The organism is Nonomuraea sp. NPDC049480 (assembly GCF_044465905.1).
In the GTDB taxonomy this organism is placed as follows: domain Bacteria; phylum Actinomycetota; class Actinomycetes; order Streptosporangiales; family Streptosporangiaceae; genus Nonomuraea.
This window is the reverse complement of the sequence record NZ_JBITMD010000045.1, coordinates 1-54848: the sequence shown is the minus strand read 5'-3', so window position 1 is coordinate 54848 and position 54848 is coordinate 1. Positions and strand designations below refer to the sequence as shown.

The window sequence follows — 54848 nt, the reverse complement described above, 5'->3', positions numbered from 1 at the left end:
CAGTAGGGCGATCTGAGAGGTTCAGGAGCATGAGCGAAGAAAAGACGCAGGTGGTGTACGGGTTTGTCCCCTATCCGGCCATTGGCTACAGGATGGGAGGACGGCAGATGGTTACCACGGCGCTGTCCCCTGTTGACTTCACGAACGTGGTGGGACCTCGGGAGCAATGGGATCCCCTCTCGGGCAGTGGAACTAACCGGAAAGAGGATGTCGCTCATCGGCGAGGGATCGCCCAGTACATTGAGCAAACTGAAGATTATGTCCTCAACTCGATTCTGGTTTACATCGGTGAGGGGGATGCGAGGTTTGTTCCAGATGACGGCCTTCCCGAAGAACTGCCGGTGAAAAGCGGGATCCTCTATGTCCGACCGGGCGCGAAGTTCAAGGTGGGCGATGGCGGGCATAGAACTAGCGCATACGCCGATGTTATAGATGCTCACCGTCCGCTGAACGATGACGTCCTCTCGCGGCTCGCCAGAAACGGACAGCCGCTCATTGTGGTACTTGACGACGATCAAGTACGCCGGGCACAAGACTTTACTGATCTTCAGCGTAACGCTAAACCGCTCAACGCAAGCATCGGACACTCCATGGATCGCCGGCGCGGTCTCAACCGGATCCTCATCGAGCGGATCATCAAGCGTGAGGACATACCCGTCTTCGATGGGGGCAAGCGAATCGAATTCCTGACGGACACTCCAGGCAAGCTAAGCGCCAAGACCATGGCCTACAAAACCGTGCGTTATGCAAGTGGGACTTTGCTTATCGGTACCGGGCTCCGCGATACGCGTGGATGGGAAGACGCAGTTGAGCTGAAGATCGCTTCGGACGAAAAGGGTGCTGTCGACAAGATTGTTGAGTTCTGGCAGGCCCTTGGGTCCTTCCCCGAGTTTGCGCAAGCACTCGGCAAGGAAAAGGGTGTCGCACTACTGCGAAACGACACGTGGTTGCTCAGTGCGAATCTTCTCTATGCCGTCGTCGCCGCAGTACATAAAATCGCGATCGCGGATGAGAGGCTTACGATTAATCAAGCGATGAAGGAGCTCCACTCCTTCGACTTTAAACGCAGCATGCAGAGTCCTCTGGTGGGCACTCTGGTTCATCCCGAAACCGCCAAGGCGATCGCAGGTCGTGGTGCATGGGAGGGAGCCGCCAAAGTGATCGCAGGACACATTCTCTCCGCTCCCGTCAACTGACGTCTCCGTATTCCAGATTGGGCGCTGCGCCAAATACTTTCCCCATCCCGTACATGTGCAGGAGTTCCCCTCGTGACATTCACCCCCCAGCAGATCGTCGAAGCCGCCTTGCGGGCTAGAACTCTTACCGAAGCGGCGAACGTACAGGAAATGATTGCTTCGCGAATCGGTGCGACTCACCGTAGACCCGTTGGGGACAAGCAGAACAACTTTGGCCTCATGGGCTCTTCAGGGAGTTATGACCTAAAACTGATTGAGAATGTCACGAATATGCAGGACAGCGTCATAGAACGCTTCTCGCTCCTACGTCACGGATCACGGGAGAACATTCGTTACGAAGGACCACATGAAGCGGCACGAGACCTTTTCGGATCCGCGTCCCCACGTGATCTCTCGAAACTCGTCACGGTCACCTTTCGAGAGTCCGATCCTCCAACCGATAAGTCCAAGCGCCTAACAGCTGTCTTCCGGGACAAAGGTTGCGGAATGGAGCCTTCCGTAATCCCGTACACGATCTTCGGTCTCGGAGGGTCTCACAAGGAGGACGCACTCTTTCTTCAAGGGGCTTTTGGCCTCGGAGGAACGATGACGTACCGCAACGCCGGTGCGGTCGTCCTCGTCACGAGGCGAGACCCGGCATTGCTCGATCTGGATTCAGATGATGACGCGGACCGGATCGCTGTCGCTGTAGTCCAGTGGCAGACGAACACAAAGGGGCAGACAGCTTACTATCTCGTCGATCGTCCTTGGAATGCCCCGGGCGACATCGCAGAACCGTGGTCATGCTCCTCAGCGGATTATTCGGATTTCGAGCCGGGCACTCACCTCGCACTCATATCCTACCGCGTGGATGGCTTCCATCGACGCCGAGAAGGTGATGAGAAATCCTTCGACGTGGTAACAAACACGCGCCTCTTTGCGCCGGTCTTGCCGGTCCGTTTCGTAAATGAGACCTCCCGAGCCGAGCGTGCGACAACTCTGGAAGGCCTCAGCCGCCGTCTAGAGCGCTCTGATCACGAGTTCGGATCCGGAGAGGAGATTCTGCCCTTCCACCACGAAGGCAGGACTTACCATTTGCCTGTCCGATATGTGCTGTTCGAGAAGCCTCGGACGGCAGGTGGGCGCGACAAATTCGTAGCACATGATCATTCTGTGCTGTTCACTTCGAACGGCCAAGTCCACCACCACTGGACTCCCCGTGAAGTCCGCGATCAGACGGGGTTGAACAGGCTTTATGACCGCATCCTCGTCATAGTGGAGACCGACGAACTACCGATTCAGTTGCGGACTAGCCTGTTCACGGCTGACCGCAACGAACTGGTACGCGGCGACGCTGCGCTTAGGCTCGAAGATGCGGTTCGCGGGTTCATCCGTGAATGGACGTCGCTGCGGGAAGCCAACAACGCCTTGATCAGGGATTCCCTTCGAGACCGCTCCAGCCAGCCGACAGCGGAGATCGCGAGAAGGATCGGTCGTGCTCTCCCATTTGCAGTGAAAGGCTTCGCCTCTGGGCCCAGCCAGACGGGCTCGGGCAGAGGCAACGGCAATGGATCCGGTAGGGCTGGCGGCGGTGGTGGCTCCCATAAGCCTATTATCCTTCGGCCAGATCCAACCTCGATCACTGGCCCTGCACGAGTGCAGGCGGTCACCGGACAGACAAAATCAATCACATATACCGTGGACGCTGAAGATTCTTTCTTCGACGGCAGAGGAGTACTACAGATCACCTGCGATCATGCAGAAATCGAGCCTCGTGCGATCACCGTCGGCAAAGGGCGTAACGGTCGGGTAAGGGTAATGATCGCCGTTCCTGAGACTGCGGAGCTCGGTACGTACGAGCTGCGAGTCGTCCTGGATAACTGGATGCGTGTAGCTGGCGGACTCGGTCCGAGGATGGAACACGTCACCAAGTTGGAACTGGTGGAGGAGATCGGCGGAAAGGGAGCCGGCAACGGCAAGCCGACCAAGGGCGCTAACGGAACTAGTGGGCCGATAGAGGGCGGAAACGTAGCTCTTAAGTGGACCGACCACGAAAAACAGGAAACCTGGGAGCGAATCACCGTAGGAGCCGTAGAGGATATTCCGGCGCAGATACTCGCTGAACAGAACGAGGAGTATGCCGAGCTGCATAAACTTGGAGATGTCGCCATTCCCACAATTCTTCTTAACCAGGAATATCCTCCGTTCAAGAAATATCTCGCATCTCGCAATAGGGAGCTCACTACTGTCGAACGTCCAATGGAGCAGTATGCGGTCGGCGTCGGCGTCTCTCTACTTCTAATTCATCAAGAACTGGAGAGAATGAAGGCTAACGATACACCGTTGCCGAATGATAGCTTCATCGAGGAGGCGCACAGGGCGGCGGCAAGCGCAGTACTCGCCGTCATGCCAGCGTTCGACGAAATCGCGAAAGAGGCTGGCTTGACCGACTAGCAGACAACGTTAGATCATAACCAACGCTCGGGAATGGACGGGAGTGAGCGTTGCGTTGCGTGAACGAGATCGCGGTCGCTAATTATTTGCTGGTTCAGCAATTCCCGAGACGCGGTGACCAAAGATGCAATGGCCTACAGAGTGTTCTCTCCATCAAGGTGAAGGAATACCTGGCGGGCCAGGGCTCGAGCTAGAGCGACTGGAACCGCATTGCCGATCTGGCGGGCGATTTCGATCTTGCTGCCGCACCACAGGAAGTCCCTGGGGAAGCCTTGAATGAGCGCCGCCTCATAATGCGTAATGGGCCGATTCGCCCATGGGTGAAGGTATCGCCCCTTCTCGGGCTTGAAGAATTCTGTGCGAATGGTGACCGACGGTTCGTTCCAGCGGAGTCGTCCCATGACGTCACCGGATCCGCTGCGATGCCTTATCCAACTTTCGGTGGAGAGATATGGGGGTATGTCATGCCGGTTCCCACCTCGCCGTATCGATGCATAACGCGCGAGGGAAAGCTCAGTCGGGTTCCTGCCGATATGCAGTTCATCTGTTCTGAACTCCCCGGGCATCAGCACCCCGAGTGGCTTGCATTCTTTTTCGGGCAACTCTGTCGTTGTCGGCGTAGTGAATGTCTGACTAAACACCGTACTCACAGGTACCCAAGCGGCGTTCTCGTTGACCCCGGGTATTGTTCCGGGAGGGGACTCCCGGTGGGTTGGTTCTGGATGACGCATCGCTGGTAGGTCGCGTCGAGTTCCGATTACTATCGTCCTCATGCGCTTCTGAGCTACTCCGTAATCGGCGGCATTGAGGACGCCAGGCTCAAGATGATAGTCAGAAAGCTCGCCACCGGGCTTGGCCATCGCCGAAAAGGTCTGATATTCGGCCGATTTGTTGAGGAAGCGGTCAACGTTCTCCAATATGAAAATCTTGGGCTTGACCGCGTTCACTACCCTCAAATACTCGCGCCACAGCTGATTCCGGGGATCGCTCGGGTCCTCTTTCCCGAGACCCGAAAAGCCTTGACAAGGTGGCCCCCCCAGGATGATGTCCGCTTCGGCTTGCGGGCCCGATGGGTTCCATTCGACGATGTCGCCACAAAAGACGTGGTCTGTCCCTCCCGCCCAGTCGCCGAAGTTGGCGGCGTATGTCGACGCGGCAGCGATGTTGAACTCGACCGCCGCCACCGGCCGGAAGGGCGATGAGGCGGCCGGCGAGGGGCGGAATGATCTGAAGCCCTCGGTGAAGCCGCCGCACCCAGAGAAGAGGTCGATCATAGTGATGGGACTGGTGGTGCTAGCGGTCATGAGGAGTAGCCTATCGAGGGCAGGATAGTGGTGATCACGGGTCCTGGGTAAGCGCGGCGGCGATGGCCCTCCCGACTGCCTCCGCGACCGGTGGCGGGAACGCGTTGCCGACCTGCTTGTAGCGCGGTGTCTTCTTCCCGGTGAAGATCCAGTCAGGTGGGAAGCCTTGTACCAGTGCTACTTGCTCGATCGTGAGTTTGGGGAGGCCGTACCGCCCCTTGCGGCCCAACCCCTCCTGAAGGACGAAGTCGGACTCAGGCACATCGTTAGCCAAGCTGTTTCCATTCACGCCTAGGCGTGACCAAGCGGTTTTAGCGCGATCTGGGCCGAGGTCGGGCCCTCCATGGATCTTCGATCCTCCGACGACAGTCGGAGCCACAGAGTTGGCGCGAGCAGCCCACTGGACGGCGCCTCTCCATCCCTTGCTCGACATGCTGGGGAGCAGGACGTCGCCTACCGTCGGTGGGCTCGCTTCAGGGCTCGGCCACTCGAATAGAGGGAAGTCTTCGAACGTCAGCGCCACCAGCACGGTTCTCTCACGATGTTGTGGGACCCCATAGTCTCGCGCGTTGAGGAGGTTCCAAGTGGTGTGGTAGCCGAGGCTGAGTAAGCGCTTCTCCGTGGCTTCCCGCGTCAGCGCGAACTTGTTACTCCTCAGAAGCTGCGCCACGTTCTCGATCATCACGGCTCTAGGCTGAAGTTTCTCCACGATGTCGAGTGCGACCGGGAGAAGGTCACGAGGGTCTTGATTCCCTCGCTGATGGCCGGCGATGCTGTATGGGGTGCAGGGAACGCCGCCCGCGACGAGATCTATCCCTGTCAGGTGTGGCTCCGTCGTAGAGTCGAACTCACGTAAATCAATCTCTACGACGTCCCAGCTGGGACGATTGAGTCGCAGTGTGTTGCAGGCGTCACGATCGTTCTCAATCAACATCACATGCTCGAACCCCGCGCGCTCTAGGCCTAGCGCCTGTCCCCCTGCACCGGCGCAGATTTCTAGGCTCTTGAGGGTGTTCCGACTCTCGCCCACGACCGTCCTCTCATCCCTGTCGATCACTGAACGGTAGCCCGATCGACTGACAAAATGGGATGTGTCCGGCCAGTTTGGTCGGCGAGAGTCCGCCAGCCGGGAAGAGTTGATCAGGTGGGGCTGCTGCGCTGGATGCGGGTAATGTGGCGTACATGACCTCGAAAGCCGAGTCGTGGGCATCGAGTGAAGCCGTACGGGCAAGCATGCAGTCGAACAAGAGTCGTGACACCAAGCCCGAGCTCGCCTTGCGTCGGGCGGTGCATGCACTCGGCTTGCGCTACCGGGTGGGCACCCGCCCTCTACCTGGTGTCCGTCGCACTGCAGACTTGGTATTCCCTCGCATCAAGCTCGCCGTTTTCCTCGACGGCTGCTTCTGGCACGGATGCAGTGAGCATCACAGTCTCGCCAAGACCAACTCCACCTACTGGAGCGAGAAGTTCCATAAGAACCGAGAGCGTGACGCGGACACCGACCGCCGCCTTCGAGAGGCCGGATGGTCGGTGATCAGGGTATGGGAGCATGAGAAGCCAGACGAAGCCGCAGAGCGGGTGGCTGTCGTAGTACGTGCTCTCAGATCGGCACCTTGCCGACAGGAACGGGACGCCTGATCCCTCCGTCTCCTGTTCTATCCCCGTCATCGGCGGTGGTGCAGCTTCGGTCACTCGATCAACTCGTCCAGCCCTTCTCGCCATGACGGTGGGGAAAGGCGGTCAAACAGTTCGCGCTTCTCGACGATCAGTTTTGCGAGTCTGTGGCAATGCTCTACTGAAGATCCCCCTATCGCCAGGTAGCCGTCCTGGATGGAGTACAGGCAACATCCAGCCGTGAGTACCAACTGCGAGATCAGTGCCGCTCGGTCGGCGTCGAGCGCCACCCCCACAAACGGGTGTCGTTGTAGGTGCAGGGAACCAGGTGCTCGTCCCCGACATGAGGTGTAGGTCGCCCCGCCCGAGGCGACGATCGCCATGACCAGCCCAGCCACGCCGAGGTCAAATCCGCCGATGAGAGAGAAGTAGCCGTCGTCCTCCTTCTCGTAGGCCTCCTCGGTGACAAGTTCCAGTGCTGCCTCGAACCCTGCGGCATCATCGGCCTGACACGCCCGATCAAGTGCCTCGCGCTCGATCTCGAGGGCGCAATTGGCGTCTTCCCACGTCACGTCGTAGAGGGGCTCGTAGTCGGCGTTCCATCCGGGGCCGCAGTAGTTGGCCACATCCTCCGCAGTGATCTCCGACAGCTTGCTCGGATCGTAGTTGACATAACATCCGACATCGAATTCAGGCACCACGCCTTAACTGTGGCATATGGAGCGTACTTGTGGAGCGAGCTTGATCCAGTAGCTTGACAGGCATCTGAGATCACGGCTGCCTACCGCATCCAGACCTCTTCCCGGAGAAGGATAAGGATGCGGCCAGTGACGGGCGTGGACTGACACGCGGGCTCGGCGGGCTCTTGGCCTGCAGGGCGCCACCATCGCTCTATGGACGCCGAATGACCAAGGACTGCATGCTGTCGCGGGGTCGCGCAACTCCGCCCCGGATGCGGTTCCCTGCCGCATGACTTCGGAGTGCGCATAAGCATGCACGGTCGGTGTGCCGCTCAAGTCCTATCTCTAATCGGACATCTCTCTTTTGTCGGTCGTAGGCGCTAGTGTTCTCTGGGCTTTGATGACGAGAGGACGAATGTGACCGAAAAAGGACGCACCCTGAGGAGTTTGGAGATCTGCGCAGGCGGCGGTGGTCAGGCACTCGGTCTAGAGCAAGCGGGATTCGAGCACGTGATGTTGATCGAGAATGACTCCGACGCCTGTAGCACCCTGCGCGCCAACCGCCCAGGCTGGAAGGTTCTGGAAGCCGACCTCGAATCCTTTGACGCCTCGGACTACCCAGACCTGCATGGCATCGATCTCCTCTCTGGTGGTGTTCCCTGCAGCCCTTACACCATTGCTGGTCACCAACTGGGCAAAGATGACGAACGGGACCTGCTTCCAGTCGCACTCAAGCTCGTGGATCAGATCCGGCCTAAAGCAGTCCTGATCGAGAACGTCAGCACGCTGGCGAGAGGCCGTCGGTACGCCGAAACGAAGAAAGAGGCCGAAGGAATCCTGCAGGACCTTCGCTATTACCCGCTGTGGACAGTGTTGGACGCCCAGGACTACGGTCTCGCGCAGCGTCGCAGACGAACGGTTCTCGTCGCGCTGCGGAGCGAGACCTTCCTCCACTTCCAGTGGCCGACGCCACTGGGGAAGCCTCCCAGCGTGGGCCAGGTTCTTCTGCCCTCTATGGCGAGCAAGGGTTGGCCGGGCGCAGCGGAGTGGGCGGCTGCGGCCAATGATGTCGCTCCCACGATCGTCGGAGGATCGAAGAAGCATGGGGGCGGAGATCTCGGACCAGATCGCGCCAAGACGGCATGGATGAAATTGGGCGTTAACGGTCAAAGCATTGCCGACGATGGGGAAGGCGTGCCGGGTCCCGATTACGTCCTTCGTAGAGGACTTCCACCAGATGGAAGGGATGGGCTGCCTAGGCTAGAGGTCTGGCAAGTCGCACTCCTGCAAGGCTTCCCTTCAGACTGGATGTTCGTTGGTAAGAAGACCTCCCGCTACCGTCAGGTCGGGAACGCCTTTCCTCCGCCGGTGGCCGCCGCCGTCGGGAGGCAGATTGCTGCGGCACTCCGGGAAACCCTGTGACGTCAGGCCCAGTCAACCGCAACGCTGGCTGACCGCCGGTGCTGCGCGCTGAAGATCGTGACGGGGGCAGCTGAGCCCAGCGGCCGTCCAGGGCGGGAAGGGGGAGCGCCGGGATCCCGCCGGCGCTTCCGCCCGTACACAGGGGGTAGCTGGCGGACCGGCGCGGCTGTCATCCGGTCAGTGCGATGCCGGCGTCGGCCGGGCTGACGTGCCCCGCGATCAGGCGCCATTCTTGGCCATCCCGCACCAGGTACGGGTGTAGCGGAACTGCTCGCCGTTCATGACGCCTTCCAGCGTGCCGAGGAACCACGTCACGCCGGTGCCCCGGCGACCAGCATCTTCACGTCCTCCTGCTCGACCCGCGTCATGGACTGCCAGCCCGACCGGTGTAGCTCCAGATCGTCCTGCTTGGTGTAGTGCCGGCCGTCCGGCCCGGTGAACACCAGCCGGTCATCGATCAAGCGGTCCAGCTTCGCCACGTCCGAGGCCAACTGGGCCTGCTGCAGGCGCCGCTCGGCGGCGTCCGTACCACCGGACTGCTGATCGGTGCGGGACGTTTCAGACATGAGCCCACCATAGCGAGGCCGACCGGATCACACGCACCGCTGGTCAGGGCGGTGTCATGGTGGCGGGCCCGGCTCACCGGCAACGGGGAGGCGGTTGCCGACGAGCACCGTACGCCTGACACCGCGCCCGACGCTCGCAGGGCCGTCAGAGCGGACAGCTCATGCCACTCGGCAAGCGGGCATCGGGACGGGTGTCCTCTCAAACTGGTGACCGGTCATCCCGCCCCGTGATCGGGCCCGTCCGGCTCGAACGCCGGGCGGCGGCGATGAGATGATCTCTCAGTCGAGCGTGGCGGAACTGGTAGGCGGCGCCTGCCTGGCGTAGCACGCCCCGCCGATGCGCATCGTCCAGAAACGCCATAAGGCGCCACGGCAAGCGATATCGCCCGCCCAGCCATCCGCGCGCGATCAGGAAGCGCCCCCACGACGTTCGTGCCATCGCCATGAGCCCGCCGATGAGCCCGATCGCGAACCCTGCCGCGACACCGAACACGTGCCCATCCGCCTGCCCGATCGCGAAACCGCCCACTGTCCCGACCATCGGTCCGACGATCACCGCGTGGGCGAGCGCCACGTCGCGATCCATCCGCAGCAGCGACACCGGGCTGACCGAATCGACCGCCTCGGTAGGCGCGCCCAGCCACGCCCCGGCTCCCATGACCAGGCTGAATGCCAGGCCGATCGCCAGTCCTGCAGCAATGAGTTCCGGCGTGCCCTCCCGATATAGGGACGTGACGTCCAGCGAGCCGCTGTGCTTGAGGGCTTTGACCGCTGACGCCATGAACGTGCCCACAGCCACCACGACGAGTCCGAATGCGAACCCGGACGCGAGCCTGCGCCTGAACGGCCGGACGCGACCCCGTAACCGGAACCGTACTGCCGAGGGCGCGGCACCGCCCGCGACCGCAATGATCCAGCCGCCCACCCCGCCCGCCACCACGCCCGCGACCCCGTCGATGAGGGCGTGCAGCCACCCGGAGGCCGGACCTTCGGTGATCCACCCGGCGATTGCGCCACCGACGGCGCCCATGAACCCGCTGGCCAGACCGAACACCACCGCGAATACATAGCGGGGAACGGCGTCTTCCAACCGCCACCACGCGAGGTCATGGGTTGCGGCCGCGTGCATCCGGTTGGCGAGGAACCCCAGCCAGGCGTTGGCGCGCTCCGGCCGCCATCGCGCCGGCGACGACCGGCGGGGCGGCCGCGGCGGAGGAGGCGGGGAAGCAGCGTAGGCCGCAGGAACGAACGCGTCGAGGAGATGCCGCTCGATCATGACTTGATCGGCGAAGCGGTTGGTGTCCAGCATGGCGGCCGGGTCGGTGGCCGGTTCGGTGTAGACGCCGCGGGCCAGGGCGACCATCAGGGGACTGGACAGCGCACGGGCGAGCGGCAGGTTGGGATGGTCGCGCAGCGTGGCAAGCGTCAGTTGCCAGTGAGCGGCTTCCGGAGGCGTCGAGGTCAGGAATCTGGCGACGTCGTTGAGATCGACGGGTTGGAGTTCGATGACGGCGGCAGTGGACAGGATCCGTCTGCCCGTTTCGACGGCGGCCTGGTATTCGCCGGTCCGAGAGGTGACGACGAAGGGCTGAGCACCGTAGGTCTCGTCGATCCCCTTGATGGCCGCTACTCGCCGTGCCGGGGGTATTTCATCCACGCCATCGAAGATGGGCAGCACCTTATGGTTCGTCACCAGCCTCCATGCCGCGTCGGCGCCGTAGCGCTCGGTGTTGAGAAGGAACGGGTAGTCCTGCTCCAGCCGTCGGGAGAGCCACGTACGCAGTTGCTCGCCGTCGCGGCGGCTGTCGTCGCCTGGGTTCCATGACGAAAGCGACAGCAATACCGGTACGGGATCTCCTTGTGCGCTCTCCGCGAGCAGGCCCAGGGCCAGCCATATGGCCAGCACGCTCTTTCCAGCTCCCGGCTCGCCGAGCACCACTAATTGCCGGAACGGGAGCTGACGGAATTTCGCGACGATATTCTGCAGATCGCCTTCCAGGCGTGGCCGGGTAATGCGTCGATATAGGCTCTGTTTTCCGAATATGGCCTCCGGATAGGCGGCTACCTGTGCGCGCCGGGTGGTGGACCACCGTACTCTCAGCGGTTCCGGCCGCCGCAGCCCGCGCGTCGCGATCTCGTCCGTCCATTGGCGTCGTACGGCCTCGCGCAACGCACCCGCGGCCTGGGCCAAACCCTCATCGTCGGGGGCTGCTGCGGCTGAGTGGTGATGCCGGCGCTCCAGCCATTGCCGGTACACCTCGAAGGCGATGACGACCAGGGCGAGGAGGGCCGCCAGCGACCACACGAGGATCTTTCCGGTGGGCGTGAGCGAGATCGTCGACGTGGCGACGTTGCCTACGAGCCCAAGCGATATGACGGCGAGCGCACCGAGCGCGACGGCCAACAGTGAGGGCTTCTGCAATCCGTCTGCTCCTTGTCGCGAATCGCCCCTTGGCCATTCCGAATCCCTCCTATGCTAATTGGGAGATCGCGGAGCTGCAGGCTTTCGTCGACGAGGTCGAGCGGCAGATTGCCGGTCGGCTTGCAGATTTCGGCGCCGTAAGCTACGACGTGAACGCGATTGCTCGCAGGGTTCTCGTAGCACGAATGCGTATTCTGATGACCGGCGCGACCGGAAACGTGGGCTTTCTCGTGACGGCTGCCCGTGCCGAAAGTCCGTTCGTGCAGTCGGACGTCACGGCCACTCACGCCGGCCCCGCTCGTTCTCGCTCGTTCTCGCTACCTGTCGGTGAGCGGGTCGTAGGCGTCGGGGCGGTGGGATTCGAGGAAAGGGAAGAGCGTGAGCCAGTCGCGGCGCTGGTCGAGGTCGAGCTCCGTGACCAGGACGGCGGTCAGTGGCAGGCGGGTTCGTACGGCGGGGCGAGGTAGAGGTCGCGTTCCCCGGCCGTCATCGGCGCTCCGGCCAGCCCACAGGCCGTGACGGCGAAGCGGTCCGGGTCGGTGTGCCAGGTCCGCATCGAGCCGTCGGTCATGACGGTGGCGATGCCGTCTGCGTCCCCGGTCAGGGTCGCCGCGCGGATGCGGCCGCGCAGGATCGCATATGGGCCGGGGCTCCGGCCGGTCAGATCCCACAGGCGCACCGGGGCGCCCACGTCGAGGCTGGTGGTGAGCAGCCGTCCACCGTCCGGGCTCAGGTGCACCTTCCACACCCGGGTGGTGTGGCCGACGAGCCGGCGCAGCAGCCTCGGAGCGGCGGGGCGGCTGACGTCCCACATGTACGCGTCGTGGTCACCGCTGCCCGCGGCCAGGATGCGGCCGTCGCGGCTGACGGCCATGGAGCCGATGTCACCGGTCGAACCGGGCACGAAGGCGATCCTCGCGGGGCGCGGCCCGATCTTCCACAGTTGCACCCCGGCCGCGTAGGTGCTGATGGCCAGGGTGGTGTTGTCCCGGCCGGTGAAGGCCAGCTCTGTGACGGTGCGGAAGCCGTCACTCACCCCGGGCCGCTGCTCGGGTTTCTTCGGATTGGAGATGTCCCAGACGAGGGCTTCCTGGGCGCCGGTGACCAGGGTCCTGTTGTCGGGGCTGATGGCAGCGCTTCTGACGTTGTTGCCGCCGCGGGCGGCCGGCACCACGCTCAGGAGGCGCGGATCGTGCGGGTCGGAGATGTTCCAGAGGCAGGCGGGAGTCTCGTCCACGTCGTACCCATGGGTGGTAAGCACCGCAAGGCTCGCGTCACGGCTGATCGCGGCACTTCCCAGCACCCGGTTGCGGCAGCTCAGCACGCCCAGCGGGGTGGGCCCCGACGGATCCCACAGCCGGGCGGTGGTGTCCTGGCTGATGGTCAGCAGCAGCCGAACGCCCGCTCCCGCAACGCCTCGAACAGGTGGGGATGGGTCAGGCAGTGCCCGTAGAAGTCGGCCCGTACGCTGATGACCATCGGCAGACCGGCCGCCGCCCTGCCGGACAGCTCCGCCACGTACTCCGCGCGCTCGTGCTCGCAGTCGCAGAGCGAGAACAGCTCCTCGAACTGGTCCACGATCAGCAGCGCGTACGAGTCGAGCGGGCGCCGGGCATCCTGCGCCCGCAGCTCCTTCAACGGCTGCGGTCGGGGTCAGATAGGACACCGCCGCCTGCCCGTCCTGCCGCCCCGGCAGCGCCCCGCCCAGCACGGCCGGAGTCAGCCCGGCCCGCAGCAGCGACGACTTGCCGGCCCCCGACGGGCCCGCCACGATCATCGGCAGCCCCCGAAGCCACGCTGCGCGAGCCCTACCGATCAACTCCGCGGGCGTCGTGAAACTTGACACAAACGTCCAGAAACGCGAAATCAAAGATCGCTAGGGTGGGCAGACGCAGGTGCCTCGCGAGGTGTCGTCAGTGGCAGGTCTTCTGATAGGCCAGTTCCGGGATGTGTTCTCGCCATTCGGCAGGGGACAGGCCGCCGTCCCGGCGGCAGATCACGGCGGTGGCAGTGCCGGGATCGACGATGATCTCGCGCAGGGCCCCGTCGGCGGATGAGACGAGGAGAGCGGTCCGGTTGAATGCCACGGCCGGTACGGACTGGGTGGTGTAGCTGATCGGTGCGGCGATCCGCTGATATCCCCGCCAGTCCCAGAGCTGGATGCCAAACTCGCCTTCGAGGGCGACGGTGGCGAGGAGCCCGCCCTGCGGGTACGGGACAAGAACGTCGATTGATGACGTGTGCGCGGTCTGCGGTGGGGCCAGAGGCCTGCGCAACTCCCGGTCCCAGAACGTCAAACGCCCATCTTGGTCGCCGATCGCGGCCCTGTTCTCGATGAAGAGAATCTCCCCCTCGGAGCGGGCGTCGGATGAGTGCTGGAGTATCGCTCCGGTGGCCGTATCGACCAGGATTCGCCCCGTGCCCGATGCGTCCACGAGCAACCGGCGCCCGTCCGGCTCGAACATCAGAATCCTGTATCCCGCAGCGGAGACGGTGCGGATCCAGCTTCGAGTTCTCAGGTCCCACAGCTCCAGGTCGTCGAAAGTCAGGCCGAGCGCGTCTTCGTCATCCGGGTTCGCACTGAGGGGGGCGACCGCGACGGTTCTGCCGTCGGGGGAGAAGGCCAAGGACAAGACTCCGACGGCTCCCGGTCTCCGGACGCGCAATGCGCCGATGTTGCGGCCGTTCGTGGCGTCCCACAAGGTCACCATGGGCGACGCGGGGTGGATGATCGCGAGCGTGCGCCCATCGGGGCTGAACACCGGGGAGTACTGTGTGGGGTCGTCTTCGGGGAGATTGTCGAGGGGTAGCGGGCCGCTCACGGGTTTCCGCGCGGGGACATCCCAGATGCGCACCTCTGGCCTGCCTTTTCGGTGACGCGTCGTCACCAGGAGGCGGCCGTCGGGGCTGAACAGCCGCTTGTCGCTTCCCGGAGCGAACACCTCGGGGCGGGTGTAGGGGGAGATGTCCAGGACGTTCACCGTGCCGTACTGGCCGGTTACCCGGAGAAGGCGAGTATCCGGCGAGAAACGGGCATCGGCTGCCACAACGTCGGGGGGAAGCGGGGAGTTCATCAGCAGTGTGCCGTCGTCCACCCGCCACAGGGTCGCCCACCCCTGTTCCCGCGTCCCGGCCAGGAACCGGCCGTCGGGGCTGAACTCCACACGTTCCGCAGGCGGAAGCAGCGGGCGCTGGACCTGCTTGCCCGAGGAGACGTCGAACAGCCGGGTACCGTCGCTGTTGAAGACGGCCAGGTGCTTCCCGTCTGGGCTGAACTCGCCTCCCGAGGCGGTTTCCGGTAGCCAGGGGGCCCGGAGCGGTTTGCGCTTTTCGAGGTCCCAGAGCTCCACTCGCCGCCCAGAGCTCGCTCCCATGCCGAGAGACAGCACGGTGGTCGTCAATCCATCGGCGTCATCTGGGATGACCAGGGCCAGCCGGCCGTCCGCACTGATGGCCCTGACCGGCTCGTGGAGCACGCGTTTCCGGTCCGCGATGCTCCAGGCTTCGTACGTGCCATCGCGGACCCCGATCAGAAAGCGCCCGTCCGGGCTGAACTCCGTAAAGTCGAGGTCGGGGAGTGCCACGCCGAGGTCCTTCAGGCCTCCGGCGCCGATGGTCCATAGCTGTATGTTGGTCCCGTCGTCGACCGCCAGCGTGCGGCCGTCAGGACTCCACGCCAGTTCCGAGACTTCTTGCCTCCCCGTCCATCTGGCGCCGGTGACTTCCTTCTTCGTGGCCAGGTCATACACGCGCAGTGCGGCCGGTTCGGCCGCCGTACCGGGTGTGTGGACGGCCAGCCGGGTGCCGTCCATGCTGAGCCCCTGCGCCAGGTCCGTCGTGTTGTAGGGGGCGGTGACGACGTCCACCAAGGGCAGCGCCATCGAGTCGATCAGCTCGCTCTTGGCCTCGGGGACCTGGGCGATCTGCCAGGCCGCGGCGCTCAACCGGCGGGCCAGCTTCGGGTCGCTCAGTCGCAGGGCGGCGGCGCGCTGGGCGGTCAGCCGGGCTGTGGTCTCCTCCAGCCGATCGCCGGCCAGTCCCGCCTGCCGGAAGGCGACTCCCGCCGCGACCATGGAGGCGACCAGCAAGACCACCAGAACGGCCGAGACGGCGACCCGCATCAGGGAGGTGCGCCGGGCCAGTGCCGCGCTGGCGTCAACGAAGTTCCGTTCCAGGGGCGTGAGGTCGTCGTGGTCACCCGGCTCGATGAACAGCTTGTCGGCGACGGCCAGGCGGGTGCCCCGGTACAGGAGCCCGGCATCGCGGCCATGCGCCTCCCACGCTTCGGCCGTCTCGGTCAACTGCCGATGCGCGCGCAGGCGATCGCGTCCTTCGTCCACCCATCCACGCAGTCGCGGCCACGACTCGATCAAGGCCTCGTGCGCGAGCTCCACGGTGTCCTGGTGCAGCGTGAGCAGCCTGGACCCGGCCAGCTGCTCGATGACCAGCGCGGTGTCCGCCTCCTCGTACGGGTCCAGCTCCGCCCGGGCGGCGGGACGGCGGGTGTCCTGGGCCTGCTCGCCCGGCTGGATCAGCCTGAGCAGGATCCGCCGGGCGATCCTCGCCTGCGTGGGCGACAGGCCGGCATAGAGCTCCTCCGCGGTATGGCTGATCGCCCCGTGGACTCTGCCCACGCTCTCGTAGGCGTCCAAGGTCAGCATCTTGCCCGTACGGCGGCGCCAGACCTCCCGCAGCGCGTGCGACATCAGCGGAAGCGCCCCGGGTTCGCCGGCGACGTCGGCGACGAGCTCGCTCGTCAGCGCCCGCTCCACGGTCAAGCCCTCGGCCATGGCCGGCCGGACGATCGCTTCCCTGAGCTCCTCCTGGTTCATCGGCCCCACCAGCAGGTTGGCCTCGCGCAGGGCTGCGGTGAGCTCGCGGTGCTCGGCGCATCGCCCGTAGAAGTCGGCGCGCACCGCTATGACCACTTTCATCCGGCTTTGCGGTTGCCGCGCGGTGAGCAGCAGGTCGATGAACCGCCCCCGCTCGCGCTGGTCCCGGCAGAGCGTGAACACCTCCTCGAACTGGTCGACCACGATCAGCGTGCCGGAGTCGCCCTCGCCTGGGAGGAGCCGGTCGGCGTGCCGCATCGGGTGCTCGCCTGGTGTGAGTATCAGGCTCTGCCCGAGGGATTCGCCCGCGGGCGTCGTCCCCCCGCGTGCGGCAGGCACGAGCCCGGCACGCAGCAGCGACGACTTACCGCTGCCCGAAGGGCCGAACACCGCGGCGAAACGATGCCGGCCAAGCAGCTCGTGCAATTCCTCGACGAGCCGCTCCCGTCCGAAGAAACGACCGGAATCGTGCGTGTCGTAGGGGGCCAGGCCCGGGTACGGCCCGGCGGCGCCGTCCTCGCCGGTCCTGTCGCGGGCCAGTTCCTGAGCGACCTGCTGCCAGCGGCGCTCCCATGCGGAGACGTCTCCGCCGCATGTTTCCACGAAGGCGAGGACGACGGGCAGTGAAGGCAGACGCTCGCCTGCCGCCGCCTGCGACAGCGTGGTGACCGAATAACCCGCGCGCTTGGCCATGGCCCGATAGGTGAGGCCGCCCGCTTCCTGACGCAGCTTGCGTAACTCGAAGGCAAGGCGTTGAACCGGTCCCGCTGCCGGGTCCACCGGACTTTCACGACGGCCTGCCACCGTTACGGGACTCCAATCACTAGGGGACGAAGACGTTCAGATGTGCCCGCTGATCACATCAACTGCCGACCCCGGCCCGCCAATCGCGTGCGTCGCAGGCCTGAACGCCTGCGCGCGTGAGCGACACACGCGGCCATTGACAAGAGTCCAGCGGAAGGTCGATCGGCGTCAGGAGCCGCGGCCACCGGCCGGGGAGACGCGGAGAGGAACCGTTCTGCCGAGAAAGCATTGTTTGCCCGTCTGATGAGGGGTGCCGAACAATCTTGCCGCCACGATCCTGGTGCCACAGACCTCGGCGGGCAAGCGCTCACGGGACCGCTTGCCCGCCGAGGCCGCTGGGAACCGTCGGGGGCCGGCACACGCACGTGTGACCTACCTGTCCCAGCCCGCTTGCCGATCGGGATCAGCGACTGCTGACGATCGCGACGAGTCTCGTGATCTTGTCCCCTTTGATCGACCACCCGAGAAAGGACATCCATGCGCACGAGCTCCAAGACCGCCGCTGTGGTGGTGACCGCCCTGACCGTGCTGTCCCTGCCGCCCACCGCGTCCGCACAAGTCGCCGTGGCCTCCGCGGGGCCCGGCCGGGCATACCTCAACGGCGCGACCGGCATGTGCCTGGCCGTGGGCCGGGGAGAGGTGAAGGCGGCCAAGCCGGTGATCCAGTGGCCCTGTACCGGGGGCAAGGAGCAGCGCTGGATCTACCGGCCCGACCGCCGGCTCGTGAACGTCAAGACCGGGCTGTGCCTGGCGATCGGGCGCGGTGAGAAGAAGAAGGGGAAGATCGCGATCCAGTGGCCGTGCACGGACGGCGGACTGGCGCAGGAGTGGATCTACGACGATAAGCAGCGATTCCTCAACAGGGCCACAGGCATGTGCCTCGCCATCGGGAGCGGCGAGAAGCGCAAGGGCAAGAAGGCGATCCAGTGGCCCTGCAAGAACACCTCCGAGCAGGCATGGCTCCGGCGATGACCGTTCCCGCGCAGCTATTCCGGACGGCCTGCTCAGGCCACTCGGCTAGTGACGAGCAAGGGAAGAAGCAGATGATCAATAGCTCACATGGGGAACTCGAAACAGGCAGCCGCACAGCCTCACAGGCGTTGGCGGACTACTTGGCGGAATGGTCGCTGCGGACGGGGATCGCGGTGGAGATATGGGCTCTGCCGAAACAGCCGCTTCCTGTCGTGATCGCCGAGATCGTCCATGGCACGATCCGTGATGTCCTGCAGGAGGTGGAACGGCAGGCATCGGCCCGTACCGTTTCCATCGCCCTCACTGTGACCGCCGACAGACTGCGCTTGACCGTCAGCGATGACGGCCGCGGCATGTCGGCGGAGGCGTTCGAGGCCCGCCTGCACGGTCGGCGGGCCCAAGCCGTCGGACTGGGCGGCCGCCTCACCGTCAACGGCGTACAGGGGGAAGGCACCACGACAAGCGCCACCGTTCCCCTGAGAAGGGGACGGCTTTCTTGGCCTGGTTCCCAAAACCGCTAAACCGAATACGAAAGGTGCACGTATGCATTCTGTTCATGCTCGCCCGACCGGGCGTGCCGTCACAGCCGCGGCAACCGTACTCATCCTGCTGATTTCGCTATCATCCAGCACGCCCACGCTGAGACTGCAGCTCAGCCAACGAATGGTGGCTGCCGTACTAGGGATACTTACTCCAGGGTATACATGACAAACGTCACCTACGTGGCAGGAATCCGACGGTATTTGGCACTCCTGATTCTTTCGAATCCGTTTGAAGTCATGCAGAGTTGACACCATTGGTCGGCCAAGAATCCGGAGCCTGAGGGCATTATGCTGGTCGGTCCGGTAGTCATCTTCGACTCAATCCGTCACGATCACCAGGAGGGTAAGATGCGGTCACATCGAACCGGGCGCGGCGCCGCTGCATTGATAGCTGGGTTTCTCGCCGTCCTCACGCTAAATAATTCCCCAGCATCTGCAGATGACTTCGGCAACTGTTCTTCGCATTACGCTGCCTGGGATCCCGACGAAGGTGCGGGGGAGGGATGGTCGAACTGCCGGACACCATATTTGTGGCCTTACCACCGAGTGGTGCTTTCTTGCCACTACGGTGGGAATGCATATGGTAACTGGGCAAGGCCATGGCAAGAATCTCGTACAACCTGTGTCGATGGTAGCGGCGCATGGAAAGTCACGCACCAGCTTACTGACACACCTTGGTGATCTTAGCGAACAGCCGGTGGATGGGTGTACTCAAGCGGTTCCCCTTGGGGCTGTACGGTCTCCTGTGCTTTTGCCATCCAGGGCTCGTCCGGCTTTTCACTCGCGGTGGTGCTGTCTCATTCCGACCGCCCTGGCGTCGCTGGTTCTCGCCGTTCGCGGATACAGGGTCGGCGTCGTCTGCGAGTCCGACACCATCACGGTGCGCGGCTTCTCTCGAAGCCGCACCATCCGGATCGCGGACGTGCGGGGCCTCGAAGACGTTCTGATGATCTCCATCCGGTGGCGCGACAGAAAAGAGCGGCTGCGCAGGACGCCCATGATCGCCTTTGCCGCGCCGACGGGGACGGTTCGCTTCATCGTCGAGCACGACGAGAGGTCCTTGGACCGGCTCCAAGACTGGATCGACCAGCGTCGTTCCCGGGGGACGACGCGTAGCACGACCTTCCTTCCCCTGGACGTGCCTTACTTCCGCCCGCCTGCCGCCGCGATGGAGACGCCCGCGATTGACAGGAGGGACGGACGTATGCCAACCGCGCGGACGTCGCCATCATGTCGCCCTACCAGGAGGACAACGGACGCCGCTTCGGCGACTACATCTACGACCTGAACGCGCCTCTGGAGAACCTGGAAGTGCGTCTCGACCTCGGGCAGGAGGCTGCCGACGCCGCTTGAAGCACGCCCGCCGGAGCCGCCCAGACCCCGCAGGCGTGTCGGCGTGTCCGTCTGGCTGCCGCGCTTCTTCTCCCAGGCCAGGATCGCATGTGCCTGTTTCGGGGGCTGTTACCTACCCAGCTGTGGTTTGGCTGTGGGACGTACGCCACCATCGGCGTCCAGGCCGGCCAGGAGCCGCAGGGCGTCCGCGGAGGGGCTGCCGGGGGCCGCCGAGAGCACCAGCAGCTCCATGCCCGATTCGTCCGGCAGCGCGAAGTTCTCCTGATGCAGTTCCAGTTCCCCGACCAGGGGGTGCCGGTAGGCCTTGCGCCCGTAGGTACGTGCCCGCACGTCCGCGCGGGCCCACAGGCGCCGGAAGCGCTCGCTGCCCATCGCCAGCTTCCCGATCAACGAGGCCAGGCGCGGATCCTCGGGGTACTTGCCGGCCGCCAGGCGCAGGTGCCCGACCACGTCGAGGGTGCACTGGTCCCAGTCGGCGTACAGGCCGCGCTCGGTCTCCTCCAGGAAGATGTGCCGGGCCGTGTTCAGGCCTTTCATGGAGCGGCCGTACAGCAGTTCGGCGAGGCGGTTGCCGGCGGCGGCGTCGAGGCGGTGGTCGACGATGAGCGCGGGCGCGTCGGTGATCAGGTCCAGGACCCGCGGCAGTTCCGGGCGCAGCCGCCCGGTGGGCGACTTCGCCTTCCGGCGCCGCTGCCGGGCCAGCCGGTACAGGTGCCCGCGTTCGGTGTCGTCGAACCCGAGGACCCGCGCGAGTGCGTCGAGTACCTGCTCCGAGGGCTGCGTGGCGCGGCCCTGCTCGAGGCGCACGTAGTAGTCGACGCTCACCCCGGACAGGTGTGCGACCTCTTCGCGGCGCAGCCCTTGGACCCGGCGGCGGCTGTCGACCGGGATGCCCGCCCCGGCCGGGTCGACCCGGGAGCGGCGGGTGCGCAGGAAGCTCGCGAGATCGTCCATTGGCCAAGTATCTCGCGGTCGTCGGTGGTGAAGGTGGCCCTGCCGATACCAGGAAGCCGGGTCCGACGGAAGAAGCGCCCCTGAACGGCGGCCGCCCGGGTGTGAAGGATCGAAGGCACCCGATCCACAGGAGTTCGCATGAAGACGCTGATCGTCTACGCCCACCCGGAGCCGAGGTCGCTCAACGGCTCGCTGAAGGACCTGGCGGTGGCCACGCTGGAGAAGGCGGGGCACGAGGTGCGGGTCAGTGACCTGTACGCGATGCGCTGGAAGGCAGTCGTGGACGCCGGGGACTTCGGCCCGTCCGCTTCAAGCCCGCTGAAGGTCGCCGCGGACTCGGGGCGGGCCTTCGACACCGGGACCCTCACCCCGGACGTCCGCGCCGAGCAGGAGAAGCTGCTGTGGGCGGACGTGATCATCTTCCAGTTCCCGTTGTGGTGGTACACGATGCCGGCAATCCTCAAAGGCTGGGTTGACCGGGTCTTCACGTACCACTTCGCGTATGGCGTCGGCGAGCACAGCGACGTCAAGTACGGGGAGCGTTTCGGTGAGGGGACTCTCGTGGGCAGGCGGGCGCTGCTGTCGGTGACCGCCGGCGGCCCGGAGTCGCACTACGCCGAGCGCGGGATCAACGGGCCGATCGACGACCTGCTGTTCCCGATCCAGCACGGGATCCTGTACTACCCGGGGATCGAGGTGCTGCCGCCGTTCGTGCTGTACGGCACGGACCGGACCACAGACGAGGACTTCCCGGACATCGCCAAGGCCTGGGAGCAGCGGTTGCTGACCTTGGAGTCGACCGAGCCGATCGCGTTCCGGCGGCAGAACTTCGGCGACTACGAGATTCCGTCGCTGCACCTGAAGCGGGGGCTGGAGCCCGCGGGCCGCTCGGGTTTCGGGCTGCACGTGCGGCCCTAGCCTGCAGCGAGCGACAGCACCGTCTGAGGCGCGAGCCCGAGGAGCAGGCCGAGGGCCGTGGCGACGGAGAGCGCGGAGCGCCGCCGGCCAGGGCGTGCGGGCGGTCTCCTCGGGCGCACGGGCCCCTCGGGGGCGGCAAGAGGACGGCGGCGAGGCGGACGTAGTAGACCAAGGAAGCCCGCGATCCAGGAACCCGAGGGATCCACAACTGCTGCGTGCTGCTCGCGCCGCAGGCCGCGTCACGGGGCGGCGAAGTGGGTCTCCGCTTCGCCGGTTGCCGCGAGGTGGCGGCGGCGGCTCGGCAGCATCGCGGTCGGGTGGGAGACGCTCCAGGCCGCGCTCGCGCAGATGAACTCCTTGATGCGGGCGGCGGTCCGGCCCTTGATGACGGTGGACATGGCCTGATCGTCGGGGGTCACGCGCTGGATGATTCCATCGCGGCGTCCGAGGCTGATGCACTGGATGGTGTAGCCGATCGTGGTCTCGGGAACCTTGCGGCCGGTCAAGCGCGCGGCGAGGGCGTCGGCAGCCAGCCACGCCATCGGGATTCCCGAGGCGCAGGACATCCGCAGTGGTTTACCGCCCGCTCCTTCGGCGATCGCGGCGTCGCCGACGGCGTACACATCGGGGTGCGAGACCGAGCGCATGGTGCCGTCGACGACGATCCGCCCGGTATCGGACACCTCCAGGGCGGTGGCGGCCGCGATCGGGTGCACGGTGAAACCCGCGGTCCACACGGTCACCTGGGCCGGGATCTCCTCGGCTGCACCGGTGACCACGCCGTTCGCTTCGACGCGCGTGATGTCGGCGTGCTCGTGGACCGTGATGCCGAGCCGGTCGAAGACGCCGCGCAGGTGGCGCTGGGCCTTGTCACTGAGCCAGTCGCCGACGCCGCCGCGGGCGGCGATTGCGACCTCGAGGTGCGGGTGTGCCTCGGCGATCTCGGTGGCTGCTTCGATACCGGTAAGGCCGCCGCCCACGACCAGCACGGTCCCACCCGGCTCCAACTCGCCCAGGCGCGCCCGCAGCCGCAGCGCGGCCTGCTTCCCGGCGACGTTGTAGGCGTACTCGGCGACACCGGGGACGCCGTGGCCGGCGACGGTGCTCCCAAGGGCGTACACAAGGGTGTCATAGCCGAGGCTCTCGGCGCCGTGCTCGCTGGTGAGATCGACGGTCTTGCGATCGACATCCACCGCGGTGACCCGCGCCGGCCGGACCCGCACGCCGGTGCCCGCGTGGACGTCGCGCAGCGAGCGATGCGGCAGATCCTGCCCGCTCGCGAGTTGGTGCATACGCACCCGTTCGACGAACTCGGGGTCGCCATTGACCAGAGTGATCTCGACGTCGTCGCGGTGCAGCCGCCTGGCGAGGCGACCGGCGGCGTTGGCTCCGGCGTACCCGGCTCCGAGGACGACAATGCGGTGCTTCATGGCTCGCTCCTATCTGGTTGCACTCACCTCCTGAACCGGACAGCCGTACGATCCCTGACAGGAAACGATTGTGATGTGGGTCACCACCCGTTCTCCACGAGGGGGCGATGGGGGCCGGCGGCCGCCCACTGGCGCGTGATGCGTTCCAGCTTGTCGGGGTTGACCTGGATGTGGATCGCCGCGACGCCGTCGGAGGTCACGTCGAGGCAGAAGACGCCGAAGACCCGCTCGCCGACCTCGACCAGCACGGCAGGACCGCCGTTGACGACGACGGCGTGGAAGGCAGGACTGCCACCGGCAATGGCTCGCTTGGCATCGGTCGGCCGGAACAGGCCACGCAGGAATCGCGCGATAGCGAGCGCACCGATGAGCGGGGTCTTGCGGGCCGGAATCCGGCCACCGCCGTCGGAGACGCTGACCGCGTCGTCGGTGAGCAGCCGGATCAGTGGCTCGGTGTCGCCGCTGAGGGCCGCGGCGAGAAATTCCTCGACGATCTTCCCTGCGGCGGCCGCATCGACCTCGGTGCGGGACCGGTCGGTGGTGACGCGCTGCTTGGCCCGCCGGTAGATCTGCTGGCAGTTCGACTCGGTGACATCGAGGATCTCTGCGATCTCGCGATGCGGGTACCCGAACGCCTCGCGCAGCACGTACACCACGCGCTCATTGGGCGACAGCCGCTCCATGAGGGTGAGCATCGCCATGGAGACCGACTCGCGTTGCTCGACGGTGTCGGCCGGACCGAGCATCCGATCTCCGGCCAGGACCGGCTCCGGGAGCCACTGCCCCACATAGGTTTCCCGCCTGGCCCGCGCCGAGGTGAGCTGATTGAGGCAGAGATTGGTGAGCACCTTCGTCAGCCACGCCTCAGGCGTCTCGATCCGTTCCCGGTCCGCCGCGTGCCACCGCAGAAACGCATCCTGCACCGCGTCCTCGGCATCAGCAGCGGACCCGAGCAGTCGGTACGCGATCGCCTCCAAGCGGCCCCTGAAGCTCTCGAACAGATCGGCCTCGTGCGTACGGAGCGACATCACCTCATGGTCCGCCATGTCCGCAGGCCGCGTCCACCCGCCCCCTGCGGTGGCGCAATCGCGCCACTGGCCAGCCCGTCACCCGGTCAGTGATCGCCATGACCACCGACTAGCCGCACGTGCTAGATTTTGGCCATGCGGTCAGAAATTGAGCCGACCGGCCAGAGGGCTCGTTCCTTCATCGAGGAGGCCAGGCGCTCCCAGATCGTGGCCTCCGCCGTGGAGATCATCGCCGACGTCGGCTTCGCCCAGGCGTCGCTGGCGCGGATCGCCCAGCACGCGGGCGTCAGCAAGGGCGTGATCTCCTACCACTTCGCCGGCAAGGAGGAGCTGATGACCGAGGTCGTCGAGCGCACCTACGGGGCCATCGCCGAGCACGTGCTGGCCAAGATGGAGGGCCTGCAGTCGGCCGGCGAGCTGCTCAGGACGCACATCCTGTCCGTCGCCGAGCACATGCGCGGCCACCGCACCCAGCTCAAGGCGCTGGGGGAGATCTTCACCAACTTCCGCACCGCCGACGGGAATCCCCGATACGGGATCAAGGGCAACGAGGAGATCTATCTCTCGCTGGAGCAGATCTACCGCCTCGGGCAGCAGACCGGGGAGTTCCGGGAGTTCGACACGCGGGTCATGGCCATCACCCACTCCGCGGCCGTCGACGCCATGTTCGCCTACTGGATGGCCTACCCCGAGCACGACCTCGACGCGCACGCGCACGCGCTGGCCGACCTCCTCGAAAGGGCGTGCGCCCGATGAAGACCGAGACCACGACCAGGGTCTACGCGATCGACAACTTACGAACCGCACTCACCGTGCTGGTCGTCACCCACCACGTCGCCATCACCTACGGCAACATCCCGCTCTGGTACTACCTCGAGCCCGCCAAGGATCCGTCGGGGGTCGCGCTCGACATGCTGGCGGTGTTCAACCAGGCGTTCTTCATGGGATTCTTCTTTCTCATCTCCGGGTTCTTCACCCCCGGCTCCTACGACCGCAAGGGCGCCCGCGCCTTCCTGCGCGACCGGCTGGTACGGCTCGGCATCCCGCTGCTGGTCTTCGTCGTGCTGCTGCGGCCGCTGATCACCTTCGGCGGGTACATCCGGCGCGACGACGACATGCCCTACTGGCAGTACTACCTCGCCTCCTGGGATCCCGGGCCCATGTGGTTCGCCGAGGTGCTGATCGTCTTCGCACTGGCCTACGCCGGCTGGCGGTGCCTGCGCGCGCCACTCGACCAGCGCCCCGCGCCCCTGCGCTTCAGGTGGATCGCGTTGTTCACGCTGGTGCTGGCGGCGGCCACGTTCCTGTGGCGGATCCCGGTGCCCACCGGCACCTACGTGCCGCTGCTCGGGCTGCCGACGCCGAGCTTCCTGCCGCAGTACGCCGCCATGTTCGCGCTCGGCTGCGTCGCCTTCCGGCGCCGCTGGTTCGAGACGCTGCCCGACCGGGCCGGGCTGCTCGGCCTGCTCGTGGCGGGCGTGTCGACCGTGGTGCTGGTGCCGGTGGCGTTCACCACCACCGGGGCGCTGTCGTCGGCGCTGACGGCACTGTGGGAGTCCGTCTTCGCGGTCAGCATGATCATCCTGCTGACCGTGTGGTTCAGGGAGCGGTTCAACCGGCAGGGGGCGCGAGGGAAATTCCTGTCCGACCACGCCTTCACGGTGTACGTCATCCACCCGCTCGTGCTCGTCGGCCTCGGCAACGCGCTGCGCTGGCTGCCCGCGATCGCGGTGGTCAAGTTCGCCGTCATGTTGGTGCTCGCGCTGCCGCTGTGCTGGTGGATCGCCTACCTCGTACGCCTGTTGCCAGGGGCGAAGCGGGTGCTGTAGGCATCGCCGGCCCCCTCCACGCCGGCGACGGTCGGGTCCTTGTGCCGCGACATACTCCCGATATGCCGCCGCTCCCTAGGGTTTCACCGGAAAGATCCAGTCAACCAACCCCGGCTGACAGGCCAGGAAAGGGAGAAGATCGCGGGCATGTGAAAGATCGTGGAGCGTTTTGCGTCCATCGCCACCGTGGGCCTGGCGGCATCGGCCGCGCTTGTCATGACCACTTCCACCGCCCAGGCGGCGGGCTACTGGGCACCGAGCGCGCCGCAGTACGCCGGCCCGGAAAATCTTCCACGGCCAAAAAGGTGACTCCGGCAGAAATACAAGGAAGGCCGATCAGCAAGGACGCCCTCAAGAAGATCAGTGGTCAAGTCCGCACCTGGCGGCTTGACCACCGGATCGGCTCCACCTTCGCCCAACTGGCCAAAGCGATCAATCCGATCGTCGGCGGCTGGATGCAGTACTACGGCGCGTTCTACCAAACCGCGCTGTACTCCCTCCTGGCGCGCATCAACTCCTACCTGGTGCGCTGGATCCGTCACAAGTATCGACGACTGAAAACGGTCAAGAAGGCCCTTCGCGCCTACTACGGCGCGACACGCGCCTACCCCGCCATGTTCAGGCACTGGCGGTGGAACCCGAGTGCCTGGAGAACAGGGTGACAAGAGCCCGGTGACGGGAGACTGTCACGCCGGGATTCTGTGGGAGCCCGGGGCTGAAACGCCCCGGGCCGCCCGACTGGTCCTGACCTCCGGAATCCCTGAGAGGGGCACGGCCGCGAACGCTCGCGCCACTAGCGAATTCACAGCGCGCGCCTCTAACCGGGCTCGCGTTCAGCCTCCTGGAGTTGCTGCCACTTCGCCATCGACTGCTTGATCTCCTCGCGTACGAACGCGAAGAACCGTCGGGTCTCGTCCAGCCGCCGTCCGGCAGGAGAGTCGGGACCCAAGACCGCGATGCCCTCGCCGGCGCCTTCCTGTAGCCGGGCCAGCACCGGGTCGGACTGGCTGACGTAGTGGCTCCAGGTGTGCTCGTGGATGCGGCAGAAGTCGTGTCGGCTACCGGGTTCGCGGCCGCGTTCGACCAGCCGCACCTGCACCAGGTACTTGACCGCCCCCGAGATCGCTGACGCGCCGACGCCCAGTCGCTCGGCGAGTTCGGCGGCCGACAGCTTGCCGGAGTCGGTGACCAGCAGTGCGGCGTATACGCGCGAGGCCATCCGGGGCATGCCGGATTCGACCATGATCTGCGCGAACCGTTCCTGGTAGCCGGCAATGGCGTTCTCGTCCGCTCGTGTCACCGAAGCTCCCTATCTGCCCTTGACTGTTTTGCTGTGTTCGCGAACTTCACGAAATTCGTGAAATAAGTCTAGTGTAGCTGTATGGGAGACACCGAACTCGTCGGAGTGCAGCAGACCCTAAGCCCCGTCCTCAAGGCCAAAGCGCTGGACAACCGACTACCGGACCCGATCCTCGGTGACGAGTACGCCGAGCAGGCGATGCGCCGCCTCGACCCCGGCTACGACAAGCGCAGATTCGGCACCAGCCAGATGGGCCTCGCCGCCGTGGTGCGCGCCAAAGCCCACGACGACTGGGCGCGAAGCTTCCTCGCCGATCGCCCTGACGCGGTGGTGCTGCACCTGGGCTGCGGTCTCGACGCCCGGGTGTACCGGATCGACCCGCCCGCCACCGTCGACTGGTATGACCTGGACTATCGATCCGTCATCGACCTGCGGCGGCAATTCCTGCCGCCACGCGAGCACTACACCCTGATCGACTCCAGTGTCACCGACCTGACCTGGCTGGAACGCATTCCCCGCGGCCGGCCGGTGCTGATGATCGCCGAGGGATTGGTGCCCTATCTGACCGAGACTGACGTCCGGCGGCTGCTGATCAGCGTCGTCGATGCCTTTCCCACCGGACAGATACAGTTCGACACCGTGCCAGTCTGGGCGTGGCGCACCTCGAAATGGGATCCCACCCTGCGCAAGTACGGCGCCCAGTTCCACTGCGGCTTCAACGACCCGGCAGAGCTGGCCGATTGGCACCCGCGGCTCGAATACGTCGATGAGGCGCCGATGTACGACTCGCCGGTGCTGATGGCCAAGGCGCCCGCGAATGTACGCCGTATGTACCGCGTCATGAATCTGCTGCCGGGCATGAAGCGGTCCACCCGCATCGTGCGGTTCCGCTTCTGACACGGCCGATGGCCGTTACTGTGGCCGGCCGACGCCGAGATCCGCGCCGCACGCCGACGCCGGGACCGGGCAACGAGCTAAGGAAGCTTCGCAACCAGGAGCAGCCTCAGCTCACTGCAATCAAGATCCTTCTCGGCGCCAACGGCTGTCCGCCGGTTCCTCGACCCCGGAGCAGGCGCACGACATCTGGGTGCGCAAGCATCCGGACGGGCCATGGCGCTTCCAGCTCATGTTGGACGAGGCCGACGGAGAGGAGTGGACCTACCGGCGTGACCCTCGGATCCGCCGCTCGCTGTCCGGGCTGACCGTCGAGGAGGACGGTTTCCACCGGCTTGCCCCGGAGGTGCAACTGCTCTACAAGTCCAAGGGCATGCGGCCGAAGGACGAGGCCGATTTCGAGGCGGTCCTCCCGCTGCTGAGCGGCGGGCAGCGGCGCTGGCTGGACGAGGCGCTGGAGACCGAGCACACCACACATCCATGGCGCGAGCGCCTGCGCCATGATCCATGAGACGGACGCTGACGTAGCACCGGTTGAGGGCTTTGAGGCGGTGTATCTGAGCGACGATGGCACGGAACGGCGGGTGCCGCCGGCTCTCCTGGTGGAGGAGGTTGAGCCGACTGCAGGTGCGGATGGTCCGTTCGGGAGCGAGCGGTCAACGGGGACCGGTGGGAGCACGGTGATGAGGATCACGGCCGGGCTCAGGTCGCGACAGGCAGGGACAGGACAAGCCGGACCCCTAGCCGGAGCGGCTCGGCCCGTACCGTGCCATCGTGCGCCTCGGCGATCTGCCGCACGATGGCCAGGCCGAGCCCCGAGCCGGGCAGCGAGCGGGCTGCCTCGGCGCGGTAGAAGCGGTCGAAGACGAAGGGCAGGTCCTTGGGTGCGATGCCGACCCCCTGGTCTGCGACTGACAGCGTGCCGTTCGTATCCATCCGCACCAGCACCTCGCCGCCCGGCGGGCTCCACTTGATCGCGTTGTCGACGAGATTGGCGGCGGCGCGTTCGACGGCGTCCGGGTCCGCGCACACCAGGCACTCGGCGAGCTCGGCCAGCAGGCGCACGTGCGGCGCGCGCGCCCGCGCCCTGGCCAGCACGCGTTCGGCCACCAGGTCGAGGCGGACGTCCTCGATGTGGATCTGGACGTCGCCGTACCTGACCAGCTCCACCAGATCGTTGACCAGCACCCGCAGCTCCCCGGCCTGCGCGCGAGCCTCGTGCACCAGGGCCGGGGCCTGCGGGTCGGCGGTGCCACGCCCTTCCCCCAGCAGTTCCAGATTGGTGATGAGGCTGGTCAGCGGGGTACGCAGCTCGTGCGACGCGTCGGCGACCAGGCGCCGCTGGGCCGGCACGGACTCGTTCAGCGCGCCCGTCATCGTGGTGAAGGAGCGAGCCAGCCGGGCCACCTCGTCGCGCCCGCTGCCGTCCAGGCCGCCGGCGGTGAGCGTACGGGTGGCGGTGACGTGCTCGACCACCTCGGTCAGGCGGCCGATGGGGCGCAGCACCCGCCCGGCGAGCAGTCGCGCGCCGGTCCCGGCGATCAGCGCGCCGCCCAGCGTGCATCGGCGAACCTTAGAAAGGCCCTAGAAGGCCGGGTTCAGGAGACGCATAGGCCGAGTTGAGCTTGTGGTCGAGGGCTGCCATCAGGGCGCGCGAGGCTGATCCGGACCCTCGCCCGGTCTGGCGCTCGATTGTCCTGCATAGAGAGAGTTTCGGGAGATTCCGTGTGCTTCTGGTCAACCTGGGGTGAGGCTCAAGGAGTGTCAGGGGTGGTTTTCACCGACGAGAGGAGACCGGGTGGACGCGGATTTCGTGGACTTCGTGCGGCACCGGGGAGACCACCACCTGAGAACGGCTGTCCTGCTCACCGGGGATTGGCAAACGGCTGAGGATCTGGTGCAGTCCTGTCTGGGCAAGTTGTACCGGGTGTGGCATCGGCTGGACACCAGCAGTGAGCCCGACGCCTACCTGCGCCGCATCCTGGTCAACACCTATCGATCCTGGTGGCGTGCCCGGTGGCGGCGTGAGATCCCGCGCGCCGAACTGCCCGATCTGCCCGGCCCCAACGACTTGGGGGAGGCGCGGGCCGTGGCTGAAGACGTTCGGAACGCGCTGGCGAAGCTGCCGGTCAGGCAGCGGACTGCTTTGGTGCTGCGGTTCTTCGCAGACCTGCCCGAAACGGAGGTCGCCGATCTAATGGGCTGCTCGGTGGGGACGGTGAAAACCCATACGCATCGCGGTCTGCAAGCCATGCGGCGGCTGATCTCGCCCGACATGGCGGTCAACGGAACCGAGGCGGAGGGGAGTGGGATCCGGTGAGACACCAACACGAGGAGCCGTTCATGAACGAGGAAGAAGTGCGCGCACTGCTCATCAAGGCCGCCGAAGATCGGCCGGTGGGCATCGATCTCATGCCGACGATGCCAAGGCGCAGACCGGCCCCGGTTCTGGTCCCGATCGCCTCGCTGGGCGTCGCAGCGGCGGTGGGTGCGATCGTGCTGGCGCTGGTCCTGCCCGCGAGCCCGTCTTCGGCGCAGGCTCAGGTGGCCGCCGCAGTCGAGAACACCAGCCAGGAGAGCTACCGTATCCATGCCACCAGCGGTGCCAAGACGTTCGAGGGTGCCTTCGACCCCGTCCGGCGTGTGGGCGTCATCACGAGGGTTGGGGACGGGGCCGAAACCCGGTTCATCGGCGACCTGATGTACATCCGGGAGCAGCGCGAGGGGAAGTGGATGGCCTCTTCGCGCAGCGAGGTGGAGATGAAGACCGCGCCCGCGGTCATTGCCCTGGTCAAGCTCGCTCCACTGGACCCCCAGGCGGCTCTGCAGCGCCTTCGTTCGGCCACTGACGTGCGTGAGAACGGCTCCGCCTCCGGCCAGGGCTGGACCGGCCGGCGGTACGCGTTCTCACTGGAGGACGCAGGCGAGTACGACTCCAAGGAGGCCGCGGGAGAGTCACTGAAGGCCACAGGAGCCGTGGAGGTGGACGACCAGGGACGGATCCGGCGTCTGGAAGTCGACTTCAGTGACACCGGCCAGCGGAATGTCCTGGACTTCGACGACTTCGGCACTCCGGTGACGGTCACGGCCCCGCCCGCCGACCAGGTGGAGCAGCCGTCGCCCGACAAGCCGAGCGACAAGGCGACCGAGAAGCCGATCGTCAAGAACTCCTGACCAGCAATCCGGCACCCATCTCACCATATGCCCAGGCCGGAGCGGATAGTGCTCCGGCCTGGGCCATGGGCCGGTTGGTGAAGGCCGGCGGCAGTGTCACCAGGCGTGACGTTCCTGAAGGGCTCATGTATCAAACTCAACCAGTCCGTCTATCGGAAGGGATGGGTTTGATACGCAGGCCATGCGTCAGGCGGCGATCGCGTCGCGGATCTCGGCGGGCGTGGTGAACGCGCCGCCGACAACCACCAGCGGCTGGCCGTGATCAGCCAACTCCCGAGCGCGGGTACTCCGTTCGCTATCGAAGATCTGCTGTACCGGGCCGCCGCGAGGACGCGGGTGCCGCGTTCGACGCCGCACCGCGGCTCGGCCGTACCGATGCCGAACGCGCCCACCTGCAGCGGCGCCGCGTCGAGTGCCTGGGCGCCGGAGGATTGTGACGAACAAAGTGACCGGACGGTCACGTCGGGGGGTGGGCGGAGTTGGGGTGCCGTCTTGGGTGGATGTTGACCGCCACCGGGACCACGCAGCCGGCGGTGAACTCGGTCGCTCATCCGATGTTGTCGAGGTCGAGGTCAGCGGGCGGACAGGAGGCAGAGCTCAGACCGGCACCCAACCGATTGGCGAGTCACGTCTGAGGCGGGCAGCGGCGACCAGCTTGGGAACGTGCGAACCGTCGTTTGAGACCACCTTCGCAGGTCCGCTGCCCCTCGCGGCGGAGGCCACCACCAAGGCATCGACCACGCACTCGTGCCCGTCCAAGCCGGCGTCATCCAGCAACAGGCCGGCCAGGTCCGCGATTCCTTCCGTCACGGGCAGCACGGCCAGGTGCGCGCGCTGCCAGATGAGACGCTTTCCGATCGCTCCGGTACGACGTACCTCAGCGAGCGTCACGGCACTGATCGCTGGGATGAAACCTTCTTCCCTGGCAATGGCTATCCGGGCAACGATTCGGGGATCATCCTCACCCAGCAGGGAGAACGGCTGGGCGTCGAGCACGAGTATGGGCGTGGGGAACGGAACGTCCGCGCGCCTTACTCTGCGGACCACGCCCGCCTGGCTTCCGTCATTACCTCGTCGGACAGCGGGCCGACCCTCCGTTCGTGGTCGGCCACGATCTCCTCGGCCTTCAACAACGCCAAGCCGTACTCGGCGGCCTGATCAACGAAACGCGAGAAACCCCGGGGACCGGTCCGGCTCTCGATCTCCTCGGCGAGCGAGCGGCGAAGGGTCACCGACTTCTTGATCGTCGGGTCTGTGGGCTGCGGCAATGCCATGACTTCATTATGCCACTTGAAGTAGCATTGCAGTGATGAAACCCCGCAGATAATTGCGCGGGACACGGTTCGCTGGACGGCGCCATCGGCATGACGGTCGGCACCAATCCAATGCCGGGGATCGTCAATGTCAGGATCCGCGCCGCGGAGAGGGTCGCCCGGGTCGGCCGTGAAGTGCAGCCCCTTGTCGGCCAGGCGGTCGGACAGGTCGGGCCGGGCTCTGGGGCGCAGTATTCGGCAGAAGGTAATACTTCTCCAAGATGGCGCGGGCTGATCGCGCCTACTGCGCGTCGTACTTCAGGCGGGCGGTCTCGACGTCGTCGGTGTGCTCGACGACCCAGGTCATCAGTGGCCACGCCGCCTCCAGCAGGGTCTGCCCGAGCGGGGTCAGCTCGTAGTCGACCCGGGGCGGGACCACCGGATGAACGGTGCGGGTGAGCAGCCCGTCGCGTTCAAGGCCGCGCAGCGTGGCGGTCAGCATGCGCTGGCTGACGCCGGGCATGGCGCGTTTGATCTCGGTGAAGCGCCGGGATCCTTGGCCGAGTTCGTACACCACCGACATCGACCATTTGTCACCGACCCGCCCCAGGACGTCGCGGGTGCGGCAGAGCTGCTCGTCATGCTCGGTCACGACCGATCGCGGGATCCCGCGCGGGCGGGGCCGGGCCTGATCTCCCGCCCGGGTGCGGCCCGGCCCGAGGTCGTGGGGTGCGTCGTGGGGTGGGATGGGGGTGGTCATGGTTCCCTGGGTTCCCTCCGTGTGACCGAGGCAGGAAAAAGTGCCGTCTTCCGCCAGGATCCATGGTTCCTCACAATGAGGTCAGTTCCAAGTAGGAACCATGACTTTCGTGAAGGGGCCACCATGACCGTGCAGGATCCCGTCCTCGACGAGACCTTCGCCGCACCCGCGGACGCGACCCGGCTGGAGCGTGCGGCCGCGGCGCTGCAAGAGCGCGGCTACACCGTCCACCTGGTCGACAGCGCCGATGAGGCCCGCGCACGGGTCGTCGGCCTGCTGCCCAGGGACACGGCCGTGTTCACCGCCTCCAGTCAGACGCTGCGCCAGGCGGGCATCGCCGCCGACATCGACGAGTCGGGCGCGTTCGTGTCCGTCCGCCGCCAGGCGGGCGATCTAGGCGGCGACCACGAGGCCCGGATCCGGCTGGGCGGCACGGCCGAGGTGATCGTCGGCAGCGTGCACGCGGTGACCGAGGACGGCCGGATGGTGGTCGCCTCGGCCAGCGGCAGCCAGCTCGCACCGTACGCCGCCGGAGCCCGCAAGGCGATCTGGGTGGTCGGCGCCCAGAAGGTGGTGCCGGACCTGGACACCGCTCTGCGCCGGATCCGCGCCTACAGCCTGCCGCTGGAGTCACGGCGGGTGGCCGAGGTCTACAACCAGCCCACTTTCATCGGCAAGATCCTCATCCTGGAGCGGGAAGCCATGCCCGGACGTGGCACCGTCGTCCTGATCCGCGAGCCGATCGGCTTTTGAGACCGCCGTCAGCGAAAGGGATCCCAGCGCATGACAGCGACCCAGACCGTGCCGGTGCACATCAGACGGGACGGCTACGACCCGCTGGATCATGCACCCTGCTCCTCCTCCAGCATCCGGACCACCTGGCGCTGATGCGCACCGGCGAGCACGTCGACCAGGCGGTGGAGGAGCTGCTGCGCCACCTGTCGATCGTGCACTCGGTACTGCCGCGCACCGCCCGCGAGGATCTCATCCTGGCCGGGCAGCAGATCAAGGCGGGCGACGGCTGGTCTGCTCACTCCCGGCGGCCAACCGCGACCCCGCACTCGGCGACGACCTGGACCGGCTGGACATCATCCGCCAGGCCGGCGCCCATTCCCCGTCGCCTGGTAACCGGCAACCAGCCGTACCGGTCGTCAGGAGGACGACAGCTTCAGCTTCGGCTCGTGGTAGAAGGCGCTCGCGCCGTCGGTGTCGAAGTGGACGCCGGTGAAGGTCGCCGATTCTACGGACGAGCACGCGAAGCGGGTGGCGATTCCGTCCGGGTCGATGACCTCGACCCATGCGGCGTCGGGGTGCTCGCCCCGGGTCGGCGCGTATCCCAGGGCGGCCGCATGGGCGTGGATCCGATCAAGGGCCGAACGGTCTCGGACGCGCAGGACGATCGGGTGCTCGCCGCGCAGATCGGGCTGCCCGGCGGTCGTGCTCCTCAGCCGGAAGGAGATCCCGTAGTGGCCGTGGACCTCGTAGAAGGGCGCAGCCGGTCACCACGCCGTCCCTTTCGAACTCGCGGGCGTACTCTAGACCGAGCAGGTCCCGGTACCACGCCGCGCTGGAGGCGAGATCGCTGACCGGAAGCATGGCGACGAAGACGCCGGTGACGTCCCCGGCCCTCATCTCGCCGGCACCTGTGGGTGAGGCCCGTCTGGTCGTGGCCGTGTTGTCGCTGATCATGTGATCAATCCTGTTTGTCTGCGAAGAGCCTCCCGTCCGCGGGCCCTGGGCGGATCGGTAGTTCCTACCGAGTTAGGGTCGCCCGCGATGGTACGCAGGTGCGTGCGATCGGCCACGCCCGTCTTGGCGAGTGTCATCTGCGGTCATGACGGCATGCCGGTCGGATTGTCGGCAAGCACACAGGCAACGGGCGGGTCGAGATCGAGGGTCTCGACCCGGAGATGGGCGAAGCCGGCCTGGGTGAGCATGTCCTGGAGCTCTTGGGCGGCTCGGGCCGTGGTGTCCCGGGTGGCACCGGGGCAGCGGGGCTGGCTGACGAGCGCAATGCGTCCTGCGGGGCGGAGCAGGCGGCGCAGCTCGCGAAGCCGCTCCACCGGGTCGGGCCAGAACCCCACGGAGTTGACGGCGAGGATGGCATCGAGCGGATCGCCGAAGTTCGGCAACTGCTCCACGGAGGCGTGCGTGAGGTGCACGCGGTGGGCGCGGACGGCCGCGGCGTTGCGACGGGCGGCCTGCCGGACCATGGCCTGCGAGTGGTCGATGCCGAAGACGCGGCCCCGGGTGGCGCGGCCGGCGAGCTCGGCGACGGCGATGCCGGGACCGAAGCCGATCTCGAGCACCCGGTCGGTGGGCTGCACGTCCAGCAACGACACCACCCAGATGTTGCGCTTCCGGTTGGAGGGGCGATGAGCGAACATCCAGCCGAACGCCCACCCGACGATGCCTCGGGGTTGGTGCGCCTGGCTCACCAATCTTCTGAGCGCGCGTTGCTTGAGAGATGTACCTGCTGTCTGCATGATCACAGTCAACGACTTCAAGTATGCTTGAAGTCAAATGAGTGAGCAGTTGACGATCGGCGAACTGGCGAGCCGCACCGGTGTCGCCACCTCCGCTCTGCGCTACTGGGAGGAGCTCGGCCTGCTCCCGGCGCCGGCCCGAGTCTCAGGCCAACGGCGTTATCCGCCATCGGCGGTCGGGCTGGTCGGTGTGGTCATGTTGCTGCGGGATGTCGGTTTCACGTTGCGGGAGGTCAAAGCGTTCATCGCGTCTCGTTCGCCGGCCGGCGACGGTTGGCGGGAGCTGTACCAACGCAAGCTCACCGAGCTGGATCAACGGATCGCCCAGGCTCAGGTGGCACGCACCGCCATCGCCCATGGTTTGGCCTGCCCGCACAAGGACATCTTCGAGTGCTCCACATTCACCAGCGGGGTCGCGGCGCTCCTGGCGGGATCTTCTCTCGAAGAGGCTCACGAAAAGGCTCATTCGCACTGACCTTGCCGTCGAGATAGGCGGCCTCACTGCTGGCGCGCGAGATCGTCACGGATGACGGCTTTGAGCAGCTCACCAACCCTGATGTGGCCGCTGAAGCGCAGGCTGATCGGCCGGCTTCTGCGGCAGCGAGTGCGGCGTTACTGGCCGGCCACGGCGCGAGCTGTCGGCGCTGTCTGTGGCGAGTGTCTGAAGCAGGCGGTTGAAGGCGCTGATGTCGGCGCATTCGACCAAGCGCCCATAGGTGATCGGCTTCTCGCCGGTGTGCACTCTCGTGGGGAACCGGCGCATGTTCGAACCATGCCGCAGGTCGGGTTTGACTATCAGGCCGAGAACGGTGTGGAGCGGCGTCACATCCGTTTCCGGGTGGATCACGACGGCGATCACGTTGCGGGGCGTGCGCTTTCTATCGAGGTAGATCGTGACATGGCTTCCCGGATGGTCCAGCTCGCAGTAGTACTTCACGAGGTGGGTGAGCATGAAGCCGCGGTCGGCTCCGACGTCGACAAGGCGTTGCTCGAGGTCCGTCAGAGGGTGCTTGGTGAGATCCACTCGGGCTCCTCGGCAGCTGCCAGCAAGATTCCTTATTGTCGCGGCCTATCAGGCTGACTTTCATCAAGCGGCTGCAGCCCACGCATGGCAAGGAACTCGACATCCTTGTCGCGCACTGCCGGCACGGAGGCGATCGTTCGGCTGTTCTCGCCGGTCACGGCGCCGGCTGACGCCAGACGACGTCGTCGAGGAAGGCTCACCAGTTTCATTAGGGATCCTCAAGTTCCGTGGTGGTTGATGGCGGCGGCGCTTCTTCGGCTATGCCGAGCCCTGGCGGCGTACGGTCATGACGCGCCCTTCGCCGCCGACGGGCTTTCTCAGGTACCTCGGCTCCCTGCCGGCTATCGGAGCAGTGGTCATTCTTCCGGTCGCGAGCGCACAGCGGGTTGATGGTCCATCATGGAGAGTCATCGGCCCGCGCGGGCTTCGAGCCCCCCGGGCAGCCGGAACAACTGTGGGGAATCATGCGGACCTTTTTCGAGCCGGGCCAGGAGGAAGAGTTCGAGGCGGCCAAGGACCTGCTGATCCGCCGCTGCCTGGACTGGGCCGAGGGCCGCGGACTGGCCGCCGACGGCTTGATGCTGACGGCGGCCGTGGATTCCCGCCATCGCAGCAGGGACGGACGACTGGCCTTCTGGGATGCCGCGCAGGTGCGGCGGTTCCTGCTGGAGTGGATCCCCCGGTACGTCGCCGCACCCAGGGAGGACCTCGACGCCGCCCCGGAAAGCCTGATCACGCTGCTGCGTTACCTCGACGCGACCGGCATCCTCGACCCGCGCGGTGCCACGACGGCCGAGTTGGAGAAGGCCGTGGACGACGCCGTGAAGGAATATCCGGCGGCGTTGGAGGACCCGCACCGCCAAGGGCTGGCGAGGTTCTGGGCGCAGGTGGCCATCGACAACGGGGTCGACCCGAGCGACCACAAGGCCCTGACGAAGTTCCAGCGTGATGTCGACGCGGGGCGGGTGGCGTACGACGCGGACGCGCTCGACAAGGTGGTGGAGGCGCGTTTCTTCGGATTCGGGCCCGACGAGGAGCGGGCGTTCCCCCAGCCGCCCATCGTCCTGCCGCCCGCGCCGGAGATCGCCGCCGCCGCGGCGCGAAGCGAGACCGTACGGAGGCTGACGGCGCTGGCCGACTGGGCCGGAGCGGAGGGCCGGCCGTTGACCGGCGCCGGAAACCTCCGCGTGGCCGACGCCCGCGAGCTGGCCGAGCTCCTCGGCACGGGCGAACAGGACCTCAAGGTCCGCAGCGCCACGCACATGCCCAAGGTGCACCTCCTCGTCGAATGGGCGAAGGCCGCCCGCCTGGTGCGCGTGAGCAAAGGCCGCCTCCTGCGGGTGGCCAAGGCCGCACCCCTGCTGCGTGATCCGGAACGGCTGTGGTCGCGGGCCTTTGAGGTCTTTTCCGACCTCGGCCCGGTGATCGGCGCCTCCGCCTCGGGGTGGGACGTCCAGTCGCTGCTGGCGGAGGTCTTCGACGAGGTGATGGCGGACGTACTGAACACCGTGTACGGCCTCTCGGACCGGGTCCCCGTGGTCCGCCTCCAGGAGACGGTCTGGCTGGCCTGCCACGAATACCTGCAGCTGGACGATCGGCCGCACGACCTGTGGCGGCAGAAAGTCGATCGGGACCTGGTCGCGGCGCTGGAGGTGCTGGCCGAGCTCGGCGCCGTCGAACTGAGCCACGGCGTCGCCGACGCCCTCTACCTCAGCGACCTGGGCGATGACCACGAAGAACAGCCCTTGCCACCCGAATCGCGGACCCGGCTGCGTGTCATCCTCACCGAGCCGGGCCTGCTCGTGAGCCTGACGCCGCTCGGCATGCGGGGAGTGCGCGAGCGGATGCTCGCCGAGGGCCGGGACGCACCGCTGGTGGGAGAGCTGGCGGATGCCGCGCCGGACGAGCTGCTCGGCGTGCTCGCGGAGCACTACCCGCCGGAGGAGGCCGCGACGGAGCTGGAGGGCTGGCTCGCGGTACACGGCGGGGACGTGGAGCCGTTGCTGGACGCCATACGCGCCTGCCCGTTCCGAACCCGCGCGTCCGCCATGCTCACCACTCTGGTGGGGACCCATCCCGACGGCCGGTCGCTCCTGGCGCGCCTGCGCGGGGACCGCGTGCTCGGCCCCATCGCCCTCACCCTGCTGCACGACGCCGGAGCCGTGGGACCCGACGATCTGTCCTCCTCCGAGCAACTCCTGCTCATGACCGAAGGCCTGCTCAACCTGCTGGAGCTGGCCGGTCCGGAGGAGGTCGTGACGCAGCTCGGCCAGATGGCGGGCAGGGAGGCGCCAGAGATCATCGAGGCGGTGACGCAATCCGGTCATCCCGCCACGGTCGGCATGGAGGAGCTACGCAGGCTGGTGGCCGAGCCGTTGCGTGCCCGTTCCCACACGCTCCGCTTCGTGGAGGGACCTCGGCCGGGAGCGCGTGGCCGCCGTCCCGGTCACGCAAAGAAACGTAGGCGCTGACATCAGGATCAAGACGCCGCCAGGACCGTTGAACCCCGGTTCATCCCTGGCCCGGGCAGCTGAGCCCAGCGGCCCTCCGGGCTGGGAAGGAGGATCCGATCGGCGTCGTCACTCTGTTCGCCATCCGGACCCTGGTGCCAGTGCGGCGGATAGAGGGCGACAACCGGCGTGTCGACGTGCTGGGCGCGGTGACCGTCACCGCCGCCACCGGTTCGTTCATCTATGGCATGATCAACGCCGGTGACCACGGCTGGGCAGATCCCGGCACGCCGGTGCCCATCGCGGCCGCCGTCGTCTTGTACGTGGTGTTCACGGTCGTTGAACGCAAAGTGCAGAATCTCCTGGTGCGCCCGGACATGCTGGTGCGTCGTCCGGTCGCGACCGGCGCATTTCTCATGCTCATCGCGGCCGGCGTGACCGTCGCGGACCTGTTCATCACTTCGCAGTATCTGCAGCACCTTCGCGGCTACAGCGCACTGGACACCGGCCTGTTCTTCCTGCCCGCGGCCCTGGCCACCATGGTCGGTGCCATCGTGGGCGGCCGCCTGGTCGGCACCATCGGCACCATCGGCACCCGCCCCGTCGCCGTCGCCGGCCTGGCCCTGGTCGCCATCGGCAACGGACTGCTCATCGGCCTGTCGGCAAACGGCAACGTCTACGTCCAAGCCCTTCCCGGCGCCGTCGTCGCCGCCGTGGCCGCGGTGGTCTCGCTAGTCCTTGTACCGTCCGGAAAGCCACAGATGACCGGCGTCCCGGACGCCCGCTGACACGGCCGCGGCGACCTGCCGCTGCCCCTCGGTGCCGCCGGGCACGAGGGCTCCACCGTCATCGTCGATTCAACTCCTGCGCATGCTGCGCGATGCCGCCTGGCGACGCGCCACCACTGCCGAAAGCTGACCTCCGCCCATGACCACCACCTCAAAGGGGCTGCGCCATTTCGCCCGCCCCCATCCAGCTCACCGGCTCGGCTCCCTCAAGTAGTACATCGCCCGCGAGCTCTACAAGATTCTGACCCACCCGAAAACCGACGCCATACCGGCAAAAGATCTTGCAGAAGCCGCTTGACGGCCATAGGAGCATCCTTCAGGCATCACCTGAGGCTGGGCGACGGCGGGTGAGCGCAGCCAGCACCGCCGCCACGATCACCAGCGCCGGGACGTCACCGGCGAGATGAACCTGCTCGCCGGGATCCATCAGGGCATGCACGGCCATGACGCCGGCATGCGCCAGGCTGGACCACACGGTGAACCAGATCAGGGACAAGTGGTCGAAGGGCGAGCGGGAGGCTCTGACCAGGAAGATCCCGAGCACTGCGTAGATCAGCGCGATCATCTGCTCGTATGCGGCCTGTTCCGGTTGCCAGCGGAAGCCGGCCGGCCAGAGATTGATCAAGGGGTACACCCCGACGATGAAGATGATCCCCACTGCGATGAGGGCGATCCTGAGGCACCGTTCCCGGGTCATGTTCAACCTTCCCAATCGTCGACCAATGCGGCTTTCAGCTCAGAACCTCTGTTCTGACCGGTGAACGCGCCCAGCAGCGTCTCCCGGATGACTCGGGAGGCGTCGTCCGGAGTCAGGCGTCCCGCGGCCACCTCGTCGGCGGCGCCGTGCATGACCAGGTGCGTGACGGACACCAGCCAGCCCACCGGTAGGTCGGCGCGAAAGGCCCCCTCGCGTTGCCCCCAGGTGAGCAGCTCCCGCACCCGGGTCTCGGCCTTCTCGTGCAGCTCGCGGATCCTAGCGGGCGGCAGCTGCTTCTGAGCCGCCGCCAGGAGCGCGCGCGACTCGTCCACGAGCATCCAGCTGGTGTCGATGAGCTGGACCAGCACATCCGCCGGATCGCCCACCAGGTCCAGACGGCCCAGTGTCCGCTCGCCTCGCTCGATCGCGTCGGCCAAAGCCGCTTCCAGGAGCTCGGCCCGCGTGGGGAAATGCCCGTACAGGGTCATCCTGCCCACTCCGGCCGCCGCGGCGATGTCGGGGAGCGACGCTTCCGGGTTACGGCGCAGCGTCTCGATGGTGGCACGCACGATCGCGGCGCGGTTCCGTCGCGCGTCCGCACGGTTGGCACCCCGGGGCTGCTCATCAACTGCCATGCTTCTCATCCCCCTGTAATTCGTATTGACCAATACGAGTTATGCTAGCGTGCCGAACATACCTAATGGGGGTATGTGGTATCGAGTGAAGGGATGTTCTTTGTCTGCGCATACAACTGCCAGTCAGCGCGCCGGTCTCAAGGAGTGGCTCGGGCTGGTCGTGCTGGTCCTGCCCGCCATGTTGCTGTTCATGATGCTCACGATCCTGTTCCTGGCCATCCCCCAGCTGGCCGCGGAGCTGGAGCCGAGCAGCACCCAAACGTTGTGGATCATCGACATCTACGGCTTCTTGATGGCCGGGCTGCTGGTCACCATGGGCACCCTGGGCGACCGGATCGGCCACAGGCGGCTGCTGATAGCGGGCGCGGCCGTGTTCGCCGTCGTCTCGCTGCTCGCCGCCAACACTTCCGATCCTGGCCTGATGATCCTTTGGCGGGCCGTACTCGGCGTGGCGGCGGCCACCCAGATGCCCGCCACCCTGGGTCTGATCTTCGCCACGTTCACCGACACCAGACAGCGCGGCATCGCCGTCGGCGTGTGGGCGGCCGGCATCTCGGTGGGCACCGGCCTGGGCCCGGTGCTCGGCGGGGCACTGCTGGAGGCGTTCTCCTGGCGCGCGGCCTTCCTGGTCGCGGTCCCCGTCATGCTGGTGGTGGCGATTGGCGCCCTGCTGCTGCTGCCCGACCACCGCAATCCGGCAGCCGGTCGGCCGGACGTGTTCAGCGTGGCGCTGTCGCTGGCCACCCTGCTGCCGATCGTCTACGGCGTCAAGGAACTGGCCAAGGACGACGAGCTCGCGGTGGCTCTGGCGAGCATCGCGATCGGGGTAGCGTTCGGCGCCTGGTTCGTCGTGCGCCAACTCCGGCTGCCGGAGCCGCTGCTGGACGTGCGGCTGTTCGCCAACCGCACTGTCAGCGGCGCGCTGGGCGTCTTCCTGCTGGCCTCGACCGCGCTCGGCGGCGTGTATCTGCTGTTCACGCAGTACCTGCAGCTGGTGGAGGGACTCTCGCCGCTGCGGGCGGGACTGTGGGTGCTGCCGGGAGCGGCCTTGCTGGTGCTCGTCTCCACACTCTCGCCCATCCTGGTACGACACATCCGCCCGGGATACCTGATCGCGGCCGGGCTGGTCGTCCAGGTGATCGGCTACTTGATGCTCACCCAGGTCGACAGCATCGGCGGGCTGCCGCTGCTCGTGGCGGGCTTCATGGTGCTCTATCCCGCCGTCGCGCCGTCCATGGCGCTGACCACCAACCTGGTCGTTGGCTCGGTACCGCCGCAGAGGGCGGGTGCGGCATCCGGACTGGCCACCACCTGCAGCGACCTGGGTATCTCGCTCGGCATCGCCATCATCGGCAGCATCGGCGCCGCCGTCTACCGCGCTGAAACCGTCGGCGCCTTGCCCGCCGGCCTGCCGCCCGAGACCGCCGCGGCCGCCCGCGACAGCCTCGACGGCGCGGTCTCCGCAGCACCTGGCCTGCCGGCCGACCTGGGCGCCGCGCTACTCGCCCCGGCCCGCGAAGCCTTCACCAGCGGACTCAACACGGCCGCCGTCACCGCCGCGGTGATCACCGCAGTCGCGGCCGTCCTCGCGTTGCTCAAGCTCCGCCACATCCCCCCGACAGGCCGCCCGCAGCCCACCGAATAGCTCCCCTGGCATGCGACACCCGTCGATGCGGCTCGTCGAGCTCTCACCTCGAGCCGTTAACCCCCTCGGACCTCCTCGCCGGGTGGTCGCCAGCCCGCTCTCCTGCGGCCCATCCGGGTACGTCTGGACCTGGACCGGTTGGAACGGGACTTCGCCACAGGGGCGCGGACATACCTGCTCTGCAACCCGCACAACCCCACCGGCCTGGTGCTGACCCGAGACGAACTGAAGGAGGTGGCCGCCCTCGCCGACCGCTATGACGTCCGGGTTGTCGTGGACGAGATCCTTGCCCCCCTCGCCTACCCTGGCACACCCCACATTCCGTTCCTGTGTTTGCGTTGTCCCATGCTCAACATCAATCCCAAGATGCTGCCGCGCCTCGACGAGATCGAAGCCGACCTCCTGGCCCGTCGCAGTCGAGCCGAACACGAGGCCTGGCCTGGCGAAGTCGAGGGCATCGACCTCACCCTCACCTTCCTGCGCCAGAAGCGCGAACAGGTTCGGCGGCTGACCCGCATCGCTCCCATTGACCTTGGACTACCCACTGTCCGTTCGTCCATGGACAGGGGTCAATTTCCGTGACCATCTGGCCCGCCGCCCCGGCAGTTCATTGATCGTTTGCTTCGGGCGGCGCGGCGGCAGGCGATGGGAGCGATCAGGAATCCTCATGGGATTTCACGTCGAGTACAGCCTTGCCTGCCACCCGGCGGCCGGATAGGGCTGCAGTGGCCTCGGTGACGCGGCCCCACGGGCCGCGCCAGCCGACCTCGGCAACGAGTTTGCCGTCGCCGAGCAGGCCGACAAGGATGGCGAGGTCGGCGCCGACGTTGGCGGCGTCGCCGAAGGAGCTCAGTGTCTTGGCGGAGCCGAGGGCGAAGGTCGAGTACGGCGGGAAGACGGCGGGCTCGCCGGAGGCCCAGCCGATGCTCTGCAGACTGCCGCCCGGCGTGAGGAGGTTCCAGGCGGCGACGAGCTGTGAACCCCCGACATTGTCCAGGACCAGATCGACCGGCTGATCGACGTCATCAAGCCCGACCACGACCTCGTGGGCACCCAGCTTGGCCAGGCCTTCACCGCGCGCTGCGGATCCGACCGAGGCGACAACGTGCGCGCCACCCAGTGCCGCGAGCTGCACGGCCACCCGGCCGACACCGCCCGACGCACCCGTGATCAGCACCCGCCGGCCCAGGAGCGGCCCGCCGGCCCGCAACGTGCGCAGCGCCGTGATGCCGGCCAGCGGCACCGCTGCAGCGTCGGCCAGGTCGACCGATGCAGGCACCTCGGCCAGATCGTCGACGCTGACGGCCAGCCGCTGGGCCCAAGCCCCCGCCGCGAAGGCCACCACACGCGTGCCTACCGCCGGTCCGCTGCCGTCGGCCGCCGCCTGCGCCACCATTCCGGAGGCGTCGCAGCCGAGCACAGTTCCCGGCGGGCGCACGTCGGTCCGCAGGTCCCCGTGATTCACCGCCACGTGGTGCACATCGATCAGCACCTGATGCGGCTGAGGCTGCGGATCGGCGACCTCACCCATCCGTATACCGCCAGGGGCATCCTGGTCGACGACAAGAGCATGAACACTCATTGCTTCTCCTTCACGCACGTCGGTCACCGACGGCTCCGCCCGGCGGCAACAATTCGGACCGTCGGTCCGGATATCTGTGCGAGTAATATACGGACCAACGGTCCGATTGTCCAAAGAGGGAGACGATGAGTACACAGCGCCAAATACGCGTCGACGCCACGCGCAACCGGCGCGCGATCCTGCAGGCGGCGGAAGAGCTCCTCGCCGAGCACGGCTTCGACCACGTCTCTCTCGACAAAGTCGCGGCCGCGGCCGGGGTGGGCAAGGGCACGGTGTTCCGCCGCTTCGGCAACCGAACCGGCCTCATGCGCGCACTCCTCGAAGAACGCGCGCTCATGCTGAGCGAGGCCATCGCCTCAGGCGCCCCGCCGCTGGGCCCGGATGCGCCGCCCGACCAGCGGCTACTGGCCTTTCTCGATGCTTTGGCCGACCTCGCCACGCGCAACATCGTCCTGCTGGCGGCACACGATCGCGCCTGCGCGGAAGACAAATATTCCGACCCGACCTACCTGCGCTGGCATCGCCACGTCACCGCGCTACTCACCCAAGCCCGCCCCGACCTGGATGCCGAGTTCGTCGGCCACACCCTGCTGGCCATGTTCGACGCTGACCTGGTCAGATACATCACAAGCAACGGCGGCACCGCACGCCTCACCAGTTCCCTCCGCGACCTGGCCTCCACACTCCTCGGCGCCCCTTTCCAGGCCCCGACCGTCCCATCGGCCAACCAGCCAGCGCCATCTCTCCCAGACAGGTGACATAGCCCCCGATCGTTGACAAGTGCAGAGAAGGTTTCTGTGGGCAATCGAGGTGCCGTGGCAGCGTGCGACCAGGAAAGAGGCACGCGATTTCTGCCGGTGGATGCTGATCGCCGGGAAACCGACGCGTCCGCACTGGCGCCGGCCTGACCGGCCAGGCGAGGGCACCTCGACGGGCGAGGCCTACGCGCCGTCGGTACGGGCGCATTGTGAGACGGTGCTGCGAACCTTCTACGACTTTCACCTGGAAGCGGGGACAGGCCCGATCATCAACCCTTTCCCGCTGGACCGCCGGCGGCGAGGTGGGCGGGTCCACGCGCACCACAACCCGATGGAGTGACTATGCCGAGCCGGGGGTGGCGGAATCCCTGCTCTACAGCTCCCTAGCTCGGTGCTCAGCACAGTCGCGGCCCCGGCATAGGCGCATGTTCAGCCGACACGGCGTGGCGCATTTCGGCGGCCAGTACGTTCAGCGCGTTGAGTGGTGAGCGTGGAGCGGGTTTGTCCGGGGGCGCACACGCCGACGTCGGGCAGCGTGTTGGCGGCCGTGTCCCGGTAGGTGATCAGGGCCAACGGACAGCGACGCGTAGACGTTAGCCGCGCAACCTCTCTACGTCGATCACCCGTGCCGCCTCCGCCTGCGTCGCCGCACGGACCTCGACGAAGTCGTTCTCCTTGCGCAAGATGGTGACAATCCCCGTGAACAGCGTGTTCTGACGGATGCGGTCGCGGGCGATCACTTCCCTGTCGACCGACAACACGTCGGCGTGGCCATTCTCCTCGGATGCCCATACCCAGGCGCGTCCGCTGAAGCCCGGCTCGGCCCCGAAGAATGGTGTGCGCACACTGGATGCCTCCAGCACCAGCGTGGGCGTGCCATCCGGGTTCAGCTCTCGGCCTACGCGTCGGTCCACGCGCAACTGCGTCGCGTAGTTCTCCAGCATCGATCGCGACCAGGACCACACGTTCTGCGGCAGGTTGCCGAGCACGTCGTACAGCAGGTCTCCCAGCACCTCGTGGACCAGTGGCGGGTCATCGTCTGTCTCGACGGACGAGACCGTTATGCCTTCCCCGTCGGTCTCCGAAGCCCTGTCGGCTTGCGCAGGATGGCCTACCGTCGCACGGTCGGGTTCCGGTGGGTTGAAGCGCATCACCGCGGTGGCGGTGTCGGGCTGCGGGTGCGGGCGCAGCGCTGCCCAGGCCTGCGGCGGTGGTGGTGCCGTGCCGGGTCCGAGCGCGAGGATCTCGCGCATCCTGGCCATATACCCGCTGTCGTCTTCCCCGCGCAGAGCGGGTCCGGCGACGTCGGCCACCGGCCAGAACCGTAGCAGCCAGCGTTCCTCGACGGCTACGATGTCGCCGGGATCCCAGGAGGCTGGCTCGCTGCGTACCGAGCCGATGTAGGCGCTCAGCCAGTAGGCGAAACAAGGCGGTCCCAGAAGGAGCTTCTGTCCCGTGGGGCTGTATCCCATGCCGCTGACGGCCACGATGCCGCCCGGGCTCCAATACAGAACCCGCCCCGCCTCTGCCCATGGCTGGCCGGGTTCATCCTCGGGCTCGGCGTCCCATGCCTCCAATTGGACAGCGGCCAGCCGCGCTCTGACCGGGCTCACCAACTCAAGAGCACCCAGTGAAATGCCCTCGGGCTCGGCCAGCAGCGCACCATGTTCGGTCTCTTGCACGACATCCCGGCCATAGCCGGGTACGTCGTACAGGCCAAACCGCCCGTACGAGATCGGCGCCTCGTCGTAGACGCTGCGGATCAACTCAGCCACTACGGTTTCCTCCATCCGGTCGCAGGTGGAAACCTTAGCGATCATGAACGGCAGTCCCGCTCGTGCCATCAGGGCAGCCCGGACGGAGCCCCATATCGCGCAGATGTGGCGCTGTTCTCGCTGGGGGCACGCGCTCCTGCATCGAGACCGCGTTCAGTCGGCGACTATGCCGAGCCCTGCCGCGCCAACTTCAAGAAGACCCAGCTCCGTCATACGGATGAAAACGCGCGACCATGCTTCTCGGCATAGTCGCGGTGTCGGCATAGGTCGATCTATGCGGATATCCGCATAGATCGACGAACTGGGTATCGAGAACTCAACAAACGCGGAGCTGACCTGCTCTTTCAGGTTCTGACCGACAGGGAGGAGACCGCGAGCGTCGCGATCTCCTCCAACGAGTCGTTCGACTGGACCAAAACGTTCACCGACCCGCGCCTGTGCGCCGCCATCGTCGATCGGCTCACCTGCAACGCCACCGTCATCGAAACCGGAACCGACTCCTACCGGCTGGCGCACTCTCGCGCCCACTACGACCACCCGGCCTGATGACAACACCGATAGCGCAGCTCAGGCGCGACTACGCGTTCCTCGTACGAGGGACGGGATCATCCTTCGCAGGCACGGGGATGAGGTCTTCGGGTAGCCGAGCGCCCGTGACCTCAGCACGGATCATGGCCGTGAACAGTTCGGGCTTTTCGCCGCTCCATGCGTGTCCCACTCCGGGTGCCAGGTAGGCCTCGCCCTGGGGAAATGCTGCGGCAATCTCGGCCAGGGACCGCTTGGTGAGATCATGCTCGTTCTCGCCGGCCACTGCCAGAATCCGACACGGGGAGTCCTTGGTCTGGGGCGGAAGCCGAAAGCCGAGGGCTTCGCTGCTGACCTTGCGGAATGCCTGCCGGGTGGTGGCCCGCGCGGCGCTCTGGTAGCCGTCGATGTCGGCCGCGGGAACGTGGAGAGCGCGAGCATTGGCCCGCAGCACCGGCCCCCATTTCATGGCCGGTGCCATCAGCGCACCCATGAGCCGCAATCTGCCCGGGTGGGGGAACGGCAGCACGTTCACCCCGCTCACAATCGCGCTGACCACCACCTCGGGAGCTGTCGCGGCCAGATACGCCCCCACGTAACCGCCCAGGGAAAGCCCAACGACGTGCGCCCGGCCCGACGGAGCCCGCGCGGCGATCACCTCGCCCACCAGACGGGCGGTGTCGGCGATCGATTCCCACGGACACGTGTTGCTTTGCCCGTGCCCCGGCAGATCGGGAACCAGCACACGCATGCCGGTCGCCAGTGCGGAGACCTGCCTGTTCCACATCCAGCCGCTAGTGCCCACACCGTGCAAGAGCACCACCGCCGGAGCGTCGACCGGACCCGCCTCTTGGACAAAGATCGCCATACCCGCCATGCTGGCACAGCCATCTCTGACCGTGCGGGCCTCACCCTCGTTCTTCCGCGAAGTAGTGCCCGTTGTCATGGAAGACAGCCCCGTTGCGGCACCGTGAGCGGCCGGTTCTCGAGTCGCGTTGTGCGCCGTTCAGGCCGGGCCGGTCAAGTGGGCGCAGGCACTCCGACAGGTGTTCTACCTTGCCCAGCGCCCGGAGGTTTTGATCGGCTTGCGGATGCTCTGCAGCGACGTCACGTCGTTCTCTCGCAGGTAGACGATGGAGCGGAGCGCGACCGCGTCCCTGTAGGAATGGAGGACCTTGTGAGACGCCTGGTACTCCGGCGCGAACACCGGAGGCTGGCGTCTCCAGTGCTTCAGTCGGCCGACCGAGTGTGACTGAGCATGCTGGCCGGCCACTCCGAGTATCCCAGTTGGCCGCAGAAGTCAGGCGTCGAAACGACGGCGGGCGGCCTCTATGTGACCGAAGTACCGGCGGGTCCAGCCGCACATCCCATCGACCGTCGCTCGCAGAGCCTGCCCCGGCTCAGTGAGGGTGTATTCGACCCGCGGCGGGACGGTGGGGTACACGGTGCGCTCGACCAGGCCGTTGCGCTCCAGCATGCGCAGGTTCTGGGTGAGCATCTTGTGGCTGATGCCCTCGACCTCACTCCGCAGCTCACTGAATCGCAGGGTGCGATCACCGAGACCCTCGACGATCAGGAACGCCCACTTGTTGGCCACGTCCGAAAAGATCTCCCGAGCCAAGGAGCCCGCACGCGCCAGGTCTGCATCCTCGGGCGAGCCTGTGAACTGCTTGGTCACCATAAGGTTCTCCAGTCACGAAAAAGTGCGTTCTTCCACGTCAGCGTCCACTCTCCTATAGTTCCTGAGTAACCACAAGAGAGCAAGAGCGTCTTGGCCGGCGCGGACGCGAGCCCACAGGCGCTCAGAACGAGGAGACAGGCACCATGGCCATCACCTTTGTCAACCCCAGCGGATTGCCCAAGATCGATGTCTACCGGCAGGTGTCGATCGCATCCGGGTCGAAGCTGATCTTCATCGCCGGACAGGTCGCCTGGAACGCCGAGGGAGTCACGATCGGCGAAGGCGACCTCGCCGCACAGGTCGAGCAGAGTTATCTCAACATCGGCACCGCCCTGGCCGAGGTCGGCGGCTCCTTCGACGACGTGGCGAAACTGACCTTCTACGTCGTCGACTGGACCCCCGACAAGATGCCCCCGCTCCTGGAAGGCATCTCCCGGGCAGCCGCGAAGCTGGGGGTCACCCCGGCCCCGCCGACCACGCTGATAGGCGTCGCGGCACTGGACGTCCCCGACCACCTGGTCGAGATCGAAGCCACCGCGATCCTCGACTGAACAGATGGCTGCGACCTCCAGTTACAGATGGCGGCTACGTACACGATCTTGATGGGCCGGCCGATTGTGCCGGCGAACTCGAAGGTCTACGGGCGTCTATCACCGAGGTCGGGGTCGGATGCGCGTCGGCAACCGACCCCGTCGTGTCGGCTCGGCGGGATCCGGGTCAATTCGCCAGCGACTGGGTGTAGAACTGCGCGGGGTCTGCCGCGAGCGAAGCCTTCACAAAGCGGCTCGTGTCATCGACCAGTACCTCGATCGCATCGGACAGCAGGCCGTCGAGGCTGGCTCGGGCGACGTCCGCCGGGTCGATCTTCGGGACGTCGGAGCCGGCCATCATGTCGGTGTCGGCGGCTCCGAGGTGCACGCCCTGCACCAGGGTTTTCTGGCCGGCGAGCTCGAGGCGCAGGCCGTTCGTCATGTTCCACTCGGCGGCCTTGGCTACGGAGTAGGCGTTCGCTTCGTCGGAGGCGCACCACGACAGTACCGACAAGATGTTCACGATCGCTCCCCCGCCGCTCGACGCGAGAATCGGCGCGAACGCGCGGATCACGCCGAGGGTTCCGAAGAGGTGCGTGTCGAGTTCGAGCCGGATCGTGTCGAGGTCGTCGGTCAGGAGATTCGCGCGAGTGGCGATGCCGGCGTTGTTGACGAGCAGGGTGACATCGGGGGCCGAGGCGGCCGCATCCGTCACCGACTGCGCATCGAGGAGGTCGAGGCGCAGCACCTTGACCCGGGGGTCGGACACCTCGATCAGCTCCGGGCGGCGGGCCGTGGCGTAGACCTTCTCGGCCCCGCGCGCGAGCAGTTCGTCGACGAAGCGGCGGCCGATGCCGCGGTTCGCTCCGGTGACGAGTGCGATTGAGCCGGTGACATCCATGGGGGTTCCTTTTCGATTCGGTGGCGGACGCGGTGGCATCCGCCTTCTGGCGGCTACGCTAAGAGTTGACGTTGACGTCAAAGGCAAATCGTGCGCGGCGATGGATGCCGGTGGTCGAGACGAAAGACGAAACTGAATGATGCACACCATGCGAATCGGCGAGCTGGCCGGCAAGTCGGGGGTGAGCACGCGCGCGCTCCGCTACTACGAGGAGCAGGGCATCCTCAGCTCCGAGCGCACGCCGAGCGGCCAGCGGCTCTACGCGGATTCGGCGGTCGACCGAGTGCGGCTCATCCAGCAGTTCTACGCCGCCGGGCTCGGCAGCCGCACGATCGCGACCATCCTGCCCTGCGTCGACTCCGGGTACGCGGGACCCGAGGTTATCGAGATTCTGCGCGCCGACCGTGCTCGCATCACCGCGAGCATCGCCGAACTCGAGGAGGCGGGGCGAAAGCTGGATCGGGTGATCGAGCACGCCGTGCGTCCGGATCCGGAGCACTGCCCGGCATTGCGCGAGCAGCCGACCGTCGGGAACACGGCGTCGGTCTGACTGCGCGCAACGCGAGGCGGCTCGACTCGGACCGAATCGAGTCGAGTCGACATTTCGGTCGCTGATCCGGCAGGTCGAAGCCACCGCGATCATCGACTGGATGGATTCGCAGGTTCCTCTCGCGTGGGATACGGCGTTTTCACGACGTTGCCAGAAATCATCACCACGGTTTAGGGTCGGCGCACTGCCGCATCGGCCGCCCGCGGAGGACTCGTGCGATACATGCTGATCATCTGTGACGACGAGTCCGACGCGCTCAGCCCGGTGGAGATCGCGCGCCTTCCTGACCATGTCGCCTGGATCGAGTACATGGAGCGCAGCGGAGTCACGCTCCTCGGCGGCGAGCGGCTGCGATCGAGCGGCGACGCCACCTCCGTGCGGACCCGCAATGGTGAGGTGCTGGTCAGCGATGGACCATTCGTGGAGACGAAGGAGCAGATCGGCGGGTTCGCACTGATCGAATGTGCTGATCTCGACGAGGCGGTCGAGGCCGCGTCGAGGCATCCGTTCGCCGCGCACGGCGTGATCGAGATCAGGCCGGTCTGGCAGGAATGAACGGCGAGGTCGAGCGCGCGCTCGCCGAGGCGTTCCGTCAGGAGTGGGGACAGATCGTCGCGACCTTGATCGCGGCGACCGGCGACTGGGACCTTGCCGAGGAGTGCGCGCAGGACGCCTTCACGGTGGCGATGGAAAGCTGGCGGCGCGATGGCGTCCCGGACCGCCCCGGGGCCTGGCTCACCACGACAGCGCGCAATCGCGCCACCGACCGGCTGCGCCGCCAGTCCGTCGGCGCCGCGAAGCTGCGGGAGATGGCGGTGATGTCACGCGGCGAATCCGAGCACTCTGAGCCCGGAGAGGATGCGCGCGACGTCGATGAAGCCTCCCTCAGCGGGGTGCGGGACGACCGGCTGCGGTTGATCTTCACGTGCTGCCACCCGGCGCTGGCGCTGGAGGCCCAGGTCGCGCTCACGCTGCGGACCTTGGCAGGGCTCACCACGCCCGAGATCGCCAGGGCGTTCCTGGTGCCGGAGCCGACGATGGCTCAGCGCCTGGTGCGGGCCAAACGCAAGATCCGCAATGCCGGCATTCCGTACCGGGTGCCGCCGGCCCATCTGCTGCCTGAACGCACCCAGGCCGTCCTAGGCGTGCTCTACCTGCTGTTCAACGAAGGGTACTCCGCCACCAGCGGCGCCGATCTGGTTCGGCGGGGACTGACTGCCGAGGCCATCCGCCTGACCCGCCTGCTGGCCCGCCTCGTGCCCGACGAGAGCGAGGTCGCCGGCCTGCTGGCGCTGATGCTGCTGCACGACGCGCGGCGGGCTGCCCGTCTGGACGACGTGGGCGACCTGGTGCCGCTGGAGGAACAGGACCGCACCCGCTGGGACAGAGACCAGATCGCCAAGGGCGTCGCCCTGCTGCGGACAGCCCTGGGGCGTGGGCGGCCCGGTCCGTACCAGATCCAGGCGGCAATCGTGGCCTGCCACGCCACCGCCGAGGACGCCGCCGACACCGACTGGGAACAGATCGCCGCGCTGTACGGGTGGCTGGCCGACCTGACGCCGTCACCGGTGGTGGCGCTGAACCGGGCGGTCGCGGTCGCGATGGCCCACGGTCCCGAGGCCGGTCTGGATCTCGTCGAACTGCTCGAGGCATCCGGAGCCCTGCCCGGATACCACCTGCTGCCCGCCACGCGCGCGGATCTGCTGCGCCGCCTGCACCGCACCGGCGAGGCCGCGGCGGCCTACCGCCAGGCGCTGCATCTGGCCACGACCGACAGCGAGCGCCGCTTCCTCACCCGGCGGCTGGCGGAGATCACGACTGAAGACTGATCCGGAACTCGCCGGAAGTATTTCTGGCGAAGCTGTCGATTCGCGTGCACGCGTTCGTCGGTGGGGCGAACCACCCCGCTCAGGCCGGTCACACGCCCCGGTGGGGACCCGCCAGCCAGGAAACGCGACGCATGGAGAAAACGAAGATCGTCACAGTGGCCGCGCCGATTCCCTGCTCGGCCTGTTCGAGCCGAACCCAGCAGCAAGACCTACGACTCCCGAGGAGATGGACATGCGGAAATTGATCGCTGGAATGAAGGTTTCCCTCGACGGGAAAGTGGAGGGACCGGAAGGGTACGCGGACTGGGTGCCAGCCTGGTCGGAGGACTACAACTTGACACCACGAGTAGACGCGGTCGTGATCGGGGGAGGCATGTACCCCGGCTACGAGCACTACTGGACCGTGATCAAGAATCAGCCGGACAAGCCCCACCTGCTCACCGGCAAGGTTCCGACGCCGGGTGAGATCGAGTGGTCCCACTTCGCCGCGCAGACCCCGCACCACGTGCTGTCGAACACCCTGACATCGGCTGAATGGCCGCAGACCCGCTTCATCCGGAACACCGAGGAAATCACCGGCCTCAAGCAGCAGACCGGAAAGGACATCTACCTCATGGGGGGCGCCCGCATCACGGCGAGCCTCATCGACGCCGGACTGGTGGACGAGATCCGGCTCATTGTCTATCCGCTGATCGCAGGTGAGGCGAAGGCGCTCTTCGGGACGACGGAACGTCGTCACGCGCTCGAACTGCGCGAGGTTCAGCAGCTTCAGGAGGGCCTCGTGAGCCTGGTCTACACGATCGCCTGACGGATTCCACCGAACCGCATGAGCGTCTTCGGTTCGCTGCGTTCACCTGTGTAAAACGGACATCGGCGTAGTCTCGTCGCGCGCCGGCCGAGGCTGGGCGCGATCCGATGGAAGCGGAAGCCGCGTCCGTCCGGCAGGCTCGGGCGGACCGTGGCTGAGAACCGCGTTGCCGGGGCCTGACTGCGCACTCCTGGGGCGAGTGCGGCTCTTGGGGCGGCGTCCCGCCGGGACGCCGGCCACCGTACGAGTGGCGGTGGGAGATCTAGGGGCGGTGTCGTCCTCTTGGGACTCTTCCAGTGGTCACGACCTGTGTCAGCTTCTCGGCCGTAAACGGACCGAGCTTGCAGCTCCTCGCCGTCGATGGTTTCGACGGTCCGGTCCGCGTCAGGCAGCGTGACTCACTGCCCAACCCGTCTCACCGCGTGAGGCGATGTTCCGGGCTGCGTTGACGTCGGCGTGCTCAGCGAAACCGCACGACGTACACGAGAAGATGGCCTGGCCAGG

Annotated in this window: 57 protein-coding genes and 1 pseudogene; 29 read left to right on the top strand and 29 right to left on the bottom strand. The window is 66.5% G+C overall.

Going from position 1 to position 54848, the window contains the following annotated elements; all coding sequences use genetic code 11:
- Positions 1–29 precede the first annotated feature (29 nt).
- On the top strand, positions 30–1196 hold the full coding sequence (locus ACIBX3_RS57955; RefSeq protein WP_397129401.1) for a DNA sulfur modification protein DndB: 1167 nt from the start codon (positions 30–32) through the stop codon (positions 1194–1196).
- A gap of 72 nt (positions 1197–1268) precedes the next feature.
- Positions 1269–3629 carry a hypothetical protein gene (locus tag ACIBX3_RS57950; RefSeq protein WP_397129399.1) on the top strand — a complete coding sequence of 787 codons (2361 nt, stop codon included), beginning with the start codon at positions 1269–1271 and terminating at the stop codon, positions 3627–3629.
- Between the two features lie 134 nt (positions 3630–3763).
- Here ACIBX3_RS57950 and ACIBX3_RS57945 read toward each other — a convergent pair whose 3' ends face one another.
- Positions 3764–4933: a DNA cytosine methyltransferase gene (locus ACIBX3_RS57945; RefSeq protein ID WP_397129398.1), complete on the bottom strand. Its 1170-nt coding sequence runs from the start codon at positions 4931–4933 to the stop codon at positions 3764–3766.
- Between the two features lie 34 nt (positions 4934–4967).
- On the bottom strand, positions 4968–5990 hold the full coding sequence (locus tag ACIBX3_RS57940; protein ID WP_397129397.1) for a DNA cytosine methyltransferase: 1023 nt from the start codon (positions 5988–5990) through the stop codon (positions 4968–4970).
- A gap of 125 nt (positions 5991–6115) precedes the next feature.
- Between ACIBX3_RS57940 and ACIBX3_RS57935 the strand changes: the two genes are divergently transcribed.
- Positions 6116–6571 (top strand): very short patch repair endonuclease, encoded by a 456-nt coding sequence (locus tag ACIBX3_RS57935; protein WP_397129396.1) that lies wholly within the window; start codon positions 6116–6118, stop codon positions 6569–6571.
- A 50-nt stretch (positions 6572–6621) separates the two neighbouring features.
- On the opposite strand, the gene ACIBX3_RS57930 is transcribed toward ACIBX3_RS57935, so the two are convergent.
- Positions 6622–7248, bottom strand: coding sequence for a hypothetical protein (locus ACIBX3_RS57930; RefSeq protein ID WP_397129395.1), 627 nt, complete (start codon positions 7246–7248; stop codon positions 6622–6624).
- Positions 7249–7644: 396 nt separating this feature from the next.
- Between ACIBX3_RS57930 and ACIBX3_RS57925 the strand changes: the two genes are divergently transcribed.
- Complete coding sequence (locus ACIBX3_RS57925) at positions 7645–8649, top strand: DNA cytosine methyltransferase (protein WP_397129394.1); 1005 nt, start codon at positions 7645–7647, stop codon at positions 8647–8649.
- A 311-nt stretch (positions 8650–8960) separates the two neighbouring features.
- Here the strand turns inward: ACIBX3_RS57925 and ACIBX3_RS57920 are convergent, their stop codons facing one another.
- Positions 8961–9215 carry a nuclear transport factor 2 family protein gene (locus tag ACIBX3_RS57920; protein ID WP_397129393.1) on the bottom strand — a complete coding sequence of 85 codons (255 nt, stop codon included), beginning with the start codon at positions 9213–9215 and terminating at the stop codon, positions 8961–8963.
- A gap of 199 nt (positions 9216–9414) precedes the next feature.
- Complete coding sequence (locus ACIBX3_RS57915; protein ID WP_397129392.1) at positions 9415–11637, bottom strand: NACHT domain-containing protein; 2223 nt, start codon at positions 11635–11637, stop codon at positions 9415–9417.
- 29 nt (positions 11638–11666) lie between these two features.
- Here ACIBX3_RS57915 and ACIBX3_RS57910 point away from each other — a divergent pair, with 29 nt between their 5' ends.
- The gene (locus tag ACIBX3_RS57910; RefSeq protein ID WP_397129391.1) at positions 11667–12104 is read left to right on the top strand and encodes a hypothetical protein; all 438 of its coding nucleotides are present in this window, start codon (positions 11667–11669) and stop codon (positions 12102–12104) included.
- On the opposite strand, the gene ACIBX3_RS57905 is transcribed toward ACIBX3_RS57910, so the two are convergent.
- From ACIBX3_RS57905 to ACIBX3_RS57895, 3 genes and pseudogenes are all read right to left on the bottom strand, one after another.
- Positions 12068–12898, bottom strand: a complete 831-nt coding sequence (locus ACIBX3_RS57905; protein WP_397129389.1) for a WD40 repeat domain-containing protein — start codon at positions 12896–12898, stop codon at positions 12068–12070. The genes ACIBX3_RS57910 and ACIBX3_RS57905 overlap by 37 nt on opposite strands.
- Positions 12899–13020: 122 nt before the next feature.
- Positions 13021–13414, bottom strand: a pseudogene (locus ACIBX3_RS57900) (hypothetical protein).
- Positions 13415–13550: 136 nt separating this feature from the next.
- A complete protein-coding gene (locus ACIBX3_RS57895) occupies positions 13551–17249 on the bottom strand; it encodes a helix-turn-helix domain-containing protein (RefSeq protein WP_397129388.1) in 3699 nt (1232 codons plus the stop codon).
- A gap of 501 nt (positions 17250–17750) precedes the next feature.
- On the opposite strand from ACIBX3_RS57895, the gene ACIBX3_RS57890 reads away from it, so the two are divergent.
- From ACIBX3_RS57890 to ACIBX3_RS57880, 3 genes are all read left to right on the top strand, one after another.
- Positions 17751–18245 (top strand): RICIN domain-containing protein, encoded by a 495-nt coding sequence (locus tag ACIBX3_RS57890; protein WP_397129387.1) that lies wholly within the window; start codon positions 17751–17753, stop codon positions 18243–18245.
- Complete coding sequence (locus ACIBX3_RS57885) at positions 18242–18766, top strand: hypothetical protein (RefSeq protein ID WP_397129386.1); 525 nt, start codon at positions 18242–18244, stop codon at positions 18764–18766. Before ACIBX3_RS57890 ends, ACIBX3_RS57885 begins: the two co-directional genes overlap by 4 nt.
- 1251 nt (positions 18767–20017) lie before the next feature.
- Positions 20018–20140 carry a hypothetical protein gene (locus tag ACIBX3_RS57880; RefSeq protein ID WP_397129385.1) on the top strand — a complete coding sequence of 41 codons (123 nt, stop codon included), beginning with the start codon at positions 20018–20020 and terminating at the stop codon, positions 20138–20140.
- Between the two features lie 108 nt (positions 20141–20248).
- Here the strand turns inward: ACIBX3_RS57880 and ACIBX3_RS57875 are convergent, their stop codons facing one another.
- A complete protein-coding gene (locus ACIBX3_RS57875) occupies positions 20249–21094 on the bottom strand; it encodes a helix-turn-helix transcriptional regulator (RefSeq protein WP_397129384.1) in 846 nt (281 codons plus the stop codon).
- Positions 21095–21232: 138 nt separating this feature from the next.
- Between ACIBX3_RS57875 and ACIBX3_RS57870 the strand changes: the two genes are divergently transcribed.
- Positions 21233–22012: an NAD(P)H-dependent oxidoreductase gene (locus tag ACIBX3_RS57870; RefSeq protein WP_397129383.1), complete on the top strand. Its 780-nt coding sequence runs from the start codon at positions 21233–21235 to the stop codon at positions 22010–22012.
- A 239-nt stretch (positions 22013–22251) separates the two neighbouring features.
- Here ACIBX3_RS57870 and ACIBX3_RS57865 read toward each other — a convergent pair whose 3' ends face one another.
- Both ACIBX3_RS57865 and ACIBX3_RS57860 read right to left on the bottom strand, forming a co-directional pair.
- Positions 22252–23442, bottom strand: a complete 1191-nt coding sequence (locus tag ACIBX3_RS57865; RefSeq protein ID WP_397129382.1) for an NAD(P)/FAD-dependent oxidoreductase — start codon at positions 23440–23442, stop codon at positions 22252–22254.
- Positions 23443–23522: 80 nt separating this feature from the next.
- Positions 23523–24470: an RNA polymerase sigma-70 factor gene (locus ACIBX3_RS57860; RefSeq protein ID WP_397129381.1), complete on the bottom strand. Its 948-nt coding sequence runs from the start codon at positions 24468–24470 to the stop codon at positions 23523–23525.
- A gap of 135 nt (positions 24471–24605) precedes the next feature.
- Between ACIBX3_RS57860 and ACIBX3_RS57855 the strand changes: the two genes are divergently transcribed.
- The 3 genes from ACIBX3_RS57855 (at position 24606) to ACIBX3_RS57845 (ending at position 26961) form a co-directional block, all read left to right on the top strand.
- Entirely contained in the window at positions 24606–25226 is a 621-nt protein-coding gene (locus ACIBX3_RS57855) for a TetR/AcrR family transcriptional regulator (protein ID WP_397129380.1), read from the top strand.
- Positions 25223–26299 carry an acyltransferase family protein gene (locus ACIBX3_RS57850; RefSeq protein WP_397129379.1) on the top strand — a complete coding sequence of 359 codons (1077 nt, stop codon included), beginning with the start codon at positions 25223–25225 and terminating at the stop codon, positions 26297–26299. The genes ACIBX3_RS57855 and ACIBX3_RS57850 overlap by 4 nt, the downstream gene beginning before the upstream one ends.
- 149 nt (positions 26300–26448) lie before the next feature.
- The gene (locus ACIBX3_RS57845) at positions 26449–26961 is read left to right on the top strand and encodes a group II intron maturase-specific domain-containing protein (protein ID WP_397129378.1); all 513 of its coding nucleotides are present in this window, start codon (positions 26449–26451) and stop codon (positions 26959–26961) included.
- Positions 26962–27116: 155 nt separating this feature from the next.
- Here the strand turns inward: ACIBX3_RS57845 and ACIBX3_RS57840 are convergent, their stop codons facing one another.
- On the bottom strand, positions 27117–27599 hold the full coding sequence (locus ACIBX3_RS57840) for a GbsR/MarR family transcriptional regulator (protein WP_397129377.1): 483 nt from the start codon (positions 27597–27599) through the stop codon (positions 27117–27119).
- Between the two features lie 81 nt (positions 27600–27680).
- Between ACIBX3_RS57840 and ACIBX3_RS57835 the strand changes: the two genes are divergently transcribed.
- Both ACIBX3_RS57835 and ACIBX3_RS57830 read left to right on the top strand, forming a co-directional pair.
- Positions 27681–28496: a class I SAM-dependent methyltransferase gene (locus ACIBX3_RS57835; protein WP_397129375.1), complete on the top strand. Its 816-nt coding sequence runs from the start codon at positions 27681–27683 to the stop codon at positions 28494–28496.
- 190 nt (positions 28497–28686) lie between these two features.
- Positions 28687–29004, top strand: coding sequence for a hypothetical protein (locus tag ACIBX3_RS57830; RefSeq protein ID WP_397129374.1), 318 nt, complete (start codon positions 28687–28689; stop codon positions 29002–29004).
- Positions 29005–29195: 191 nt separating this feature from the next.
- Here ACIBX3_RS57830 and ACIBX3_RS57825 read toward each other — a convergent pair whose 3' ends face one another.
- Positions 29196–30014 (bottom strand): ATP-binding protein, encoded by an 819-nt coding sequence (locus tag ACIBX3_RS57825; RefSeq protein WP_397129412.1) that lies wholly within the window; start codon positions 30012–30014, stop codon positions 29196–29198.
- Positions 30015–30291: 277 nt separating this feature from the next.
- On the opposite strand from ACIBX3_RS57825, the gene ACIBX3_RS57820 reads away from it, so the two are divergent.
- A complete protein-coding gene (locus ACIBX3_RS57820) occupies positions 30292–30813 on the top strand; it encodes a SigE family RNA polymerase sigma factor (RefSeq protein WP_397129373.1) in 522 nt (173 codons plus the stop codon).
- A gap of 23 nt (positions 30814–30836) precedes the next feature.
- Positions 30837–31667 carry a hypothetical protein gene (locus ACIBX3_RS57815; protein WP_397129372.1) on the top strand — a complete coding sequence of 277 codons (831 nt, stop codon included), beginning with the start codon at positions 30837–30839 and terminating at the stop codon, positions 31665–31667.
- Between the two features lie 597 nt (positions 31668–32264).
- On the opposite strand, the gene ACIBX3_RS57810 is transcribed toward ACIBX3_RS57815, so the two are convergent.
- From ACIBX3_RS57810 to ACIBX3_RS57800, 3 genes are all read right to left on the bottom strand, one after another.
- Entirely contained in the window at positions 32265–32663 is a 399-nt protein-coding gene (locus tag ACIBX3_RS57810; RefSeq protein WP_397129371.1) for a type II toxin-antitoxin system VapC family toxin, read from the bottom strand.
- A gap of 35 nt (positions 32664–32698) precedes the next feature.
- A complete protein-coding gene (locus ACIBX3_RS57805) occupies positions 32699–32941 on the bottom strand; it encodes a hypothetical protein (protein ID WP_397129370.1) in 243 nt (80 codons plus the stop codon).
- A 280-nt stretch (positions 32942–33221) separates the two neighbouring features.
- Positions 33222–33680, bottom strand: a complete 459-nt coding sequence (locus ACIBX3_RS57800) for a winged helix-turn-helix transcriptional regulator (RefSeq protein ID WP_397129369.1) — start codon at positions 33678–33680, stop codon at positions 33222–33224.
- Between the two features lie 123 nt (positions 33681–33803).
- Here ACIBX3_RS57800 and ACIBX3_RS57795 point away from each other — a divergent pair, with 123 nt between their 5' ends.
- A complete protein-coding gene (locus ACIBX3_RS57795) occupies positions 33804–34433 on the top strand; it encodes an LUD domain-containing protein (RefSeq protein ID WP_397129368.1) in 630 nt (209 codons plus the stop codon).
- A gap of 89 nt (positions 34434–34522) precedes the next feature.
- Here ACIBX3_RS57795 and ACIBX3_RS57790 read toward each other — a convergent pair whose 3' ends face one another.
- The 3 genes from ACIBX3_RS57790 to ACIBX3_RS57780 all read right to left on the bottom strand — a co-directional run bounded on the left by ACIBX3_RS57790 (position 34523) and on the right by ACIBX3_RS57780 (position 36118).
- Positions 34523–34714 (bottom strand): hypothetical protein, encoded by a 192-nt coding sequence (locus ACIBX3_RS57790; RefSeq protein WP_397129367.1) that lies wholly within the window; start codon positions 34712–34714, stop codon positions 34523–34525.
- Between the two features lie 331 nt (positions 34715–35045).
- On the bottom strand, positions 35046–35276 hold the full coding sequence (locus ACIBX3_RS57785) for a VOC family protein (RefSeq protein WP_397129411.1): 231 nt from the start codon (positions 35274–35276) through the stop codon (positions 35046–35048).
- A gap of 236 nt (positions 35277–35512) precedes the next feature.
- The gene (locus ACIBX3_RS57780) at positions 35513–36118 is read right to left on the bottom strand and encodes a class I SAM-dependent methyltransferase (RefSeq protein ID WP_397129366.1); all 606 of its coding nucleotides are present in this window, start codon (positions 36116–36118) and stop codon (positions 35513–35515) included.
- An 85-nt stretch (positions 36119–36203) separates the two neighbouring features.
- On the opposite strand from ACIBX3_RS57780, the gene ACIBX3_RS57775 reads away from it, so the two are divergent.
- Positions 36204–36641 carry a MerR family transcriptional regulator gene (locus tag ACIBX3_RS57775; RefSeq protein ID WP_397129365.1) on the top strand — a complete coding sequence of 146 codons (438 nt, stop codon included), beginning with the start codon at positions 36204–36206 and terminating at the stop codon, positions 36639–36641.
- Between the two features lie 69 nt (positions 36642–36710).
- Here the strand turns inward: ACIBX3_RS57775 and ACIBX3_RS57770 are convergent, their stop codons facing one another.
- On the bottom strand, positions 36711–37190 hold the full coding sequence (locus tag ACIBX3_RS57770; RefSeq protein WP_397129364.1) for a hypothetical protein: 480 nt from the start codon (positions 37188–37190) through the stop codon (positions 36711–36713).
- Between the two features lie 464 nt (positions 37191–37654).
- On the opposite strand from ACIBX3_RS57770, the gene ACIBX3_RS57765 reads away from it, so the two are divergent.
- Complete coding sequence (locus tag ACIBX3_RS57765) at positions 37655–39661, top strand: hypothetical protein (RefSeq protein ID WP_397129363.1); 2007 nt, start codon at positions 37655–37657, stop codon at positions 39659–39661.
- Positions 39662–39801: 140 nt separating this feature from the next.
- Positions 39802–40428, top strand: a complete 627-nt coding sequence (locus tag ACIBX3_RS57760) for a hypothetical protein (protein ID WP_397129362.1) — start codon at positions 39802–39804, stop codon at positions 40426–40428.
- A 316-nt stretch (positions 40429–40744) separates the two neighbouring features.
- Here ACIBX3_RS57760 and ACIBX3_RS57755 read toward each other — a convergent pair whose 3' ends face one another.
- Entirely contained in the window at positions 40745–41125 is a 381-nt protein-coding gene (locus ACIBX3_RS57755) for a DUF6632 domain-containing protein (protein WP_397129361.1), read from the bottom strand.
- Positions 41126–41127: 2 nt separating this feature from the next.
- Complete coding sequence (locus ACIBX3_RS57750; RefSeq protein WP_397129360.1) at positions 41128–41760, bottom strand: TetR/AcrR family transcriptional regulator; 633 nt, start codon at positions 41758–41760, stop codon at positions 41128–41130.
- Positions 41761–41860: 100 nt separating this feature from the next.
- Between ACIBX3_RS57750 and ACIBX3_RS57745 the strand changes: the two genes are divergently transcribed.
- Together ACIBX3_RS57745 and ACIBX3_RS57740 are read left to right on the top strand one after the other, a co-directional pair.
- The gene (locus ACIBX3_RS57745) at positions 41861–43405 is read left to right on the top strand and encodes an MFS transporter (RefSeq protein ID WP_397129359.1); all 1545 of its coding nucleotides are present in this window, start codon (positions 41861–41863) and stop codon (positions 43403–43405) included.
- 102 nt (positions 43406–43507) lie between these two features.
- Positions 43508–43987, top strand: a complete 480-nt coding sequence (locus tag ACIBX3_RS57740; protein WP_397129410.1) for an aminotransferase class I/II-fold pyridoxal phosphate-dependent enzyme — start codon at positions 43508–43510, stop codon at positions 43985–43987.
- 73 nt (positions 43988–44060) lie between these two features.
- Here the strand turns inward: ACIBX3_RS57740 and ACIBX3_RS57735 are convergent, their stop codons facing one another.
- Positions 44061–45014: a zinc-binding dehydrogenase gene (locus ACIBX3_RS57735; protein WP_397129358.1), complete on the bottom strand. Its 954-nt coding sequence runs from the start codon at positions 45012–45014 to the stop codon at positions 44061–44063.
- Between the two features lie 98 nt (positions 45015–45112).
- Between ACIBX3_RS57735 and ACIBX3_RS57730 the strand changes: the two genes are divergently transcribed.
- Positions 45113–45745 (top strand): TetR/AcrR family transcriptional regulator, encoded by a 633-nt coding sequence (locus tag ACIBX3_RS57730; RefSeq protein WP_397129357.1) that lies wholly within the window; start codon positions 45113–45115, stop codon positions 45743–45745.
- A 593-nt stretch (positions 45746–46338) separates the two neighbouring features.
- Here ACIBX3_RS57730 and ACIBX3_RS57725 read toward each other — a convergent pair.
- The gene (locus ACIBX3_RS57725; protein WP_397129356.1) at positions 46339–47565 is read right to left on the bottom strand and encodes a hypothetical protein; all 1227 of its coding nucleotides are present in this window, start codon (positions 47563–47565) and stop codon (positions 46339–46341) included.
- A gap of 225 nt (positions 47566–47790) precedes the next feature.
- Between ACIBX3_RS57725 and ACIBX3_RS57720 the strand changes: the two genes are divergently transcribed.
- Positions 47791–48066: an ATP-binding protein gene (locus ACIBX3_RS57720; RefSeq protein WP_397129409.1), complete on the top strand. Its 276-nt coding sequence runs from the start codon at positions 47791–47793 to the stop codon at positions 48064–48066.
- Between the two features lie 31 nt (positions 48067–48097).
- Here the strand turns inward: ACIBX3_RS57720 and ACIBX3_RS57715 are convergent, their stop codons facing one another.
- The 3 genes from ACIBX3_RS57715 to ACIBX3_RS57705 form a co-directional block, all read right to left on the bottom strand.
- Entirely contained in the window at positions 48098–48913 is an 816-nt protein-coding gene (locus ACIBX3_RS57715) for an alpha/beta fold hydrolase (RefSeq protein WP_397129355.1), read from the bottom strand.
- Between the two features lie 183 nt (positions 48914–49096).
- Positions 49097–49252, bottom strand: coding sequence for a hypothetical protein (locus tag ACIBX3_RS57710; protein ID WP_397129354.1), 156 nt, complete (start codon positions 49250–49252; stop codon positions 49097–49099).
- 93 nt (positions 49253–49345) lie between these two features.
- Positions 49346–49726, bottom strand: coding sequence for a winged helix-turn-helix transcriptional regulator (locus ACIBX3_RS57705; RefSeq protein WP_397129353.1), 381 nt, complete (start codon positions 49724–49726; stop codon positions 49346–49348).
- Between the two features lie 143 nt (positions 49727–49869).
- Between ACIBX3_RS57705 and ACIBX3_RS57700 the strand changes: the two genes are divergently transcribed.
- The gene (locus ACIBX3_RS57700) at positions 49870–50277 is read left to right on the top strand and encodes a RidA family protein (RefSeq protein ID WP_397129352.1); all 408 of its coding nucleotides are present in this window, start codon (positions 49870–49872) and stop codon (positions 50275–50277) included.
- A 166-nt stretch (positions 50278–50443) separates the two neighbouring features.
- On the opposite strand, the gene ACIBX3_RS57695 is transcribed toward ACIBX3_RS57700, so the two are convergent.
- On the bottom strand, positions 50444–51157 hold the full coding sequence (locus ACIBX3_RS57695) for an SDR family oxidoreductase (RefSeq protein ID WP_397129351.1): 714 nt from the start codon (positions 51155–51157) through the stop codon (positions 50444–50446).
- Positions 51158–51305: 148 nt separating this feature from the next.
- On the opposite strand from ACIBX3_RS57695, the gene ACIBX3_RS57690 reads away from it, so the two are divergent.
- From ACIBX3_RS57690 to ACIBX3_RS57675, 4 genes are all read left to right on the top strand, one after another.
- Complete coding sequence (locus ACIBX3_RS57690; RefSeq protein WP_397129350.1) at positions 51306–51707, top strand: MerR family transcriptional regulator; 402 nt, start codon at positions 51306–51308, stop codon at positions 51705–51707.
- 222 nt (positions 51708–51929) lie between these two features.
- The gene (locus tag ACIBX3_RS57685; RefSeq protein ID WP_397129349.1) at positions 51930–52262 is read left to right on the top strand and encodes a YciI family protein; all 333 of its coding nucleotides are present in this window, start codon (positions 51930–51932) and stop codon (positions 52260–52262) included.
- The gene (locus tag ACIBX3_RS57680; protein ID WP_397129348.1) at positions 52259–53536 is read left to right on the top strand and encodes an RNA polymerase sigma factor; all 1278 of its coding nucleotides are present in this window, start codon (positions 52259–52261) and stop codon (positions 53534–53536) included. The genes ACIBX3_RS57685 and ACIBX3_RS57680 overlap by 4 nt, the downstream gene beginning before the upstream one ends.
- Before the next feature lie 100 nt (positions 53537–53636).
- Positions 53637–54344, top strand: a complete 708-nt coding sequence (locus ACIBX3_RS57675) for a dihydrofolate reductase family protein (RefSeq protein ID WP_397129347.1) — start codon at positions 53637–53639, stop codon at positions 54342–54344.
- A 384-nt stretch (positions 54345–54728) separates the two neighbouring features.
- On the opposite strand, the gene ACIBX3_RS57670 is transcribed toward ACIBX3_RS57675, so the two are convergent.
- Positions 54729–54836, bottom strand: coding sequence for a zinc ribbon domain-containing protein (locus ACIBX3_RS57670; protein WP_397129408.1), 108 nt, complete (start codon positions 54834–54836; stop codon positions 54729–54731).
- Between the last annotated feature and the right edge of the window lie 12 nt (positions 54837–54848).

What these genes read in the sequence shown, in the direction of transcription:
- ACIBX3_RS57805 (WP_397129370.1), bottom strand. Translation starts at nt 32,941, where the DNA reads ATGGCATTGCCGCAGCCCACAGACCCGACGATCAAGAAGTCGGTGACC.
- ACIBX3_RS57815 (WP_397129372.1), top strand. Translation starts at nt 30,837, where the DNA reads ATGAACGAGGAAGAAGTGCGCGCACTGCTCATCAAGGCCGCCGAAGAT.
- ACIBX3_RS57955 (WP_397129401.1), top strand. Translation starts at nt 30, where the DNA reads ATGAGCGAAGAAAAGACGCAGGTGGTGTACGGGTTTGTCCCCTATCCG.
- ACIBX3_RS57725 (WP_397129356.1), bottom strand. Translation starts at nt 47,565, where the DNA reads ATGATCGCTAAGGTTTCCACCTGCGACCGGATGGAGGAAACCGTAGTG.
- ACIBX3_RS57695 (WP_397129351.1), bottom strand. Translation starts at nt 51,157, where the DNA reads ATGGATGTCACCGGCTCAATCGCACTCGTCACCGGAGCGAACCGCGGC.
- ACIBX3_RS57855 (WP_397129380.1), top strand. Translation starts at nt 24,606, where the DNA reads ATGCGGTCAGAAATTGAGCCGACCGGCCAGAGGGCTCGTTCCTTCATC.
- ACIBX3_RS57875 (WP_397129384.1), bottom strand. Translation starts at nt 21,094, where the DNA reads ATGGACGATCTCGCGAGCTTCCTGCGCACCCGCCGCTCCCGGGTCGAC.
- ACIBX3_RS57750 (WP_397129360.1), bottom strand. Translation starts at nt 41,760, where the DNA reads ATGGCAGTTGATGAGCAGCCCCGGGGTGCCAACCGTGCGGACGCGCGA.
- ACIBX3_RS57755 (WP_397129361.1), bottom strand. Translation starts at nt 41,125, where the DNA reads ATGACCCGGGAACGGTGCCTCAGGATCGCCCTCATCGCAGTGGGGATC.
- ACIBX3_RS57885 (WP_397129386.1), top strand. Translation starts at nt 18,242, where the DNA reads ATGACCGTTCCCGCGCAGCTATTCCGGACGGCCTGCTCAGGCCACTCG.
- ACIBX3_RS57685 (WP_397129349.1), top strand. Translation starts at nt 51,930, where the DNA reads ATGCTGATCATCTGTGACGACGAGTCCGACGCGCTCAGCCCGGTGGAG.
- ACIBX3_RS57865 (WP_397129382.1), bottom strand. Translation starts at nt 23,442, where the DNA reads ATGAAGCACCGCATTGTCGTCCTCGGAGCCGGGTACGCCGGAGCCAAC.
- ACIBX3_RS57785 (WP_397129411.1), bottom strand. Translation starts at nt 35,276, where the DNA reads ATGCTTCCGGTCAGCGATCTCGCCTCCAGCGCGGCGTGGTACCGGGAC.
- ACIBX3_RS57880 (WP_397129385.1), top strand. Translation starts at nt 20,018, where the DNA reads ATGTCGCCCTACCAGGAGGACAACGGACGCCGCTTCGGCGACTACATC.
- ACIBX3_RS57890 (WP_397129387.1), top strand. Translation starts at nt 17,751, where the DNA reads ATGCGCACGAGCTCCAAGACCGCCGCTGTGGTGGTGACCGCCCTGACC.
- ACIBX3_RS57920 (WP_397129393.1), bottom strand. Translation starts at nt 9,215, where the DNA reads ATGTCTGAAACGTCCCGCACCGATCAGCAGTCCGGTGGTACGGACGCC.
- ACIBX3_RS57860 (WP_397129381.1), bottom strand. Translation starts at nt 24,470, where the DNA reads ATGTCGCTCCGTACGCACGAGGCCGATCTGTTCGAGAGCTTCAGGGGC.
- ACIBX3_RS57775 (WP_397129365.1), top strand. Translation starts at nt 36,204, where the DNA reads ATGAGTGAGCAGTTGACGATCGGCGAACTGGCGAGCCGCACCGGTGTC.
- ACIBX3_RS57680 (WP_397129348.1), top strand. Translation starts at nt 52,259, where the DNA reads ATGAACGGCGAGGTCGAGCGCGCGCTCGCCGAGGCGTTCCGTCAGGAG.
- ACIBX3_RS57795 (WP_397129368.1), top strand. Translation starts at nt 33,804, where the DNA reads ATGACCGTGCAGGATCCCGTCCTCGACGAGACCTTCGCCGCACCCGCG.
- ACIBX3_RS57945 (WP_397129398.1), bottom strand. Translation starts at nt 4,933, where the DNA reads ATGACCGCTAGCACCACCAGTCCCATCACTATGATCGACCTCTTCTCT.
- ACIBX3_RS57700 (WP_397129352.1), top strand. Translation starts at nt 49,870, where the DNA reads ATGGCCATCACCTTTGTCAACCCCAGCGGATTGCCCAAGATCGATGTC.
- ACIBX3_RS57835 (WP_397129375.1), top strand. Translation starts at nt 27,681, where the DNA reads ATGGGAGACACCGAACTCGTCGGAGTGCAGCAGACCCTAAGCCCCGTC.
- ACIBX3_RS57870 (WP_397129383.1), top strand. Translation starts at nt 21,233, where the DNA reads ATGAAGACGCTGATCGTCTACGCCCACCCGGAGCCGAGGTCGCTCAAC.
- ACIBX3_RS57850 (WP_397129379.1), top strand. Translation starts at nt 25,223, where the DNA reads ATGAAGACCGAGACCACGACCAGGGTCTACGCGATCGACAACTTACGA.
- ACIBX3_RS57705 (WP_397129353.1), bottom strand. Translation starts at nt 49,726, where the DNA reads ATGGTGACCAAGCAGTTCACAGGCTCGCCCGAGGATGCAGACCTGGCG.
- ACIBX3_RS57935 (WP_397129396.1), top strand. Translation starts at nt 6,116, where the DNA reads ATGACCTCGAAAGCCGAGTCGTGGGCATCGAGTGAAGCCGTACGGGCA.
- ACIBX3_RS57765 (WP_397129363.1), top strand. Translation starts at nt 37,655, where the DNA reads ATGCGGACCTTTTTCGAGCCGGGCCAGGAGGAAGAGTTCGAGGCGGCC.
- ACIBX3_RS57690 (WP_397129350.1), top strand. Translation starts at nt 51,306, where the DNA reads ATGCGAATCGGCGAGCTGGCCGGCAAGTCGGGGGTGAGCACGCGCGCG.
- ACIBX3_RS57715 (WP_397129355.1), bottom strand. Translation starts at nt 48,913, where the DNA reads ATGGCGATCTTTGTCCAAGAGGCGGGTCCGGTCGACGCTCCGGCGGTG.
- ACIBX3_RS57800 (WP_397129369.1), bottom strand. Translation starts at nt 33,680, where the DNA reads ATGACCACCCCCATCCCACCCCACGACGCACCCCACGACCTCGGGCCG.
- ACIBX3_RS57730 (WP_397129357.1), top strand. Translation starts at nt 45,113, where the DNA reads ATGAGTACACAGCGCCAAATACGCGTCGACGCCACGCGCAACCGGCGC.